This window comes from Streptomyces sp. NPDC020681 (assembly GCF_044334895.1).
Taxonomy (GTDB): domain Bacteria; phylum Actinomycetota; class Actinomycetes; order Streptomycetales; family Streptomycetaceae; genus Streptomyces.
In genome coordinates, this window is the sequence record NZ_JBIRTX010000002.1 from 226044 (window position 1) to 281042 (window position 54999).

General features: G+C 67.3%; 58 protein-coding genes, 1 tRNA gene and 1 pseudogene (2 of these 60 running past the window's edge). 23 read left to right on the forward strand and 37 right to left on the reverse strand.

From position 1 onward, the window contains the following. Positions 1-1215, reverse strand: partial view of an ATP-dependent chaperone ClpB gene (gene clpB / locus ACH4YL_RS04545; protein ID WP_398504777.1) — the beginning only. It extends 1395 nt beyond the left edge of the window; only the first 1215 of its 2610 coding nucleotides appear in the window; it begins with the start codon at positions 1213-1215; its stop codon lies beyond the left edge, outside the window. A gap of 141 nt (positions 1216-1356) precedes the next feature. Here clpB and ACH4YL_RS04550 point away from each other — a divergent pair, with 141 nt between their 5' ends. Continuing rightward, complete coding sequence (locus tag ACH4YL_RS04550) at positions 1357-1761, forward strand: pyridoxamine 5'-phosphate oxidase family protein (RefSeq protein ID WP_398504779.1); 405 nt, start codon at positions 1357-1359, stop codon at positions 1759-1761. A 134-nt stretch (positions 1762-1895) separates the two neighbouring features. Here the strand turns inward: ACH4YL_RS04550 and ACH4YL_RS04555 are convergent, their stop codons facing one another. Then, positions 1896-2216, reverse strand: a complete 321-nt coding sequence (locus ACH4YL_RS04555; protein WP_398504781.1) for a (2Fe-2S)-binding protein — start codon at positions 2214-2216, stop codon at positions 1896-1898. A gap of 386 nt (positions 2217-2602) precedes the next feature. On the opposite strand from ACH4YL_RS04555, the gene ACH4YL_RS04560 reads away from it, so the two are divergent. Continuing rightward, positions 2603-3586: a helix-turn-helix transcriptional regulator gene (locus tag ACH4YL_RS04560; RefSeq protein ID WP_398505590.1), complete on the forward strand. Its 984-nt coding sequence runs from the start codon at positions 2603-2605 to the stop codon at positions 3584-3586. 200 nt (positions 3587-3786) lie between these two features. On the opposite strand, the gene ACH4YL_RS04565 is transcribed toward ACH4YL_RS04560, so the two are convergent. From ACH4YL_RS04565 to dnaK, 4 genes are all read right to left on the reverse strand, one after another. Continuing rightward, on the reverse strand, positions 3787-4239 hold the full coding sequence (locus tag ACH4YL_RS04565; RefSeq protein ID WP_398504783.1) for a heat shock protein transcriptional repressor HspR: 453 nt from the start codon (positions 4237-4239) through the stop codon (positions 3787-3789). A gap of 1 nt (position 4240) precedes the next feature. Next, complete coding sequence (gene dnaJ, locus ACH4YL_RS04570) at positions 4241-5434, reverse strand: molecular chaperone DnaJ (RefSeq protein ID WP_398504785.1); 1194 nt, start codon at positions 5432-5434, stop codon at positions 4241-4243. A 66-nt stretch (positions 5435-5500) separates the two neighbouring features. Further along, positions 5501-6151 (reverse strand): nucleotide exchange factor GrpE, encoded by a 651-nt coding sequence (gene grpE / locus ACH4YL_RS04575; RefSeq protein WP_398504787.1) that lies wholly within the window; start codon positions 6149-6151, stop codon positions 5501-5503. Continuing rightward, positions 6148-8001: a molecular chaperone DnaK gene (gene dnaK / locus ACH4YL_RS04580; protein WP_398504789.1), complete on the reverse strand. Its 1854-nt coding sequence runs from the start codon at positions 7999-8001 to the stop codon at positions 6148-6150. The genes grpE and dnaK overlap by 4 nt, the downstream gene beginning before the upstream one ends. Positions 8002-8195: 194 nt before the next feature. On the opposite strand from dnaK, the gene ACH4YL_RS04585 reads away from it, so the two are divergent. The 4 genes from ACH4YL_RS04585 to ACH4YL_RS04600 all read left to right on the forward strand — a co-directional run bounded on the left by ACH4YL_RS04585 (position 8196) and on the right by ACH4YL_RS04600 (position 13665). Continuing rightward, a complete protein-coding gene (locus ACH4YL_RS04585) occupies positions 8196-8771 on the forward strand; it encodes a sugar transferase (RefSeq protein ID WP_398504791.1) in 576 nt (191 codons plus the stop codon). Between the two features lie 166 nt (positions 8772-8937). Then, positions 8938-11208 (forward strand): heterodisulfide reductase-related iron-sulfur binding cluster, encoded by a 2271-nt coding sequence (locus tag ACH4YL_RS04590; RefSeq protein ID WP_398504793.1) that lies wholly within the window; start codon positions 8938-8940, stop codon positions 11206-11208. A 327-nt stretch (positions 11209-11535) separates the two neighbouring features. Further along, positions 11536-12663: an FG-GAP repeat domain-containing protein gene (locus ACH4YL_RS04595; protein WP_398504795.1), complete on the forward strand. Its 1128-nt coding sequence runs from the start codon at positions 11536-11538 to the stop codon at positions 12661-12663. A gap of 108 nt (positions 12664-12771) precedes the next feature. Continuing rightward, positions 12772-13665: a Yip1 family protein gene (locus tag ACH4YL_RS04600; RefSeq protein ID WP_398504797.1), complete on the forward strand. Its 894-nt coding sequence runs from the start codon at positions 12772-12774 to the stop codon at positions 13663-13665. Positions 13666-13770: 105 nt separating this feature from the next. Here ACH4YL_RS04600 and ACH4YL_RS04605 read toward each other — a convergent pair whose 3' ends face one another. From ACH4YL_RS04605 to ACH4YL_RS04615, 3 genes are all read right to left on the reverse strand, one after another. After that, entirely contained in the window at positions 13771-14268 is a 498-nt protein-coding gene (locus ACH4YL_RS04605) for a phosphoribosyltransferase (protein ID WP_398504799.1), read from the reverse strand. A 5-nt stretch (positions 14269-14273) separates the two neighbouring features. Continuing rightward, positions 14274-14849, reverse strand: coding sequence for a dCTP deaminase (gene dcd, locus ACH4YL_RS04610; RefSeq protein WP_398504801.1), 576 nt, complete (start codon positions 14847-14849; stop codon positions 14274-14276). Positions 14850-14922: 73 nt separating this feature from the next. Continuing rightward, on the reverse strand, positions 14923-15099 hold the full coding sequence (locus ACH4YL_RS04615; RefSeq protein WP_398504803.1) for a hypothetical protein: 177 nt from the start codon (positions 15097-15099) through the stop codon (positions 14923-14925). A gap of 218 nt (positions 15100-15317) precedes the next feature. Between ACH4YL_RS04615 and ACH4YL_RS04620 the strand changes: the two genes are divergently transcribed. Then, a tRNA-Gly gene (locus ACH4YL_RS04620) sits at positions 15318-15391 on the forward strand. A gap of 51 nt (positions 15392-15442) precedes the next feature. On the opposite strand, the gene ACH4YL_RS04625 is transcribed toward ACH4YL_RS04620, so the two are convergent. From ACH4YL_RS04625 to ACH4YL_RS04685, 13 genes are all read right to left on the reverse strand, one after another. Further along, positions 15443-16603 (reverse strand): tyrosine-type recombinase/integrase, encoded by a 1161-nt coding sequence (locus tag ACH4YL_RS04625; RefSeq protein ID WP_398504805.1) that lies wholly within the window; start codon positions 16601-16603, stop codon positions 15443-15445. Further along, on the reverse strand, positions 16603-16815 hold the full coding sequence (locus tag ACH4YL_RS04630) for an excisionase family DNA-binding protein (protein WP_398504807.1): 213 nt from the start codon (positions 16813-16815) through the stop codon (positions 16603-16605). Before ACH4YL_RS04630 ends, ACH4YL_RS04625 begins: the two co-directional genes overlap by 1 nt. Next, the gene (locus ACH4YL_RS04635; RefSeq protein ID WP_398504809.1) at positions 16808-18130 is read right to left on the reverse strand and encodes a replication initiator; all 1323 of its coding nucleotides are present in this window, start codon (positions 18128-18130) and stop codon (positions 16808-16810) included. The genes ACH4YL_RS04630 and ACH4YL_RS04635 overlap by 8 nt, the downstream gene beginning before the upstream one ends. Positions 18131-18283: 153 nt before the next feature. Next, entirely contained in the window at positions 18284-18586 is a 303-nt protein-coding gene (locus tag ACH4YL_RS04640) for a hypothetical protein (RefSeq protein ID WP_398504810.1), read from the reverse strand. A gap of 13 nt (positions 18587-18599) precedes the next feature. Continuing rightward, complete coding sequence (locus ACH4YL_RS04645) at positions 18600-18794, reverse strand: hypothetical protein (RefSeq protein ID WP_142214576.1); 195 nt, start codon at positions 18792-18794, stop codon at positions 18600-18602. Between the two features lie 10 nt (positions 18795-18804). Next, positions 18805-18996, reverse strand: coding sequence for a mobile element transfer protein (locus ACH4YL_RS04650; protein ID WP_362677745.1), 192 nt, complete (start codon positions 18994-18996; stop codon positions 18805-18807). Continuing rightward, complete coding sequence (locus tag ACH4YL_RS04655) at positions 18966-19178, reverse strand: hypothetical protein (RefSeq protein ID WP_398504813.1); 213 nt, start codon at positions 19176-19178, stop codon at positions 18966-18968. Before ACH4YL_RS04655 ends, ACH4YL_RS04650 begins: the two co-directional genes overlap by 31 nt. Before the next feature lie 17 nt (positions 19179-19195). Next, positions 19196-19807 carry a DUF2637 domain-containing protein gene (locus tag ACH4YL_RS04660; protein WP_398504815.1) on the reverse strand — a complete coding sequence of 204 codons (612 nt, stop codon included), beginning with the start codon at positions 19805-19807 and terminating at the stop codon, positions 19196-19198. A gap of 78 nt (positions 19808-19885) precedes the next feature. Further along, positions 19886-21226 (reverse strand): FtsK/SpoIIIE domain-containing protein, encoded by a 1341-nt coding sequence (locus ACH4YL_RS04665; RefSeq protein WP_398504817.1) that lies wholly within the window; start codon positions 21224-21226, stop codon positions 19886-19888. A gap of 4 nt (positions 21227-21230) precedes the next feature. After that, positions 21231-21581, reverse strand: coding sequence for a hypothetical protein (locus ACH4YL_RS04670; RefSeq protein ID WP_361905370.1), 351 nt, complete (start codon positions 21579-21581; stop codon positions 21231-21233). Between the two features lie 126 nt (positions 21582-21707). After that, on the reverse strand, positions 21708-22436 hold the full coding sequence (locus tag ACH4YL_RS04675; protein ID WP_398504819.1) for a GntR family transcriptional regulator: 729 nt from the start codon (positions 22434-22436) through the stop codon (positions 21708-21710). A 95-nt stretch (positions 22437-22531) separates the two neighbouring features. Further along, positions 22532-22975 (reverse strand): ATP-binding protein, encoded by a 444-nt coding sequence (locus ACH4YL_RS04680; RefSeq protein WP_398504821.1) that lies wholly within the window; start codon positions 22973-22975, stop codon positions 22532-22534. 284 nt (positions 22976-23259) lie between these two features. Continuing rightward, positions 23260-24000, reverse strand: coding sequence for a GntR family transcriptional regulator (locus ACH4YL_RS04685; protein WP_398504823.1), 741 nt, complete (start codon positions 23998-24000; stop codon positions 23260-23262). 135 nt (positions 24001-24135) lie between these two features. Between ACH4YL_RS04685 and ACH4YL_RS04690 the strand changes: the two genes are divergently transcribed. After that, positions 24136-25176, forward strand: a complete 1041-nt coding sequence (locus ACH4YL_RS04690) for a DUF1152 domain-containing protein (protein ID WP_398505592.1) — start codon at positions 24136-24138, stop codon at positions 25174-25176. Positions 25177-25304: 128 nt separating this feature from the next. Here the strand turns inward: ACH4YL_RS04690 and ACH4YL_RS04695 are convergent, their stop codons facing one another. The 4 genes from ACH4YL_RS04695 to ACH4YL_RS04710 form a co-directional block, all read right to left on the reverse strand. Next, on the reverse strand, positions 25305-25778 hold the full coding sequence (locus ACH4YL_RS04695) for a hypothetical protein (RefSeq protein WP_398504825.1): 474 nt from the start codon (positions 25776-25778) through the stop codon (positions 25305-25307). A gap of 700 nt (positions 25779-26478) precedes the next feature. Beyond that, positions 26479-26697, reverse strand: coding sequence for a hypothetical protein (locus tag ACH4YL_RS04700; RefSeq protein WP_398504827.1), 219 nt, complete (start codon positions 26695-26697; stop codon positions 26479-26481). 574 nt (positions 26698-27271) lie between these two features. After that, positions 27272-27703, reverse strand: a complete 432-nt coding sequence (locus tag ACH4YL_RS04705) for an SMI1/KNR4 family protein (protein ID WP_398504829.1) — start codon at positions 27701-27703, stop codon at positions 27272-27274. Between the two features lie 367 nt (positions 27704-28070). Next, positions 28071-28589, reverse strand: coding sequence for a proline dehydrogenase (locus tag ACH4YL_RS04710; RefSeq protein ID WP_398504830.1), 519 nt, complete (start codon positions 28587-28589; stop codon positions 28071-28073). A gap of 524 nt (positions 28590-29113) precedes the next feature. Here ACH4YL_RS04710 and ACH4YL_RS04715 point away from each other — a divergent pair. Both ACH4YL_RS04715 and ACH4YL_RS04720 read left to right on the forward strand, forming a co-directional pair. Further along, complete coding sequence (locus tag ACH4YL_RS04715; protein ID WP_398504832.1) at positions 29114-29422, forward strand: hypothetical protein; 309 nt, start codon at positions 29114-29116, stop codon at positions 29420-29422. A gap of 191 nt (positions 29423-29613) precedes the next feature. After that, positions 29614-30015 (forward strand): hypothetical protein, encoded by a 402-nt coding sequence (locus ACH4YL_RS04720; protein WP_398504834.1) that lies wholly within the window; start codon positions 29614-29616, stop codon positions 30013-30015. 154 nt (positions 30016-30169) lie between these two features. Here ACH4YL_RS04720 and ACH4YL_RS04725 read toward each other — a convergent pair whose 3' ends face one another. Beyond that, a complete protein-coding gene (locus tag ACH4YL_RS04725) occupies positions 30170-30889 on the reverse strand; it encodes a hypothetical protein (RefSeq protein ID WP_398504836.1) in 720 nt (239 codons plus the stop codon). A gap of 302 nt (positions 30890-31191) precedes the next feature. After that, a complete protein-coding gene (locus ACH4YL_RS04730; RefSeq protein WP_398504838.1) occupies positions 31192-31410 on the reverse strand; it encodes a DUF6959 family protein in 219 nt (72 codons plus the stop codon). A 276-nt stretch (positions 31411-31686) separates the two neighbouring features. Between ACH4YL_RS04730 and ACH4YL_RS04735 the strand changes: the two genes are divergently transcribed. From ACH4YL_RS04735 to ACH4YL_RS04745, 3 genes are all read left to right on the forward strand, one after another. Then, positions 31687-32037, forward strand: a complete 351-nt coding sequence (locus ACH4YL_RS04735) for a hypothetical protein (protein ID WP_398504839.1) — start codon at positions 31687-31689, stop codon at positions 32035-32037. 649 nt (positions 32038-32686) lie between these two features. Next, a complete protein-coding gene (locus tag ACH4YL_RS04740; RefSeq protein WP_398504841.1) occupies positions 32687-32974 on the forward strand; it encodes a hypothetical protein in 288 nt (95 codons plus the stop codon). 688 nt (positions 32975-33662) lie between these two features. Continuing rightward, positions 33663-34154, forward strand: coding sequence for a hypothetical protein (locus ACH4YL_RS04745; protein ID WP_398504843.1), 492 nt, complete (start codon positions 33663-33665; stop codon positions 34152-34154). Between the two features lie 643 nt (positions 34155-34797). Here ACH4YL_RS04745 and ACH4YL_RS04750 read toward each other — a convergent pair. After that, positions 34798-36552, reverse strand: coding sequence for a protein kinase (locus ACH4YL_RS04750; protein ID WP_398504845.1), 1755 nt, complete (start codon positions 36550-36552; stop codon positions 34798-34800). A 201-nt stretch (positions 36553-36753) separates the two neighbouring features. Here ACH4YL_RS04750 and ACH4YL_RS04755 point away from each other — a divergent pair, with 201 nt between their 5' ends. Together ACH4YL_RS04755 and ACH4YL_RS04760 are read left to right on the forward strand one after the other, a co-directional pair. Beyond that, on the forward strand, positions 36754-37017 hold the full coding sequence (locus ACH4YL_RS04755; protein WP_398504847.1) for a hypothetical protein: 264 nt from the start codon (positions 36754-36756) through the stop codon (positions 37015-37017). Positions 37018-37347: 330 nt separating this feature from the next. Next, positions 37348-38307, forward strand: coding sequence for a hypothetical protein (locus ACH4YL_RS04760; protein ID WP_398504849.1), 960 nt, complete (start codon positions 37348-37350; stop codon positions 38305-38307). A 509-nt stretch (positions 38308-38816) separates the two neighbouring features. Here ACH4YL_RS04760 and ACH4YL_RS04765 read toward each other — a convergent pair. The 5 genes and pseudogenes from ACH4YL_RS04765 to ACH4YL_RS04785 all read right to left on the reverse strand — a co-directional run. Then, entirely contained in the window at positions 38817-40037 is a 1221-nt protein-coding gene (locus ACH4YL_RS04765) for an FG-GAP-like repeat-containing protein (protein ID WP_398504851.1), read from the reverse strand. Positions 40038-40492: 455 nt separating this feature from the next. Continuing rightward, positions 40493-42628 carry a bifunctional polysaccharide deacetylase/glycosyltransferase family 2 protein gene (locus ACH4YL_RS04770; protein ID WP_398504853.1) on the reverse strand — a complete coding sequence of 712 codons (2136 nt, stop codon included), beginning with the start codon at positions 42626-42628 and terminating at the stop codon, positions 40493-40495. 86 nt (positions 42629-42714) lie between these two features. After that, positions 42715-43503 carry a hypothetical protein gene (locus ACH4YL_RS04775; RefSeq protein ID WP_398504855.1) on the reverse strand — a complete coding sequence of 263 codons (789 nt, stop codon included), beginning with the start codon at positions 43501-43503 and terminating at the stop codon, positions 42715-42717. A 237-nt stretch (positions 43504-43740) separates the two neighbouring features. After that, positions 43741-44388, reverse strand: a complete 648-nt coding sequence (locus tag ACH4YL_RS04780) for a YcxB family protein (RefSeq protein ID WP_398504856.1) — start codon at positions 44386-44388, stop codon at positions 43741-43743. A gap of 304 nt (positions 44389-44692) precedes the next feature. Next, a pseudogene (locus tag ACH4YL_RS04785) lies at positions 44693-44964 on the reverse strand (replication initiator); the annotation flags it as partial. 580 nt (positions 44965-45544) lie between these two features. Here ACH4YL_RS04785 and ACH4YL_RS04790 point away from each other — a divergent pair. The 5 genes from ACH4YL_RS04790 to ACH4YL_RS04810 all read left to right on the forward strand — a co-directional run bounded on the left by ACH4YL_RS04790 (position 45545) and on the right by ACH4YL_RS04810 (position 49320). Continuing rightward, on the forward strand, positions 45545-45949 hold the full coding sequence (locus tag ACH4YL_RS04790) for a hypothetical protein (RefSeq protein ID WP_398504858.1): 405 nt from the start codon (positions 45545-45547) through the stop codon (positions 45947-45949). Between the two features lie 113 nt (positions 45950-46062). Beyond that, positions 46063-46806: an ATP-binding cassette domain-containing protein gene (locus ACH4YL_RS04795; protein ID WP_398504860.1), complete on the forward strand. Its 744-nt coding sequence runs from the start codon at positions 46063-46065 to the stop codon at positions 46804-46806. Positions 46807-46808: 2 nt separating this feature from the next. Beyond that, positions 46809-48074, forward strand: coding sequence for a hypothetical protein (locus tag ACH4YL_RS04800; RefSeq protein ID WP_398504862.1), 1266 nt, complete (start codon positions 46809-46811; stop codon positions 48072-48074). Then, positions 48071-48673: a hypothetical protein gene (locus ACH4YL_RS04805; protein ID WP_398504864.1), complete on the forward strand. Its 603-nt coding sequence runs from the start codon at positions 48071-48073 to the stop codon at positions 48671-48673. Before ACH4YL_RS04800 ends, ACH4YL_RS04805 begins: the two co-directional genes overlap by 4 nt. Before the next feature lie 236 nt (positions 48674-48909). Beyond that, a complete protein-coding gene (locus ACH4YL_RS04810) occupies positions 48910-49320 on the forward strand; it encodes a hypothetical protein (protein WP_398504866.1) in 411 nt (136 codons plus the stop codon). 399 nt (positions 49321-49719) lie between these two features. On the opposite strand, the gene ACH4YL_RS04815 is transcribed toward ACH4YL_RS04810, so the two are convergent. After that, complete coding sequence (locus ACH4YL_RS04815) at positions 49720-51072, reverse strand: multicopper oxidase family protein (protein WP_398504868.1); 1353 nt, start codon at positions 51070-51072, stop codon at positions 49720-49722. 955 nt (positions 51073-52027) lie between these two features. Between ACH4YL_RS04815 and ACH4YL_RS04820 the strand changes: the two genes are divergently transcribed. Beyond that, positions 52028-52456 (forward strand): ester cyclase, encoded by a 429-nt coding sequence (locus tag ACH4YL_RS04820; protein ID WP_398504869.1) that lies wholly within the window; start codon positions 52028-52030, stop codon positions 52454-52456. 66 nt (positions 52457-52522) lie between these two features. Here ACH4YL_RS04820 and ACH4YL_RS04825 read toward each other — a convergent pair whose 3' ends face one another. Beyond that, complete coding sequence (locus ACH4YL_RS04825; RefSeq protein ID WP_398504871.1) at positions 52523-52930, reverse strand: DUF6223 family protein; 408 nt, start codon at positions 52928-52930, stop codon at positions 52523-52525. 231 nt (positions 52931-53161) lie between these two features. On the opposite strand from ACH4YL_RS04825, the gene ACH4YL_RS04830 reads away from it, so the two are divergent. Continuing rightward, positions 53162-54289 carry a histidine kinase gene (locus tag ACH4YL_RS04830; protein WP_398504873.1) on the forward strand — a complete coding sequence of 376 codons (1128 nt, stop codon included), beginning with the start codon at positions 53162-53164 and terminating at the stop codon, positions 54287-54289. Beyond that, on the forward strand, positions 54286-54948 hold the full coding sequence (locus ACH4YL_RS04835; RefSeq protein WP_398504875.1) for a response regulator: 663 nt from the start codon (positions 54286-54288) through the stop codon (positions 54946-54948). Before ACH4YL_RS04830 ends, ACH4YL_RS04835 begins: the two co-directional genes overlap by 4 nt. Before the next feature lie 44 nt (positions 54949-54992). On the opposite strand, the gene ACH4YL_RS04840 is transcribed toward ACH4YL_RS04835, so the two are convergent. Beyond that, positions 54993-54999, reverse strand: the 3' end of a protein-coding gene (locus tag ACH4YL_RS04840) for a VOC family protein (protein WP_398504877.1). It continues 386 nt past the right edge of the window; the window shows 7 of its 393 coding nt (coding positions 387-393); its start codon lies beyond the right edge, outside the window; the stop codon is at positions 54993-54995.

Sequence of the window (54999 nt, forward strand, 5' to 3'; positions counted from 1 at the left end):
CATACGCAGCCGGGAAGCGGCCTCGTCGACGAGGTCGATGGCCTTGTCCGGGAGGAAGCGCGAGGTGATGTACCGGTCGGACAGCGTTGCGGCCGCAACCAGTGCGGAGTCCGCGATCTGGACCTTGTGATGGGCCTCGTACCGGCCCTTGAGTCCGCGCAGGATCGCGATCGTGTCCTCGACGGTCGGCTCCGCCACCAGCACCTGCTGGAAGCGGCGCTCCAGCGCCGGGTCCTTCTCGATGCGTTCGCGGTACTCGTCGAGCGTCGTCGCGCCGACCATCCGCAGCTCACCGCGGGCCAGCATCGGCTTGAGCATATTGCCCGCGTCCATGGCGGAGTCGCCGCCGGCGCCCGCGCCGACGACCGTGTGCAACTCGTCGATGAAGGTGATGATCTGGCCGTCGCTCTCCTTGATCTCGGAGAGCACGGTCTTCAGTCGTTCCTCGAACTCGCCGCGGTACTTCGCACCCGCGACCATCGCGGCGAGGTCGAGTGCCACCAGCCGCTTGTTCTTCAGCGACTCGGGCACGTCGCCCTTCACGATGCGCTGGGCAAGGCCCTCGACGACGGCGGTCTTGCCGACGCCGGGCTCGCCGATGAGCACCGGGTTGTTCTTCGTACGCCGGGACAGCACCTGGACGACCCGGCGGATCTCCTGGTCACGGCCGATGACCGGGTCGAGCTTGCCTTCGCGGGCCGCGGCGGTGAAGTCCGTGCCGAACTTCTGCAGCGCCTTGTACTGGCCCTCCGGGTCGGGTGTGGTCACCCGGCGTCCTCCCCTGGTCGTTTCGAAGGCGGCCAGCAGCTTCTTGGCCGTGGCGCCTTCCTTCGCGAGTACCTCACCGGCCTGGCCGCCCTTGGCGGCGATGCCGATGAGCAGATGCTCGGTGGAGAGATAATCGTCGCCGAGTTCCTTGGCGCGCTGCGCGGCGTCCGCGATGACGGCGAGCAGCTCACGGTTGGGCTGCGGCGGTGCGACCGTGGATCCGGTGACGCTGGGCTGCGCGGCGAGCAGCCGCTCCGCGCCGGACCGCACGGCTGCCTGGTCCGCCTCGACGGCGGCCAGCAGGTCGGTGATGTTCTCGTTCTCCTCGCCCGCGAGGAGGGCGAGGAGCAGATGCGTGGGGGTCAGATCTGGGTGGCCGTCGGACACCGCCTTGGTGGTGGCGGCGTTCAGGGCGTCCCGGCTCTTGTTGGTCAGCTCGGCGTCCACGGGCGGTTCTCCTCCTCGGCTCAGTCGCGGTGCACAGTCTCTGCGAACGTCTCGAAGACTATGACTGATCCAACGGTCACAAAGTTGAGTCTATTCCGCTCAAGGTAGTGATGGCCAGCCGCCGCCGGTAGGTTCCGGAGCATGGCCAACGACCCGCGGAACCCCGGCGCTTCCTTCCTGAGCTTCTGGCGCGAGTACCACCTGTGCACCCTGACGACCTCGCGCCAGGACGGCACGCCGCACGTCGTGGCGGTCGGCGTCACCTACGACCCGGAGGGCGGCGTCGCGCGCGTCATCACCAACAAGAACAGCCGCAAGGTCGCCAACATCCTGGCCGCGGGCCCGGACGGCGCGGCGGTCGCGGTCTGCCAGGTGGACAAGGGCCGCTGGGCGACCCTGGAGGGCCGCGCGAGGGTCCGTACGGAGCCGGAGCTCGTCGCGGACGCGGTGGAGCGCTACGCGCAGCGCTACGGCCGCACACCGGCCCCGAACCCGGACCGGGTGCTCATCGAGATCGCCCTGACCCGGGCGATGGGCAGCGCCTGAGCGCCACCGGGGCCGTACGCGAAGAGCCCGGGGCCGTACGGGAAAAGCACAGCGGCGCCATCGCGTTTCAGGTCCACGATGGCGCCGCTGTGTGGGGGAAGCGCCTGAGCGATTTACAACGACGGGGGAACCGCTCAGGCACTGCGGGGGGTGGCGGTGGTGGTGTCGGGCTCGGCCAACTGATGATCACGCTGGTCGAGATTGACGAAAATCATGCCGTACCTGATGGCACAGCGGACGGGCTGTGGTGCTCCACGGGGCCGGCGAAGGCACCGGTATGCACGAACGTCTTCGTCCTCCTCGCGTGCCACGACGATCGGCTCGCCGAACAGGGTGACCATCAACGAGTCGCCACGGTGGGGGATTGCCGTGACGAGGTCGATGAAATGCCACCCCGAGCGGTAGGCCGTTGCCATCTCACGCCGGAAGGTCCGGTCGTCCGGTGGAACGGTCATTCGTTCGTGCCTGCCGGACCGACACCCCAGGAAGGCTCACCAGGGGCGACTACGGCAGTTGCCGGAGCAGCACCCCAGGAGGGCTCACCTGGCGCCGAACCCGAGTCCGCGGAAACGAGGCCGCCCCACGAAGACTCGCCCTGGGTCGCCGCCACCACGGCAGGGGAGCTGCTACCCCAGGAGGGCTCACCGGAGGCCACCGCACCTAGCGCGGCCGCCGCTATGGCAAGAGCACAAAGAGCACGTAGCGTCCTAGACATGGGTGTTCTCCACCTCTTTTGATCATTCCTCCTCCCCCGCGCATAAGACGATGTCTCACTCCGAACGCTTGCACCAGCGACGGCAGGCATCATGTTCCTGTAATGCAGGAGCCTGAGGGGGTGCATATGCCATCTAATGAGGTCGAACCGGGACACCCTCACGCAGACGGTGAGCTGTGCGAGTCGGGGAAAAGTCTGTACATCACCGCTCTTCGCACGGGGCGTATAGCCCGGTCAGAGGCGGAATCCACGCCCTGTCTCTTCGATCTCGCCCTGCTGCACCCGGATCCCGACGACGCTCAGTGGCTTCGCCCGGTTCCGCCGACCACTGCGCTGACACAGCTGATACACCCCATCGAGCGGGAGATCCAAGAGCGGCGACGACGAACTGTCGCTCTGACCGACGCTCTTGAGCCATTCATGGCGTTCACCGCGCAGAATTCCACCGTCCCACAGGGGATAACAGTCCTCGAGGGCCTCAACCGCATCAACACAACCCTTGACCAGGTCACCGCAGACTGCACGGAGGAGCTCCTCACCGTCCAGCCCGGCAGCGGGCGGCAGCCACACATCCTGGAGAAGGCGCTGCGCCGGGTGGAACCGCTGATCGAGCGGGGTGTCCGGATGCGCACCCTCTACCAGCACACTGCCCGTCACCACCCGGCCACGCTCGCCTACATGGAGCAGGTCGGGCCCTCGGGCGTCGAGGTGCGGACGCTGGAGGAGATCATCGACCGGCTGATCATCATCGACCGGAAAGTGGCCTTCATCCCGGCGAGCAGCGACCGTCTTTCGGCCCTGGAGCTGCGGCACAAGGGGATCGTCGAGTATCTCGTCGGCGTCTTCGAGCAGTTCTGGCTGCACGGCATCCCGTGGGAGGAGCCGATCTCGTACGGCCCGGACCTGGACGGCATCACGGGCGTGCAGCGCTCCATCGCGAAACTGCTGGTGGAGGGCCATGTGGACGAGGCGATCGCGCGCCGGCTGGGGATGAATGTCCGCACCTGCCGGGCGCACATCGCCAAGCTGGGGTCGTCGCTGGGCAGCGGGAGCCGTACTCAACTGGGCTATCTCATCGCGCAGTCGGGCATTCTCGAGCACGAGTCCTGACGGGATTCCTGACGAGTACCTGACCAAAACTGCCGGGATAGTCGACCTGATTCCGCCGTCCCGAGGAGCCGTTCTGCGGGCCCGCCGGCCTCCGGCGGGCCTCCGGGGCGCATCTCTCGGCGTACGGCCTTCAGGAGCCCGCCAAAACGCCGGACGGGGCAAACTCGACCCGTCCGGCGCCTGGTTGAGGACCTGCGTTGTTACTCCGACCGCTTCGGCCGCCACACCACCAGCGCGCTCGCCTGCTGCACATCCTGGTACGGCACAAGATCCCGCCGGTACGAAGCGTGCACCTGCGCCTCGCGCTGCTGCATCGCCGCCGCCGCGCCGTCGACCGCCGCCGACAGCTCGGCGACCCGCGCCTGCAGCGCCGCGACCTGGTGCTCCAGCTCGATGATGCGCTTGATGCCGGCGAGGTTGATGCCCTCGTCCTGCGACAACTGCTGGACGGTGCGCAGCAGTTCGATGTCGCGGGCGGAGTAGCGCCGGCCCCGGCCGGCCGTGCGGTCGGGGGAGACGAGACCGAGGCGGTCGTACTGCCGCAGGGTCTGCGGGTGCAGACCGGACAGCTGGGCCGCCACCGAAATCACGTACACCGGCGACTCGTCGGTCAGTTGGTAGGGGTTACGGCTGCGTCCCGATCGGGGGTCCATGTCATGCTCCCTTCGCGGCCTGGAACAACTCGTCCCGCGGGTCCTCGTCCGCGGTGGCTTCGCGGTAGGCCTGCAGCGCTTCCTTCGCCTTGTCGCTGAGCTCGGTCGGGACCGCGACCTCGACGGTGACCAGCAGGTCGCCGCGGGAGCCGTCCTTGCGGACCGCTCCCTTGCCGCGGGCGCGCATCGTACGTCCGTTGGGCGTGCCCGCGGGCAGCTTCAGCGTGACCGGTGGACCGCCGAGCGTCGGCACCTTCACCTCGCCGCCGAGCGCCGCCTCCGGGTAGCTGACGGGCACGGTGACCGTGAGGTTGTCGTCCCTGCGGCCGAAGACCGGGTGCGGGTCGACATGCACGACGACATACAAGTCACCGGCGGGGCCGCCCCGTTCGCCCGGAGCGCCCTTGCCGCGCAGCCGGATCCGCTGGCCGTCGGAGACGCCCGCCGGAATCCTGACCTGCATGGTCCGCGAGGAGCGGGCGCGCCCGCTGCCCTTGCAGACCTCGCAGGGGTCCTGCGCGATCAGACCGCGGCCCTTGCAGTCCACGCACGGGTCGGTCAGCGAGAAGGACCCGCTGCCGCCGCGCGAGACCTGGCCGGTGCCGACACAGGTCGGGCACACCCGAGGCGTACCGTTTTTGTCGCCGGTGCCGGAACAGGCCTTGCACGCGGCCGAGCTGGACATCCGCAGCGGGACCGTGGCCCCGTCGACCGCCTCGGTGAAGCTGAGCGTCACCTCGGACTCGATGTCCTGGCCGCGCCTGGGCTGCGTACGCGTACCGGCGGTGCCGGCGCCGCGGTTGAACAGTCCGCCGAACACATCGCCGAGACCGCCGCCGAAGCCGCCGGCGCCACCTTGCGCTCCACCGCCCTGCGCGCCGCCGAAGAGGTCGCCCAGGTCGAAGTTGAAGCTGCCGCCGGCGCCGCCCGCACCGGGCCCGGCGCGGAAGCCGCCGTTCCCGAACAGGGCGCGCGCCTCGTCGTACTCCTTGCGCCGCTTCGGGTCGCCGAGGATGTCGTTCGCCTCGGAGATCTCCTTGAAGCGCTCCTCGGCCTTGGCATCACCCTTGTTGGCGTCCGGGTGGTACTCGCGGGCGAGCTTCCGGTACGCCTTCTTGATCTCGGCCTCGGTGGCGTCCTTGGGGACGCCGAGAACCTTGTAGTAGTCCTTCTCGACGAAGTCCTTCGTGCTCATCGACGTCCCTCCTCTCGGACAATCACCAGGTCAACCCACCGGCCAACCCATCGGTCAACCACCGCGTCAGCCCTCCTCCGGGCCACCGCTCTCCTCGTCGTTCGCCGTCTCTTCCTTCGAGACCGCGGGCGCCGCGCCCGGCTGGGGCTCGGCCACCGCGACCCGCGCGGGCCGGATGGTCCGCTCGCCGATGCGATACCCCGGCTGCAGAACCGCGACGCACGTGGTCTCGGTGACATCCGGTGCGTACGAGTGCATCAGCGCCTCGTGGATCGTCGGGTCGAAGGGCTCGCCCTCCTTGCCGAACTGCTGCAGGCCCATCTTGGCCGCCGCCGTCTCGAGAGACTCGGCAACCGACTTGAACCCGCCCACGAGTTCACCGTGGTCCCGTGCACGACCGATGTCGTCGAGCATCGGCAGGAGCTCGGTCAGCAGATTCGCCGTGGCGATCTCCTTGACCGTGATCCGGTCGCGCTCCACACGACGGCGGTAGTTCTGGTACTCGGCCTGGAGCCGCTGGAGGTCTGCCGTGCGCTCCTGGAGCGCCGTACGGACCTGGTCCAGCTGGGCCGTCAGACCGGTAATGATTGCTGCGTCCCCTGCCGGGGCCGCCGGGCCCTCCTTCTGGGAGGACTCGGCGGACTCGGCGGCGTCGTCAGAGGTGGCGCCGGAGGGGACGTCGGGCTTCTCTTCGAACCCCGGAGTCTCCTCCGTCACGCGGCACCACCCTTGGCGTCCTTCTCGTCGTCGACGATCTCGGCGTCCACGACGTCGTCCTCCGCCTTGGCCTGCTCGCCGGCCGGAGCCTCGGCGCCTGCGGCGCCCTGCGCGGCCTGGGCGTCGGCGTACATGGCCTGGCCCAGCTTCTGCGAGACGGCCGCGACCTTCTCGGTGGCGGTGCGGATCTCGGCGGTGTCCTCGCCCTTGAGCTTCTCCTTCAGCTCGGCGACGGCGGCCTCGACCTCGGTCTTGACGTCACCGGGGACCTTGTCCTCGTTGTCCTTGAGGAACTTCTCGGTCTGGTAGACGAGCTGCTCGCCCTGGTTGCGGGACTCGGCGGCCTCGCGGCGGGCGTGGTCCTCCTCCGCGTACTTCTCGGCCTCCTGGCGCATCCGGTCGACCTCGTCCTTCGGCAGCGAGGAGCCGCCGGTGACGGTCATCTTCTGCTCCTTGCCCGTGCCCAGGTCCTTCGCGGTCACGTGCATGATGCCGTTGGCGTCGATGTCGAAGGCGACCTCGATCTGCGGGACGCCGCGCGGGGCGGGCGGCAGACCGGTCAGCTCGAACATCCCGAGCTTCTTGTTGTACGCCGCGATCTCGCGCTCGCCCTGGTAGACCTGGATCTGCACGGACGGCTGGTTGTCCTCGGCCGTGGTGAAGATCTCGGACCGCTTGGTCGGGATCGTGGTGTTGCGCTCGATGAGCTTGGTCATGATGCCGCCCTTGGTCTCAATGCCGAGGGACAGCGGGGTCACGTCGAGGAGCAGGACGTCCTTGACCTCACCCTTGAGGACACCGGCCTGAAGGGCGGCGCCGATGGCGACGACCTCGTCCGGGTTGACGCCCTTGTTGGCGTCCTTGCCGCCGGTCAGCTCCTTGACGAGCTCGGCGACGGCCGGCATACGGGTCGAGCCACCGACGAGAACGACATGGTCGATCTCGGAGAGCTGGATGCCCGCGTCCTTGATGACGTTGTGGAACGGCGTCTTGCAGCGCTCCAGAAGGTCGGCGGTGAGCTGCTGGAACTGGGCGCGCGTGAGCTTCTCGTCCAGGTGCAGCGGGCCCTCGGCGGAGGCCGTGATGTACGGCAGGTTGATCGAGGTCTCCGTGGAGGACGACAGCTCGATCTTGGCCTTCTCCGCGGCCTCGCGCAGACGCTGGAGAGCCATCTTGTCCTTGGAGAGGTCCACGCCGTGGCCGCTGTGGAACTGCTTCACCAGGTAGTCGACGACGCGCTGGTCCCAGTCGTCACCACCGAGGTGGTTGTCACCGTTGGTGGCCTTCACCTCGACGACGCCGTCGCCGATCTCCAGCAGCGAGACGTCGAAGGTGCCGCCACCGAGGTCGAAGACCAGGATGGTCTGGTCGTCCTTGTCGAGGCCGTAGGCCAGAGCGGCCGCGGTCGGCTCGTTGACGATGCGCAGGACGTTCAGACCCGCGATCTCACCGGCTTCCTTGGTGGCCTGACGCTCGGAGTCGTTGAAGTACGCGGGAACAGTGATCACCGCGTCGGTGACCTTCTCGCCGAGGTAGGACTCCGCGTCGCGCTTCAGCTTCTGCAGGATGAAGGCGCTCATCTGCTGCGGGTTGAAGTGCTTGCCGTCGAGCTCGATCTTCCAGTCGGTGCCCATGTGGCGCTTGACCGACCGGATGGTCCTGTCGACGTTGGTGACTGCCTGGCGCTTAGCGACCTCGCCGACCAGCACCTCACCGTTCTTCGCGAAGGCGACGACGGACGGCGTGGTCCTGGCGCCTTCGGCGTTGGTGATGACGGTGGGCTCGCCGCCCTCCAGAACGCTGACGACGGAGTTAGTCGTGCCCAGGTCGATGCCGACCGCACGTGCCATTTCAATTCCTCCAGCTGACTTACCGACTTGAGTGGATCTGACTCAAGGATGCATGACCGACTCTACCGAGTCAACAGACCTGAGTCGACCCCGCTCAACTTTTATCCCGCGCTTACCTGCAGCCTTCGCGTCAACGGACTGCCCGCGCGCGTGGCGCGCCATCCGGAAAAGCGCTGAAGGCGAACAATACGGTCATGTCCGATAAGACCATGCCTGCGAAGCGAGCCGCGGCGGTACCGCGAGCCGCATTACGAGCCCCCGACGCCAAGCGAGTCGTCGATCTGGCGGGCGGCGTGATCCTGCTGCTGCTCCTGTGCCCCGCGCTGCTCATGATCGCCGCCGTGGCCGCCGTCACCTGCCGGGGCGCGGTACTGGCCCGCCGCGACCGGGCCGGCCAGGGCGGACGGACGTTTACCATGCTTGTATTCCACATGAATCTGGCGACACCGGCTGGACGGACCCTGCACCACCACTTCCTCGACCAGTTGCCGCAGCTGATCAATGTGGTGCGCGGCGAGATGTCCCTGGTGGGCCCGCGACCCCTGCCGCCCGCCCACCGCGACCGGGCCGCGAAGCTCGGCGTACGCCCGGGCATCACCGGCCTCTGGCAGATCAGCGGCCGTTCCGAACTGCCCTGGGAGGAGATGGACGTACTCGATCTCCACTATGTGGAGCAACATTGGCTGGGACTGGACCTGAAGATCCTGGTCCGCACGCCCGCGGCGGCCGTCGCGGGACGCCGCCCACCGCGCGCGGTGAGGCTCACCTGAGCGACACAGATCACCGGCGGCGCGGCTACAGTGCGGCGAAATAACTGGGTAGTCTCAGCACGAACTGATTAAGTTACCGCTTAGTAGTGCCCAGTACTTCCGGAAATGTACCAGCTTCGGACAGTGCCGGACCGTACCCACCCTCGCAGGCCCGAGGAGCCCCGAAATGCAACTCGCCGCGATCATCGTGTCGCTGGTCCTGACCGTGGTCGGCGTTGCGCTCATCGCCCGAGCCGTGGCGCAGATCTACCGGTTCGTGAAGCTCGGCCAGCCCGTCCCGGCGGGCAGCCGCACCGACGACCCCAAGCAGCGGACGATCACCCTGGCCAAGGAGTTCCTCGGCCACACCCGGATGAACCGGTGGGGCATCGTCGGCTTCGCGCACTGGTTCGTCGCGATCGGCTTCCTGACCCTGCCGCCGACGCTGGCGCAGGCGTACGGCCAGCTCTTCCAGGCCGACTGGACCCTGCCAATCCTGGGCGGCTTCCTGCCGTTCGAGATGTACATCGAGTTCATCGGCCTGATGACCGTGGTGGGCATCGTCATCCTGATGGCGATCCGGCTGCTCAACCTGCCGTCGCGGGCCGGCCGCAAGTCGCGCTTCGCGGGCTCCAAGGCCTGGCAGGCGTACTTCGTCGAGTACGTCATCCTCACCATCGGTCTCGCGATCCTCGCCCTGCGCGGGCTCGAGGGCGCGATCCACCACGTGGACCACTACGAGGCCGCGTACTTCGTCTCGTATCCGCTGGTCCTGGCCTTCGAGGGACTGAGCGTCGCAAGCCTCCAGACGCTGATCTACTTCACCGCGATGATCAAGATCGGTACGTCACTGATCTGGATGATCACGGTCTCGCTCAACACCAACATGGGTGTGGCCTGGCACCGCTTCCTCGGCTTCCCGAACATCTGGTTCAAGCGCAACGCCGACGGTGGCACCGCGCTCGGCGCGCTGCTGCCGATGACCAGCGGCGGCAAGGAGATCGACTTCGAAGACCCGGGCGAGGACGACGTGTTCGGCGTCAGCCAGGTCGAGCAGTTCTCCTGGAAGGGCATCCTCGACTTCTCCACGTGCACGGAGTGCGGCCGCTGCCAGTCGCAGTGCCCGGCCTGGAACACCGGAAAGCCCCTCTCGCCCAAGCTCCTGATCATGTCGCTGCGCGACCACGCGCACGCCAAGGCGCCGTACCTGCTCGCCGGTGGCGGCAAGGACATGGAGGGCAACGAGAAGGCGTCCGAGGAGCAGCTGAAGGACGTCCCGGCGGCCGCTCTCGCCGAGGCCGAGCGCCCGCTGATCGGCACCCTCGAGGAGAACGGCGTCATCGACCCGGACGTGCTGTGGTCCTGCACCACCTGCGGTGCGTGCGTGGAGCAGTGCCCGGTCGACATCGAGCACATCGACCACATCGTCGACATGCGCCGCTACCAGGTGATGATCGAGTCCGCCTTCCCGAGCGAGGCGGGCACGATGCTCAAGAACCTGGAGAAGAAGGGCAACCCCTGGGGTCTGGCCAAGAAGCAGCGCGTCGAGTGGACCAAGGAGGTCGACTTCGAGGTCCCGATCGTCGGCAAGGACGTCGAGGACCTGTCGGAGGTCGACTACCTCTACTGGGTCGGCTGCGCGGGCGCGTTGGAGGACCGGGCGAAGAAGACCACCAAGGCCTTCGCGGAGCTGCTGCACATGGCGGGCGTCAAGTTCGCGATCATGGGCGGCGACGAGAAGTGCACCGGTGACTCGGCCCGCCGCCTCGGCAACGAGCCGCTGTTCCAGCAGCTCGGCCAGGAGAACGTGGCCATGCTGAACATGGCCTTCGGCGAGGACGACGAGGACGAGTCGACCAAGAAGCCCAAGGCGTCGAAGAAGATCGTCGCGACCTGCCCGCACTGCTTCAACACGATCGCGAACGAATACCCGCAGCTGGGCGGCGAGTTCGAGGTCATCCACCACACGCAGTTGCTGCAGCACCTGATCGACGAGGGCAAGCTGATCCCGGTCACGCCGGTCGACGGCCTGATCACCTATCACGACCCGTGCTACCTGGGCCGCCACAACAAGGTCTACACGCCGCCGCGCGAGATCATGTCGGCCGTCCCGGGCCTGCGCCAGCAGGAGATGCACCGCCACAAGGAGCGCGGCTTCTGCTGCGGCGCCGGCGGCGCGCGGATGTGGATGGAGGAGCGGATCGGCAAGCGCATCAACACGGAGCGGGTGGACGAGGCGCTGTCGCTGAACCCCGACATCGTGTCGACGGCCTGCCCCTTCTGCCTGGTCATGCTCACGGACTCGGTGAACGGCAAGAAGAACGACGGCCAGGCGAAGGAATCGCTCCAGGTCGTGGACGTGGCGCAGCTGCTGCTCGACTCGGTGAAGACGCCTCCGGCGGATCCGGCGGCAGCCGAGGAGCCGGCGGACGCGCCGGAACCGGAGCCGGTCAAGTAACGCGCGGTACAAAGGAAGCGGCCGGATCTGCCTCGGGGGCAGAACCGGCCGCTTTCGTCTGCTGGTGCTCCCGGCGCCCGGCCCGGGTGCCTCGGCGAAGGCCACGCTCCCGCCGCAAGGGCACCGTGGCCGGTGCACAGCCCAGCCAGACAAAGCACCTAATCTCAACCGATCCGGCACAATGCGCACCGGTGTCACTGCCCAGCGCGCGGCCCGCCCGATAACCATTGGCCAGCGATCAAGCCGTATCCATTGCTCTGCCGTCGCGCCCGGACGAGCATTCGTGAGGTGTACGTGACGGACGGGAAGCGACGGGAAGGAGTGGGCGTGCGGAGACCGCGGGCAACGACACGGAGACCGCGACTGACGGCGGCCGCTCTGGCCGCCGTCTGCGCGGCCCTGCTGGCGGGCTGTACGAGCGACCCCGCGCCGGCCGACACCCGCTCCGCCGCCGGCAAGAACGGCGACACCCCGCCCCTCGCCGGCCGCGCGGCTCCGGCCCTGCTGCCCGTCCCCCACGGCAAGGGCAGCAAGCTGCCCGACGACTTCAACGGCGACGGCCACCGCGATCTCGTACTGAACGACCTGGTGAAGGCGGCCGGCGACAGCCACGGCGACGACGCGGGCATCGGCATCGTCTACGGCACCGCCGCCGCGCGCACCCTGGACCCGGCCGTACGCCGCCTCCTCACCCCGCGCGCCAACGCCGCCCCCGTCGACGGCACGCTCCCCGCCGCCTTCGACGCCGAGGCCTCCTGCGACCTCGACAAGGACGGCTACGCCGACCTGATCGTGGCCACCGACCCTCCGTACACCGGCATCGGCCGGCCGCCCGTACCGCTCCAGCTCCTCTTCGGCTCGCCGGCCGGACTCGGTGGCAAGGCAGTGGTGCTGCGCATCCCCGAACAGGCCCGTTACGGCAACGAATGGCCCGACCACCCGGTCTGCGGCGACTTCGACGGCGACGGCAGCAACGACCTCGCGGTGACCGCGTCCTCGGGCCGGGTCAGCTTCCTGCGCGGCCCGTTCGCCCGCACCGGCGCCCCGCGCGCGGCCGCGGCCCCGGTGGAGGGCGGCGGCCCGGCGCTCTCCGCGCCGGCCACCGGCCCCGACACGAACGACGACGGCTACGACGACCTGGTGGTCTCGGCGCGCGCCCCGAAGCCGGGCGCACCGGCCAAGGGCACGCTCCTGCTCGGCGGCCCGAAGGGCCCCGCCCGCGCGGGCGGCCCGTACCGCGCCAAGGCGATCACGCTCCCACCGCCGCCCGCGCTTCCGGCGGGAGAGGCGAGCGCCGTGACGGATCTCCTCGGCTACGCGGACTTCGACGGCGACAAGCGCCCGGACCCGGTGACGCGTACGCACCGCGGCGAACGGCTGGACGTGGTGGCGCTGTACCCGTCGTCGGGTGCGCGCCCGATCGTCACCTTCAGCACCTCGGTCTTCCTCCCCTGATGAGCCCTGCCTGACGCCCCTTAGGGGATGTCACAGGTCAGCCGCAAAGGCCCGCCCGATCTGCCGGGCCGGACACCTGACTCTCCGGGACCAGGTACGTTCGAATACGTGGCTGGATTCAGGATCGGACGCGGCCGGGACAACCGCACGCAGCAGCAGCAACCGCAGCAGGCACCGCCGCCGCCCTACGCGGGCGGAGGCGGCCGTGCGGCACCGCCGTATGCGCAACAGCATCGGCCGCCGCAATGGCCCCAGGCGGGCGGCGGCGGCCATCAGCAGCACCAGGGCCACCAGGGCCCGTACGGAGAGCCGGAGTACTTCGGCGACCCGTACCAGCAGCCGCCGGGCGTCGACCCGTACGCCAACAACCCTGGCCACACCCAGGCGTTCAGCGTCAACGACGACCCGTACGGCAACGGCTCCACCTACCACGCCGGCGCCACCCCCGCCGCGCCGACGGGCCCGCGTCTGCACTGGAAGCAGCTGCTGAGCGGCATCGTGCTGCGCCCCGGCTCGACGTTCTGGCAGATGCGCGACTACGCGGTGTGGGGCCCGGCGCTGATCGTCACGTTCCTGTACGGCCTGCTCGCGCTGTTCGGCTTCGACAAGGCGCGCGAGGAGACGATCAACGCGACGATCTCCACGGCGATCCCGTACGTACTGACGACGGCGGTCGCGTTTGTCATCGGCGGCCTGATCCTGGGCGCGGTGACCCACACCCTTGCCCGCCAGCTCGGCGGCGACGGCGCCTGGCAGCCGACGGTCGGCCTCTCCATGCTGATCATGTCCATCACGGACGCACCGCGCCTGGTCTTCGCTCTTTTCCTGGGCGGCGAGAACTCGCTGGTCCAGGTGCTGGGTTGGGCGACATGGCTGGGGGCGGCGGCGCTGTTCACCTCGATGGTGAGCAAGTCGCACGACCTGCCGTGGCCGAAGGCGCTGGGGGCGTCGGCGATCCAGCTGATCGCACTGCTGTCGATCATCAAGCTCGGCACGATCTAAGGCATCTCAGAATTCTGAGAAATCTGATCTCAGATCTCTCTCAAAAATCCAAACAAAAGGCCCCTGCGTTCCGGCAGGGGCCTTTCTCACTTACTGGCGCGGACGTCACGCATCGAGCACTTGCCCGCTCCTGCGTACGACGGGCTTCTCGACGCTCCACGGGAAGTTGATCCACTCGTCGGTGCGCTTCCACACGTACTCGCACTTCACGAGGGAATGCGACTTCTCATAGATCACCGCACTGCGGACCTCGGCGACGTGATCGACGCAGAAGTCGTGGACCAGCTTCAGGGTCTTGCCGGTATCGGCGACATCGTCGGCGATGAGGACTTTCTTGTCCGAGAAATCAATCGCGTTGGGCACGGGCGCAAGCATCACCGGCATCTCCAAGGTGGTCCCCACCCCGGTGTAGAACTCCACATTCACCAGGTGGATGTTCTTGCAGTCCAGTGCATACGCCAGACCACCCGCGACGAACACACCGCCACGCGCGATGGAAAGCACGACGTCAGGCTCGTACCCGTCGTCGGCGACGGCCTGCGCAAGCTCCCGGATCGCACCGCCGAACCTCTCGTACGTCAGGTTCTCCCGCACGTCGCTCATGTCCGTCACACCTGCGTCCGATGAAAGTTCTGGAACGACCGCGACGCCGTCGGCCCGCGCTGCCCCTGATAACGCGACCCGTACCGCTCGCTGCCATAAGGGAATTCGGCGGGCGAACTCAACCGGAACATGCAGAGCTGGCCGATCTTCATGCCGGGCCAGAGCTTGATGGGCAGCGTCGCGAGATTGCTCAATTCCAGGGTCACATGCCCGGAGAACCCGGGGTCGATGAACCCGGCGGTGGAATGCGTGACGAGCCCGAGCCGCCCGAGGGAGCTCTTTCCCTCCAGCCGCGAAGCGAGATCGTCGGGCAGGGAGATGACCTCGTAGGTCGAGGCCAGGACAAACTCACCGGGGTGCAGGATGAACGCCTCGTCGCCGTCCGGCTCGACCTTTCTGGTGAGATCGGCCTGCTCGACGGCGGGGTCGATGTGTGGATAGCGGTGGTTCTCGAACACCCGGAAGTAGCGGTCGAGCCGCACGTCGATGCTCGAGGGCTGCACCATGGATTCGTCGTACGGGTCGATGCGAACCCGTCCGGCGTCGATCTCGGCCCGGATGTCCTTGTCTGAGAGAAGCACTCCCCGAGGATACGCAGAGCGCACGGACCCGCCCCACTCGGACGGCCCCGCGCGCCCCCTCCTCACACTCCGCTCACCCCTTGACCGGCTCCACGGGCACGACGTTGCGCAGCCGCGCACAACGCGGACACCGGATGAGCCGCCCGGGCCCGATCCGATCGGTGCCGAGCTGCTGCATCGGGAACGAAGCGGCGGTGAAGACGTGCCCCTCGGCACAGCGGACGACGGTGGTGCGCTCCATCAAGTCCATCGGGTCCCTTCCCCAACAAATGCGGATGAACGACCACATTAGGGGACGAACGTCACGCTGCCGAGGCGGCACTCCGCCTTTCAACGGTACGCCTCAACTCCCGCCCCTCGCAGCCACATCCGCCTCCCGAAGAACACGCAGGCCCCGCGGCTTCAAACGCCGGGGGCCTGCGATGAGGTAGAGTATGCGACGCTGCGGGAGTGATCGTCGACCGCTGCGCGGGTGTAGTTTAATGGTAGAACATGAGCTTCCCAAGCTCAGAGCGCGGGTTCGATTCCCGTCACCCGCTCCATGGAAAAGCCCCAGGCCAGCGGCCCGGGGCTTTGTTGTTGTCTAGACCGCGCTAAGCGTCTCGTGCCAGATCCGTGCCAGATGCTTGATCGTCCGGCTTTTTGCGCTGCCCACGGACCAGCTGGTCAAGCCCAGCAGCAACCTCCTTCTGCCGCTCCAGATCCGAGTGCTGGTAGATCAGCGCGGCACGCTCCGTGGACTGCCCGGCACGCACCATCGTGTCCTTGAGCGTCGCCCCGGATCGGGTCGTGAGGGTGTGTCCGGTGTGACGAAGATCGTAGAAGCGGAAGCCGTCTGGAAGGCCGACCTTGGCACGAGCCTTGCGCCATTTCCGCCCGAAGGTCGACCGCCGGAACGGCTTGCCCTTCTCCCCCACGAACAGCAGCCCGTCCGGCCCCTTTTCCGCGTACCAGTCGAGGTGCCGTCGCAGCTCGATGTGAAGAAAGGCAGGCAGGACGACGAGGCGCTTGCCCGCCTCGGACTTGGTCGGTCCTTCAGCCCGCTTGCCGGAAGTCAGTTCCGGAGCAGCCTGCCGGACGCGAACGGTCATGTTGTCGAGGTCCACATCCTTCCGGCGGAGCTCGGCCTGTTCCTCAGGGCGAAGCGGTCCATACGCGCCGAGGTAGACCATCAGCCGCCAGCGAGGCCCGAGTACGTTGGCAAGCTCATCGACCTGGTCGACTGAGGCGACCGGCCGTTCAGCCGCGGACTCCTTTCCGGCTCCCCGGATACGGCAGGGGTTCCGGCGGATCAGCTCGTCCTCGAAGGCCGTCTCCAAGATGGCCTTGAGGAGTCGATAGCTCTTGGCCACCGTGGTTTCGGCACCGGTCGAGTCAAGACGTTCTGAGCGCCAGCTCCTCACACGCGGCGCGGTGATCTCGTCGAGGTCCAGGTCCTCGAAGGTGGGAAGGATGTGCAATCGCAGCAGTCGCCGGTACAGCTCATCCGTGGTGTCGGAGAGCCGACGCTCCTTGACCCAGCGAAGCGCGTACTCCTTGAAATTGACGGCACCAGCGTCTGGGTCCTGCCAATCGCCCCGCCGGATCTCAGTCTGCTTTTCGGCGAGCCAGTCGTCAGCGTCACGGGTCGTCTCGAAGGTCTCCGGAGCAGGCCGCATCACATCATCTGCCCCCGGATAGCGAGCCTGGTATCGACCGGACGGCAGCTTCCGTACCGCACCGAACGTGCGCCGCCTGCCCTTCTTATTGCCCATCAGGCGGCCCTCCCGTAGCGAGAACGCCGACGACGAACGGGTTGGACGGTGTTGGCATCGATGTACGCCGCCAGGGCTCGTTCGGGGATGCGGACATGCCGACCGACCTTCACGAAGGTCACGCGTCGTTCGGCAATCAGGCGACGGGGGAAGCGCTCGCCCGTGCCCAGCCGCTCGGCAGCCTGCGCGACTGTGAGAAGCCGCTCAGCCATGGGTGGGTTCTCCTTCCGTGCCGAGGGCGGGAGCGAGTGAGGCGGATAGCCACTCCTCACCGCGGGTCATGCCGATACCGGCGAAAGCCCAGTGCGCGACCACGTATGTCGTCTCGTCGTCCTGGTCGGCCTCGACCGAGCGGAATTCCTCGGGCAGAGCCGCGAGCGCTTGGGCGCGCCTCCACTCCGCGCGCGCATTGCGCAGCGCCCCGAGAGTCGTCGAGTAGCGGCGCGTCTTGGTCGAGAAGTGGCCGCGGAAGCCGAGCATGTGGGCCCACGCCCTCAGACGCAGCTCATCCAGGTCCTTGCGCCCGCCGAGCAGCCAGGCCGTCCGGATCATTCGCCGGGCGTGATCCGTGATGCGCGCATGGGCGAGCTCGGCCAAGAACTTGATCGGCCGGTCCAGGGTCCCCGTCGCTGCCTCAGCGCCTTTGGTGGCGTACTTGGCGATGTAGGCAGCCACGGCGCGTTCGGTCAGTTCGGCCGGGCCCTCGAAGTCGGCCGAGCGGATCGGACGCACGTCGAGCTGCCGACCGAACCTGAACGCGTGCGGCCGGCCATCGACCACAGGCCCGTTGACGGCCGCATGGCGAGCAGCGGCTCGGATCGCGTCGGTGAGCAGCTCAGCAGTTGCCCAGGCCGGAGGGGCGCTCTGGCCACCCTCCGGGCCGTCGATACGGATCACCGCGTGAAAGTGAACCGCGCCGCGCTTCTGGTACTCGGCCACCTTGGCGAACGAGACCCGGGCGGCTTTCGGGAAGTCGCGCTGGGTGAGCCCGGCGCGCTTGGCGATCTCGCGGCGCAGGTAGATGGAGAAGCGCCGCCAGAGCAACCCCGCGTGAGCGTTCCACAGCACGGCGGCCTCGTAGTCGTACGTGGCCGGATCGAGCGGAACGCCGAGCAGATCGTCGTCCTGGTCGTGCGGTGCACCGCACCGGCAGGGCCGTACGGTTCCGCGCCGACCAGTAGGCCGGTTGTGGACAGGCCCGAAGCCGGGCGCGGTGAACGTGGCGAACACCCTGGGGTGTTGGGCGACCGTCTCCGGGTTGCCCTTGCCGCCCCGCAGTCCTGCTGTGATCAGGTGGTAGGTGTCCCGGCGGTAGACCTCTGCGCAGGCCGCGCAGCGGGTCGCCCGGCGGTTGTTACAGCGCACCAGGAGATGGCCGGCCGGGAGCTCTGCGGAGTTGAGGTGATGCAGGACCCGGCCGATCTCACCTGTGCGCGGGTTGAGTTCGTGTTCGGTGCGGTGGCCGTCAAGGCGTACGGGGTGCGTGCAGCCGCCCAGGCCGCGCAGTTGACGGACAAGGGCAGGCATGTTGCCGAGTGCGGCGAGCCCGCCCAGGTCTTTGAGCGGGGGCGCAGTGTCTCCGGTAGTAATGGAGCTGTCCTTTCGACAGTGGTCGGGAGGGTCAGTGCCTGCCGGGGCGGCGGGATGCTTGGCGGTATCGAGGCCGCCCCGGCAGGCCGGTCAGCGCGTTCGCGCGCTGTTGAGCTGGGAGCGCAGCACCAGGGCCGCTATGGAGACGGACACAGCCGTTATGGCGACCGTGGCCAGGAGTGCGGTCAGCACGACGCCAACCACGAGGACGGCAGCGACAGCCCCGACGCCGAGACCCACGTACGGGGCGACCGGTCGCGCGGCAGGAGCCACCTGAGCGTGCTGGCAGGCGCAGACGGCCACGGAGTGCTGCCGCTCGGCAGGCGGGGCCGAGGTGATCAGGTGCGCGGTCGGGACAGGCGGAGCGACGGGCAGTTTCGGGCGGAGTAGCACGGCAGTTCTCCTCTCACTTGTTGGTGCCGTTGACGACGTCGACTCCGGAGCGCGTGCCGGACTCGATCGCCGGAGCAAGGAAGGTCTGAGAGAGCCAGAAGCCGAAGAGCGCGATCACGACAGCGACCCAGAGGCGGATGCCGAGGAACTTGATCGCAGCCCAGGCGATGACGCCGAGGACGAAGACGAGCGGCAGACTCACGGTCACTGGAAGCTCCTCAGCGGACGGAACAGCGGTGAGTACGGGCAGCCAGCTCGGCGGCGGCGCGACTGTCGAAGTCGGTGGAGAAGCCACACCGCGGAGCCGTACAGGCAGCGGCGTGCTTCTCGCGGCCCCGGCCGTCGTAGTACGTGCCGACCTGGACCGGGCCGACGCGGATCACGCGTCGGAAGCGCGGCTGTGCGGGCATGAGTGGGTCCCTTCCTGGGTGAGTTGGGCGGTGTGGTCGATGAGCCAGCGGCGGATCTCGGCGGCTTCCTGCTCGTCGGCGTTGAGGATCACCGGCTCTGCCAGGAGCACGGCTTCAACGAAGTGGTTCTGGCGGGTCAGTTCGGCCGCGCGCTTGAGCGTGCGGAGCGTGGACGGACGCAACGGCGTTTCCTTGTCGGTCAGGTGAGTTGGACGGCGATGGCCTCGGCGAGCGGCATCGGGACACCGAGCCGGGCGCGAAGAGTGGCGGTGTCGATCGGCGCTCCCGTGCGCGTGCGGTGTTCCGCCGCGACCTTCCGGGCGTGGTCGACTAGAGCGGCCGGGAGCTGGTCAGGCGTGCGAGGTGGTTCGGGAGTCGCGGGCAGCGCGGGCGGCTCCGGCTCAACAGCAGGCACGGGGGCCGATTCCTCGACTGCTTCCGTACGCTCGTTGGCCCCGTGGGCGAGCAGCGTGCCGCCGAGGAAGGCGACCGCTGGCCAGCCCGCCACGGTGATGCGGAGCCACGCCGGAACGTTGTCGAGGTCGAGCAGTCCCGCTGTGGCCACGTTCGCGCCGAGGCTCGCGGCGATGGCCACCAGGAACCATGACCAGCCGGCCGCCCTGGAACCCCCGGACCGCAGCCGCTTCCAGGCAGCGACCATCAGCAGGTCGACGCTGACCGGATAGGCCCACGCCTTCCAACCGTCCTGGCCGGCTGCCACGGCCAGGTCATGAAGGTGCGCGAACGAGAGCGCGGCGGCGATGACCGCCTGGATCAGGACGGCGTCGACACGGACGGGCAGCGCACGCACGGCAGGACCTCCGGTTTCGGGGCATGGCGGGATAGGGACTCGGCGCGATGCGGTCACGCCAGCCGAGGGATTGAGCGCTCAGCCCGCCGGACTCAGCTCGGCCGAGGCGTACGGCCGGAAGGCCTCCAACGCCGGTATGTGCGGAGTGAGATGGAGCGAGTCACGGCAGGTCGCCGCAGCGTCCGCGAGCGAGAGGTACGGCGTACGAATGCGGGACCAGCCGCCTGACGACTCGCCGACGACCGCCAGCCCAGGCACTTCGGGGGCGATGGCGGACGCGACGTACACCGCCTCAGGAGCGATGTCGCCGAGCGCCATCTTGGCCGACGCCTCGTCGTTCACCCGGTGGCACACGCGGCCTGTGAGCTGGGCCCGGAGCATGGTCGCTCCCTTGCCCAGTTCGGCCCCGAAGCGCTGCCCGCAGACCTCCAGATAGATGCCCGCGGCCCGTCCGAGCTGAGCGAGACGGATCAACTGAGTGACCATCTCGTCGCGCCGTTCCTCGTCCTTGCGTGTGGCGACGAGGAAGAGTTCCGCGACCTCGTCGACGAAGAGCACAATCGGGGCGGGCCGTTCGTCATCCGGCAGACCCCATATGTCAGAGGTGATCTCCTCGTCCGGGACACCGGGAGCGATGCTCTGCCGGGCCCGGATGAGGTCGTACCGGTCCTCCATCTCCTGTACGAGTACGGGCAGCAGCTCGGCGGCCTCATCGGGGTCCGTGGCAAGGGCCGAGAGCCGGGGCGCGAAGGGAGCGAGCTCCACACCGCGCTTGCAGTCGATGCCGACGAGCGCCACGGGCTGATCCGCCAGCGCCGCCAGCAGGTTGCGAAGGAACATGGACTTTCCGGAGAGCGTGGCTCCGAGGACCAGTTGGTGAGGGATGGCCCGGTAGTCGCGTACGAACGGCGTCGCGTCCTCCCGGAGAGCCACGGGTACGGCGAGAAGGTCTCTCTCCGCCCGACGCGGCATCTTCACGTCCCGCAGCACGTCGAAGCCGACGAGCAGCAGCTCGACGACGCCCGGCTTGATGCTCCGGACGTGCACGGCGTGAACGCCCCAGGCGTGCCTGAGCCGTTCACACGAGGCAGCCACGTCGGCCGGCTCCTGGCCGGGGGCCAGGCGGAGCCGTACCCGGAGCCCCGTCGCAGTCGGGCGAACCAGACCGCGACGGGGAGGGACCGGGCGCACCTCGCGACGAGTGGTCGCCCTGACAGCTAGCGCCCGCAGACGGGACGGCGGAACCGTGAGTCCGCACGCATCCATGGTGGAGCCGTACGAGACCAGAAGCCGGGCCGTCGAGAGGGGCAGGCCGACCATGGACCAGTAGACGGCGGGGTGCGCCTTGCGGGCGTAGGCCACCCCGCCAACGGCGGTAAGTGCTCCCCCGAGTTCGGCGAGCGTCACCAGGTCAGCCACGGGATCAGCCCTCCTGCCCGGCCGGGTACGCGCCGGGAGCGATCGCAGTCGCACGGAAGGCGATGCCGTGACGAGCCTGACCGTTGAAGACGCTCTCCCACGGCCGGGCGACCAGGCCCGGCAGCGAGACGGGCGCACCTACGGCGAGCCCGTCCATGACGCCGCTCTGCGGAATGGTCACCGCGATCAGGGAGGACTCCCCCTGGTCGATGTAGACGACGCCGATCGTCATCAGACCCTCGCCGGTTACGGCGTCCTTGGCGATCTCACCGGTCTGCCGGTCGCGCAGCTTCGGCGCCGGAGCCTCGGTCATCAGGACCGTTGCCGTCGAGGTGTCGATTCGCATCACACGCACTGAAAGTTCTCCTCTGTTTGGACCTGCCAAGACCTGACAGGTTGACTTAGCAAGTTCGAAAGTAGGGATGCCAGGTTGACTTGTCAAGTGATTCAAGTGGCTTGCTGGACAGATCGGTTGGGGATCTCAGGCGAGTCGGTACGTGTCTTCGAGTTCCTGCCGGTCCGCAGGCAACAGCACATCGGTCACCTGGAGGGCCTGCCCGGACGCATCGAAGGCCACGACGAGCACGCTGAGCAGGGGGTCCCCGGCAGCCATGCCGAGAAGATCGCCCTCTTCCTTGGTCGCCAGTCGAGCGGAAACGCGTTCCGTCACGTGGTCGAAGCGCACGCGCTTCCGCGACTCCAGGTGCTCGCGGAGGCCGCCCTGAATCGGCTCAGGACCAGCAAGGTCCGTACCGTCGACCAGACTTGCAGGGAAGTACGACGAGGCCAGCTCGACCGGTTCGCCCCCATCCTCGATCAGCAACCGCCGTACGAGGATCTTGGCCCGCTTGGGTACGCCGAGCAGCGAAGCCACACGCGGAGGCACGGGCACTTCTCCTACTTCGACCAGGCGGCCCGCAGCTTGGGACTCATCGCGCTCCAGCGATTCGCGACCACGCCGGTCCTTTTGCTCGACCGCTTCCCGTTGGCCGCGCACGATGGTGCCGTACCCCTGCCGAGACTCAAGCCAACCGTCCCGCTTGAGGAGTTCGAGGGCCCGAACGACGGTCGGGCGCGACATGCCGAAGGCTTGAACAAGCTGGTTCTCGCTCGGGATGAGAGTGCCGGGCGGGTACGTGCCGTCCTCGATCCGACCTTGGAGCGCCTGCGCCAGCCGCACGTACTTGGGTGCAGCCACTTCGTACGCCATAGCGTCGCCCGTCCCGGATTGGCCTAGTCAACTGGTCAACCAGTCTAGCTAGCTTGCCCGCAAGCAGGCTAGCTCGCGCGCAAGACCGACGAGGGTCACGACTTCCAGGCGCCGTCGACGAGGAAGGAAACCACCGTGCCGCCGAAGGGACTGGGCCCTGCACTCCACGAATCCGACAGCTCATTGACCAGGCAGAGTCCGCGCCCGTGCGCTGCGTCGGCGGTCGGCTTCCGCATCCTGACGTGCGCCGGGAATCCGGGATTGTGGACGTCGACCCGCAGAGCCTCATTCACGCGCCACCACTCGACGCGCACCCGCCACTCGTCCTCCGCCTCCCCGTACAGGATCGCGTTCGTGACGAGTTCGGAGATCATCAAGACGCAGTCGTCGAGCGAGCACGAAAGGTCGTAGGGATCTAAGAACTTCCGGAACCACCGCCGCGCTCGGGCAACCGATTCGGGTTCCGGGTAGAGGGTCATGCCACCGATCGAGACCGGGTCAGAGCCCGTTTCGTGGCGTCGGTCATCGGCATCAGTCATGCGCTCCGCTCCCTACCGGTGCCGTCGCAGTCGAGACAGCGCCGCTTGGACGTAGTGCGAGCGCGACCGTCGGCAGCGGAGGCCGCCAGGGCAGAGCGGGAACCAACGCGCTTCCAGCCCCGACCCCGGCAACCCACGCATGGCGCATGCGCGTTGCGCGCTAACCCTGCGCCGTCTTTGATCACGTCCGCGCCCCCTTCCAGTAAGTGGCCTTAGCCACTTACTGGATAGTGGCATTGGCCACTTGGAGCGCGCAAGTGGTTCGAAGACAGCGCCACAGGTTTCTACGTGATCGGGTAGCCCTGCTCGAAGGCCCAACGCCCAGGCGGGTAGGTCGCTTCGGCGAACTCCAGCGGACGATCCTGCATGTCAAAGACGATGTGATGCACGATCAACACAGCTGAGTCGGCAGGCAACTTGAGGTCCGCCGCCTCCTCCTCGGTGGCCACTCGGGCACACATCCGGTCCTCGGCGTAGCTGCCTTGACGTCCCGTCATGCTCTCGACGTACATCAACGTGCCCTCCCGAATCCGGTCCGGCTCCAGCAGCTTGGGCGCGCGTTCACCGACCGCGGCAGCGAACCACGACGTAGAGAGCGTGATCGGCCCGGACTCGTTGTTGGTCACCCGCCGGCGGTGCACGGCACGACTGCCGGGTGTCAGGTTCAGCGCCTCGGCGACGTAGTCGGGAGCGTCCAGCCAGCCCGCCGAGGTGATATCCGCGTACTCGCCCGGCGTATAGATCTTGCCCGTCTGCCTGGCGCGGCCGTACAACTCACGTGCGCGCCGGTTCACTTGCAGACCTCGGACGTACGTCCCCGATCCTTGCCGCTTCTCCACGAGCCCTTGGTGACTCAGGGCTTCAAGCGACCGCGCAGCCGTGGGCCGCGACACGTTCCAGTCGGCCGCCAGCTGCCTCTCCGACGGAACCTCATCCCCCGGCCGCAAGTCACCGCGCAAGATCTGATCGCGGATGTGATGCGCGATCTGCAGGTACTTGGGCTGGGTCTCTTCAATCTGCGGCATCCGAGCCCCTTCCCTAAGTGGCTATTACCTCTGGCCACTATAGGGTGAGTGGCCAGGTAGCTAACCCGTACGCTGACGCGGGTGACGCGCTTGATCGTGGCAGCAGGTGGAGGGGGCGACGCAGTCGCCGCCGCAATGCTCGACGCCGCCCTGTACGGCGACGAGGCCCCAGCGGTCGTCCTCACGTACGCGTGGGATCGCCTCCTGGTCGACCCGGTCCCGGGTCCACGAGGTCCGGCGAGCTTCACAGGCCTGCGCCCGCTGACGAGAAGCGTGCAGGCAGTACCCGGTGATGCCCGTCCGGTGGCTCCCGCAGGCTCGACCCTCCCGCGGCTCGCAGCGGAGCTCCCGCAGGCTTTCGCCCTCATCGATCCCCATCACGGTGCCGAGGGCATCACACGTCAGCTCGAAGAACTCATCCAGCACCTGGAGCCCGAGTCGATCGACCTCCTGGACGTCGGAGGCGACATCCTCGCGCGGGGCGACGAGCCGACATTGCGCAGCCCACTCGCGGACGCCCTCACGCTTGCGGCGTGCTGCCAAGTCAACGCCCCTGTACGGCTGCTGGTGGCAGGCCCCGGCCTCGACGGCGAAATCCCCACCGAGGACCTGCGCGACCGCATGGGCCCAACGCTCCTGACCCTCACGGCCGAACACGTCGAGCCGGTCAGCTCGGTCCTCGAATGGCACCCCTCGGAAGCAACGGCCATGCTCGCCGCCACAGCCCGAGGCGTCCGCGGCCTGTGCGAAGTCCGCGACGCCGGCCTCCCGGTCCCCCTCACCGACGAGGGCCCCACCATCCACGAAGCCGACCTGGACGACGCCCTCACCCGCAACAAGCTGGCTCGCGCCATCCTCACCTCGGAAACGCTCGAAGAAGTCGAGCAGCACAGCCGCGAAATCTGCGGCTACTCCGAAATCGACTACGAACGCAACAAGGCCAGTTGGCTCGGCAGCCAGCCAGAGCAGAAGCTCGACCCGGGGACCACGCTCCGCCAACTCGACCAGTTCGAGGCTCAAGCACGCGCCCGCGGGGTCACCCACACGACGTTCCGCCGCCTTACCGAGGCCTTCGACCTCAATGGCAAACAGCGCCAGGACCTCAGAGCCCTCCTGCTCAGCAGCCGCCCGGAGCAGTACCAAGCCCCGCTCTGGCACATCGAATCCCGCAGCTGATGACGCTTGTTGAAACCTACGACCTGCTGCTCAGAGGCGGGATCAAAACAGGCTCAATGGAATTACCCGTCCCTCGTGTGGTCTTTCCCGGTGTGTCGGAGTGCGTGGGTGTACGGCCGGAGAGCTGCCTATGCGAACAAGCCACCTGCCGACTCAGGCACGTCCCCAAGGGCCAGCTTCGACCTGCAGGACATCACCGCCGAGCCGGCCCAGTCCCGCACGGCAGCTACATCGTCAGCGATGTCGAACAGGTCGTGGGCTGTCTGTTGGGCCTCTCGGACCCAGTCGGCGAAAGGTTCTTCGGCCATGACCGCAGCCAACCTCTCGCGGGCCGCGGTTGCATCGCCGACAAGCCCAGCTGCCACGCCGGCGTTGAAGCTGTCCCACAGATAGCCGGGTCGGGTTGGTCGGGACATCAGGCAGCGAGCCACAACGTTCAGGTCAGAAAAGCGGTCCCTGATACCGGTCACCTGATGTTCAGCAGAGTCGGCGAGTGCCGCAGCCACGGAAGCGAACTGTGTCTCGTCGCGAAACGGTTCCGTCCCCTGGACTCGCTCAACGAAGTCGAAAGTCACATGGTCGACGTTCTGCCACAGCCACATCACGCCAACGGTCAGCCCGCTGCCCTGGCTCCACTGCGGCGATGGGAACTCGACGACACCAACCCACCACCCGTGATCATCGAGCCAGAGTCGCGATCGGCCCCGCTGGCTGAGGCCAAGAGGTCGAAGTCGTTGCCGAGCTGCCGCGGCGACCAGCCGTGAAGCAGGAGACGTAGCTGCCATGCCCAGCATCCTCTCCCACCACCAAACGCCCCTCGCCGCCGGTCGCTTCGTGCTCCAAGGCCTGAGTAACAACTCTCTCTACGGATTCAAGGCTCCTCGCTCCGCGCGTCGCGCGCTCCCCGGCTCACCGCCGGGGCCCTGCGCTCCTGTCTCCGCCCCGCTCTGGGCCCCGGCTACGCCGGTCGCGCAACTAGAGCGAGAGATCCTGACTGAGGGGAACCGTCAGGCACGAGACATGCCTCCGGCGGGGGCGCTCAGACTCCGGGATGGGAGGGGCGGCGTTCGCGAGTGCCGGCCGGAGCGTGGTCAGCGTTGTGGGCTCCCATCCCGACCACCTTCGACCCAGGCAGAGCCGAGCAGTCGCGGCCCAGGGCGTCAAGGTCGTTCGTACAGTGGCGCGCTCCACCTTGACGCCCTGAACCACGCCCGCTCCACGGAGTGTGGGCCGAAGGCGGACGGGATGGGAGCCAGGCTGAGTGGTGGGTTAAGGGAGGCTCGACGAGGTGCAGGCTGAGGATCAGTACGCCGTACCGTCGTCGCCAGTCACGGGCTTCGCGTAGTCGAGCATGTACTCAAGCAGTCCCCTGCTCAGTGAGCCGCCTTCGAGATCCTCAACCTCGACGTAAGTGACATCACCCTTGGTGAACACCCCAGTCACACGAAAGTCGCGGTCGTGCTGCGGGTAATCCGGGATGCGTCGAGCCCAGACGGAGCCGATCCGTGGCTGTGCGGTCATGCCGTGAGGCTACCGTGCCCCTCACGTGCCCGATCGAGCGGGAAGCTACGGGGAACTACGGGCAATCGCGGTGCGACCACACGAGAACGGCCCCCGACCAAGTTGGCTGGTCAGGGGCCGATCTCATCGCGCTACCTGCGGTGGGTGTGGGATTTGAACCCACGGTCACATCGCTGCGACGACGGTCTTCAAGACTGTCCGCCGACAGCGGTCAGCGGCTCAGGCCTTGCTTGTGCAGCGCGGCCGATGCCCGGAAGCGGATGCGCCCACACTGCTCACGATCTTCCTCCGAAGTGTCCTCAGAGCAGCAGCAGTGGGATGCGAGCCGACGAAGATCCTCGGCGTCCAGCCACAGTGAGACGCGTCCCCTGGCCCTCTCGGCTTCCGGATCTGTCGGCTTGATGTCAGGCATGAGCCGCAGCCTAGCCGTGCCCGTTGCGCGCCCGATCCGGCGGGACACAGCGGGGACTCCCGGGGAACAGCGGCATCGATCACGCTCCGACCCAGGTCAAGGAGTTGCCAGGTCAGCCGCCATCCGGATACCCCGTCTTCCAAACTAGGGACATAGAGGGGGCTACCGGTACCAGTCGCCATCGCCCGCGAGGGAACGGTGCAGGTAGTCCTCCAGCTCGCGTGCAGCCCACAGCCGACTGTCATCCTCGTGGCACCAGACGAAGATGTCCGGGCGCTGGGGCGTCAGCACGAAGGCGAACTGGTCGCCCCCGCCGTTGTCGCCGAAGAACAGCAGCGGATCGAAGGGCATGTACAGGCCCGGGAACGTATCGGGGGACCAGAACAGCAGGTTCTGCTCCACAATCCGATCCAGGGACCAAACGACGTCAGTCCCGTACTCGCCGACTATCCCGTTGGTCTCCAGCAGCAGAGCAGTCAGTTGTGCCGGCAAGCCTCGGTCAAGGCGCCGCTCTGCCTCGGCTAGCGCAGTCGCGTCAACGCGTGCCCGGAACTCGACCTCGGCCAAAGCTTCGGCAGCGGCTTCTCTCCACATGGGCGCAGCTTAGGCCGAAGGGCTGACCGCCCCGACAACAGGCTTGTACAGCAGCGCCGTACCGCAACTGCAGCAACCGCCACTGTCCAGTAGCGTCCCTATTGGGCCTTGAAGTGACCGGTGTGACCGTCGCTGACCGATCTGGCTAGAGCTACGGATCAGATGTTCCCCGTGCCACAACCGTGCCAGATCGGGCGGGGAGTCACGGGGAACTGCGGAGGCTGGCAGGAAGCGCGGCCAGCTTCCGCCGAAGACGGCAACCCGCAGGTCGAGGCCCAACTCACCCCACCTCGCCCCTAAAGCGGTTGTCGCCCGGTGCTGGGGCGCCGCGCCTTAGCCTCAGCCACTAGTGGTCGGGTTCGCTGTGTCAGTTCAGGTTGCCGATGGCATTGCGGGCAGCGAGACGGAAGTCCTTGACGGCCTGGTAGAGGATTCGCTCTCGTTCGGTAGCGAGGGCCGTGTCTTCGGCTTTGCGGGTGATGTCTCCCGCGTGAGCGTTGTCAACCATCCGGCGCATGACGTGGGAGAGGTCGCTGGAGGCGTGGGAGACGCGTCCAGCGACGTCCGCGACGGACGACGGCCCCTCGAGGATGACGACTTCAGCAGCGCGGTGGACTTCGCGGGCCAGGGCGATGAAGCGGCGTATCTTCTCGTCGACGTCGGACAGGTCTGGCTCATCCGAACGCAGAGCGTCGAGGACGGCGTCCATGGCGATGTCACGGTCATGGAGAGCGCTCAGGTAGCCGGCGTACGCGTCGCGGCGGTGCTGACGGCGCCACTGAGCATGCTGTGAGCGTGCTTGTGCCCGGCCGGTCACAACCGCGGCGCCCAGGGTGGCGACAGAGCCCACGGCGGCGCCCATCAGCGCGGCGAGTCCTGCATCCATGGGCTCAGTCTGCCGTTCCCGTCGTTCATCCATTGCGCCGGGGCATTGCCCTACAGGCCACCGGAGCCGTTGCAGTACAGCAGTGAAGTACAGCAGTGAAGTACAGCAACCATCGCGACCGCATCCGACCGGCGTCGGCCTCGATCACCCCGGCTGACCAGCCGAACGGACCTCAGCGACCGTTCCGCCTGTAGTTCGCATCGAGGGGACAGGTCAGCGGGAGCACCTTGACTCGGTCATTGAGACTTCGCCGCCCTAGGCATCAGAGAGTCCTACGCGTTGGATGAACAGCCATGGATCAAGGTGTAGCCGCAGTCATCGCAGGAGTAGCTGGCATGGTTGGTGCGCTAGGTGGCGCGGCAGCGGGGGGACTGGCAGCCGTCCGAGGTGCACGCGTTGGAGCGGAAACAGGCGCTCGGGCGTTGCGCGATCAGGTCAGAGATCAAGCTGCTACGGAACATGCGCATTGGCTTAGGGAACAGCGCACAGCCGCGTACACGCTGTTCATCACTACAGCGCAGTTGGTGCAAGAGAAGGCCATGAACTTCGGTCTTGACCCTTCCGACGACAACATGGATCAGCTGCACGATGTGGTTGCAGACTTGAGCAATCTCTCAGGCAGCATCACTCTCATCGGCCCCGAAGCGATGCAACGATCGGCAGAGAGTGTCATCGACGCGGCAGGGATGCTCGAGGGAGCGCTGTACGCGAGGCCTCCTAGAGATGACGGACTGTACGAGATCAGCGAGGAGAGCGCAGAAGCCTACAGTCTCCTATTTAACCTACGCACAACGTTCGTTTCGGCGGCTCGTGAGGTACTTGGAGCTGCCTAGACCTTGAAGGCGGCGCCCCCACCCAAGTTGCAGTGGCACGCAGAGGTCGCGTGCCGTAGCAGTGCCAGCAGGGCGGGCAACCACGGTCAGGACGGTTCCAGTCGAGATGAGCCGGTGACGTGCGCACTGGCCACGCCACACTGCCGTCCTCAAAGACCGGGAGAAATCGCCCTGCCCCTAGACTCCCTGCCGTGGCATATGAGCTGAACTCCTTACTTGGCCGCCTCGTCGGCTTCCGGCTGTACTCCGTGCAATTCGTCTTGGACTACGTTCAACTGAGGTTCGACGGCCCGACCGACGACATGCCCGTACTCACGTGCGACGTGCTGCCAGCCGTCACGCTGTCTGGACAACGGTTCTCGCCGATGGGGACTGGCTGGACTGACGCGCTACGTGGACTCATCTCCCAAAATGTGACCGCCACTGACGAGAAGACCGGCATCGGCGTCAAGGTCGACTTCGTGACCGGCTCCATCCAGTTGCATCCCACCGAGAGCGAACTCGTCGGTCCAGAGATCGCGACGCTCAACGGTTTCGATGATCGCTCCTGGATGACCTGGCGGCCCGGCGAAGATGCCTTCGAAGACCTGTAGCCGCATGTCCTACGCGGCCGTTGTCCCATCCCCTCAGACGATGCCCATGCCGCCACGGAGCGAGGCGGCACGGTCCAGGGCGCCGTCACCTCGAAGCCGTCCTGCAGGACGTCGGCTGCCTGGCCTTTCTCCATACCGGGACAAGGAGCGCTGGTCACGGCTCCGAGTTGGGGGACGGGGCGGGCGATCCGTGCCCGTGCTGCTGGGCGTTCCGGGCTTCCTCCTGTGCACGTAGACGGCGCTGGACTTCCTCACGCCGATGGCGCTGCGTCGCGGTGATCGCCTCCTCGTTCGCGTCTCGATAGCACCTGGACAAGCCCTTGACTTCGTCGGTCAGTTTCTGCACCTTCTCTTCGAGCCTCTTAGATGGCCGCTCGCCGATCAGCGACTCGGTCAGGACGTTCAAGTCCACGGTGTAGCGCAGCTCCTCGACTGGGCCCGCCGGGCCATGTGCTGTGACCGTGAAGTCGAAGGTCATCGGCATGCCGCTGTCGAAACGCTTGTGGGAGTCGAAGAAGTACTCCAGGCGCCGTCTCGGCGGCAGCATCGCAATGGTGCGCGCGAGAGCGTCATTGAGACTGGTGCCAACGTCCTCCCCATGGGATGAGGTCAGCTCCGGTGAAACGCTGATCTTCACGTTCCGTGCCATGGTGGGCCCGATGTTCTCGATGACCAGGTACAGAACCGATGAGCCACGTCCCTCGGCCTGAATGTCGACCACGACGTACGGTTCGTTCTGCTCGCGGCGAGCCTGCTTGGCCTCCTCAAGCTGGCCCGCCGCGGACCTGGCTTGCGATCGGGCATAGAACCCAACCCAGACTGCGGAGAAGAAGGCGGCGCCAGAGACCGCCAATGACCACTGATCAGTGTCCATCACGGCAGGATAGGGGCCTCCGCCGACGCTCCACGCGGGTACTTGCGGGCCCACATGTCCTCTGATCTGGCACAGCAGTTGGCGGAGTACGACCGTGCGTGTACTTCACGAGGCCACGCCAATCCTGAAACAGTGCGACGAATGAGGCGTGCCAGATGCGTGCCAGAACGAGCAGAGAACCGCGGTCAGTAGCGGGCACCTCAACGACCCTCGGCCATCCAACTGGACGACGCTTTACCCAGGTCAAGACCGCTGTCCGCCCAGATCGCACCGTGATTCCCAAGCTCAGGGTCATCGCACGGTCAGTACGGCCGCGGGATCTCGTGCGCTGCCAGCGCAGCGGCGTAGCGCGCCAAGAGCTCGTCGAGGTCGGCCAGCAGCAGGCCGGCAGTCTCCCGCGCCCCGGCCATGTCGCCTCGGTCGAAGGCTTCCACCACTTCAGCGACGTCACCGCGAAGGACGGAGAGAGAGTCACCTTGGATCAGGACGCCGGGGAAGCGGCGGCCGGGCAGGCGCACCACTGCGTTGTTGCCACCGTCCGTGAACAGCTCAGCCTCGACACCTCCATTCGGCTATCCAACCTGACATCGCTACGTGACATCAACGACAGCGGACAGACGCGGCGTTGAACGATCGTGAGCGGTCACTCCCCACGCGGTCAGGTGCCCTATGAGGGCCGTCCGCTCGAACTCCTAAAGGGGTAGTCACCCAGGAGTTGCCTTACGAATCGCCTGGTGGCTGACTCGATCTCAGGGCCTGCTGGCTCCGGCCGGACTGTCACCTGCAACGATTCGCCTGTGAGCTATGACCTTGCTGTATGGGACGGTGACCGTCCACTAGACAACCACCAAGCGGGTTCGGTCTACGACGAGTTCTATGCGCTCTACCTCGAGTCGGATGATGTCGTCGTGCCCCCGGCGCCACGCATCGTGGCCTACGTCGAAGCGCTCGTCGAGCGATACCCGGACGACGTCGACGGCAGTGTCGTATGGGCGTCGCCGCCAGTCATCAACGAGGCCTCGGGGCCGATCGTGTACCTGCTCATGTCCTACAGCAAGGCTGAAGAACTCTCGGAGTACGCCGCTTCGCTGGCTCGCGAGCACGGACTCGTCTGTTTTGATCCGCAGGGAGAATGCCTGCGGCCGTGACCTGTCTGCCCTTTCAGCCGGCGTACCTTCAGGTGCCCGTGCCAGAACAAGGGGGAGAACCACGGCCAGCGCCGGTCATCCCCTACCGCTTTCAACCTTCGTTCTGCGGCCGTTCAGGCAGGTCATGGGCTAGGCCGCACGGCAGCTCGAGAGATTCCCAAGCTGAGAGCCTTGGGAGTCGAGCAGCTCCGGAGTTCTCCTCACGGGTCTGCCGTCGCGGCTTGCTCTGGCCGAGGGCAGTCGGCAGCGTAGCGGAGGCCGGTGGGAGCCCAGCGAGACACACGCGCGCCACGTCGGTTGGCTGCCCCGCTGCCGTGGCTGACTGTCGTCGGCCGAGGCCCACGGAGAGTGCGGTTCTCGGCTAAAACAGGAGGGTAGTGAGGTCGACGTGAGCGATGACCACAGGGAAGAACTACGCTATCGAGCTCCTCGAATGAGGCGTGCCGTGGACCGTCTCAGTTTCCGTCTCATTCACCCACGTTCAGGGTCGTTCAGGCGAGACCCGCAGCCGTCCCCTCGCCAACGGCCAGCCACCCATGAACGCAGCTGAACCCCCTGCACAGAGCCCAACACCCCACCAACACAGTTGGAAACCGTGCGCGCAGCAACCCGTTTGCCCGTGGCTTGGTCCAGTGCCCAAGCTTTGGGCATGACCTCAGAACCGAACACCGCTCCGCCATCAGTCACTCACGTCAACACGATGACCGATGGGGTCAGGCGGGTCTTCACCTGGGAGAGCGACGCACGCATCGAAGTACGCAACTTGGGAGGGGAGATCGTCATTGAGGCTAATGCTGCGGGGCTCAGAACGCTGGCCGGCCACCTGCTCACGCTCGCCGAGGACGGCACGCCCGACGGAACACATCTACACCTAGAGGAGAACAACGGCCTCAAAGACGGCTCCGTCGGCCTGGTCCTGGAACGATGCGACGAATGAGGCGTGCCCCATGCGTGCCAGAACGAGCAGAGAACCGCGGTCACTAGCAGTCAGCTCAGCACCCCTCTGCCATCCGACTGGACGACGCTTTACGCAGGTCAAGGCCGCTGGCCGCTCAGCTCGCGCCGCGATTCCCAAGCTCAGAGCGCGGGTTCGATTCCCGTCACCCGCTCCAGGGAAAGGCCCCAGGCCAGCGGCCCGGGGCTTTGTTGCTGTCTCGGCTGTTGGACGCTCTGGACGCTCCGGACGAGCACGGCCCTCACGTACGGAGCCACGACGGCAAGCGTCTGATCGAGGCTATAGCTGCACAGCGCAGCTCTCTTAGGCTTTGATCGGCGAGGCATCACCCACGAGCGCACCAACACCGGTTGTTGCTGGCGCCACCTCCTACGCGTCAGAGCGCGTTCCAGGCCGAGCGGCTAGGCACGGTAGACGGGCCCAAACACAACCCTGTGAGTGTCTAACTGCGTGACAACGCAGGCGGACAACTGCGGGTGTCCACGCACACCTACGGACCATCACAGCAGATCAGCGCCACACCAACCAAGGCAGAGCCCCCACCCAAGTTGCTTCGGGACGAAGAGGTCTTATCACTAGGTTGCCTAGTTCAAGACCCAGGGCTCGACGGTGCCGAGACCAGGGCGACAATCGCCTGGCCAGAACGTCACGCAGCCTCCACGATGGCCGCATGGACCAGTTTCAGGGCAGCGCTTGGCAGTACGTGGCGGAGGTACTCCACGCCGAGGATCTCCCCATGGTCGCTGCGCATGCGCTTGTTGATGGCTACGACTCCCCTGCCCTGCGTGAGTTGGCCGGCCTGCACCGCCGGAGCGATGCCACTGAGGTCCGCGAACTGTACGTCCAAGCTCTGGACGAGCTTGACGTGCCCCTTCCAGACGAGGAGACAGCTGGCCGACGTCTCCTCGTGAGCCTCGCGTTCGGTCTGACACAAGGCGAGCTGAACCCCAAGGATGTGGCCGACCGGCTAACGATGACCGTCGCTGCTCGCACCAAGGAGGAGACGCAGTTTCTTTCCATCGCCGCCTACTACAGCGAATGGATCGGACCGGACAACCTCCCTGGGTGGGAACACGATCTACAAACCGCAGCCCACTCGTTGACGGCCTCCACCGACCTTGCTCCTGTATCGGCGCACCAGGTTCGCGGCGTAACTGGCTAACCACCTAAGTCGCGCCCTCGTGCCAGACCCGTGCCAGATAGCGCGGGCAACCACGGTTAACCAAGAACAAGAAGCTGGCGGCCTGGAGTATCTCGTGCAGGCATCGTTGCAGGTCATCAGCAGGATGGGTCATTGATGACCGGTGATTCCCAAGCTCTGGCCTCAGGTGAACGGCGAAATGCCCATGCTTTCCAAGTGCGCGAGCGTTGCCTCAAGGCACGCGTCGGCAGACGCCTCATCTGACCTGAAGAACGACTCCGCGCCCAAGACACCACCGGAGACGATCACCATCCAGCGATGCCCCCGTGATCGCTCACCGTCAGCCTTGAAGACCACCGAGCACCCTCGCTCGGCTAGCCACCCCATCAGTTCTACAACGTCCACATCCGTCCCCTCCAGGGGGATCATGCCAGCCACGGGGATGCGGCATCGTCGGGCAGTCTCAGGGCCCTAGGAGGGCGACCAGGCGGAGCGACTGCACTGAGCACGCGGCTACAGCAGCGCCGTACGCAACTGCAGCAACCGTCCCCGTCCAGCCAACTGGCGCGGCCGCCAAAGACCGCCTCCGAAGCGGTCCCGGGCCGTCGCGGGGCTACCACGGTGGCGGCTTGCGCCCCGCCGATACAGCACTGGTTGGGAACGCCTAGCAGCGGGGCAGGGTGCCGCTCTCCTTGGTGAGTTTGGTGCTGTGGGCCCAGCCTTCGGTGTTCGTCCCATCGATACGGGCGTAGATCCACTTGTTGCCGTAGGCGTTGGTGATGTAGCAGTGGTAGTAGAGCTTCACACCGGTCTTGACCACGGTCACGTACTGGCATTCCGCGTACGGCCCGGTGTAGAGGTGGGACGTCTCGGCCAGGTAGCCGTAGCCGTCGCTGCGGTTCTCGTGGCCCCAGCCGGTGCAGGCCGTCGACACCGGAGTGGGCTCCTGCACCGTCGGGCTGGGCTTGGTCTCTGGGGAGGCCGACGGGCTCGCGGTCGGCTTGTCGCCTTCGACGCCGGGCTTCTTCGTGGGGCCCAGCTCCTCGTCCTCGTGACCGTCCGGCTCCTTTGAGGTCGACGGCTTCGAGGACGTGCCGGGAGAACCGGCGGACGACGGGGTGCTGCCGCCGGTCGGCCGGGGGCTGTCCGTGGAGGAGCCGACGCCGGGCGGCGTCGGCCGTGCGCCGTCCGTGGTCGTGCCGCCCTGTTGGGACGTCAGGGCGTAGGTGATGCCGGCGCCTGCGGCGAGGAGCACAACGGCGGCCGCTGCCGCGACGACGGTGCGGTTGCTGCCGCGCCGTGCGCGACGGGCTGCCGTCCGGCTCGTCTCGGGAGCGGGGACTCCGGCGTGGCCCGCGACCGGCGCGCCGTGCTGCGGCAGCGTCGGCGGGAGGTCGGGCTGCGCGTAGCCGGCGTGCGGAGGCTGAGGCTGCGGGGCGGGCTGGGGGAACAGCGGGGGACCGAACCCGGGGGCCGGTGCAGCGGCGGCCGCAGCCCCGGGACCCACCGTGGGAGCGGGAGCGGGTGTCGGCGTCGGAGCGGCGGATGGGAGGTGCACCGTCCCGCCCGAGGCGACGCGCTCGAGCATGCCGCGCGCCTCTTCCGCGGTGGGCCGGTTCTCCGGCTCCTTCGCCATCAGCGCCTGGAGCACCGGCGTGAGCGGTCCCGCCCGGCGGGGCTCCGGCAAGGGCTCGGTGACGATCGCCGACAGGGTGGACCACGCGGACGTGCGGCGGAACGGCGAAGTGCCTTCCACGGCCGCGTAGAGCGTCATGCCGAGCGACCAGATGTCCGACGCGGGACCGGGCTCCCTGCCCTGCGCGCGCTCCGGCGGCAAATAGTCGAGGGAACCGACGAGTTGACCGCTCTGGGTCAGCTTGGCCATGGCGTCGTTGCCGGAGGCTTCCATGCTGGCGATGCCGAAATCGGTGAGCACGACCCTGCCGCCGTGCTCGATCAGCACGTTTCCCGGCTTGACGTCCCGGTGGAGTACGCCGGCCCGGTGCGCGGCGTCGAGCGCGTCCATCAGCTTGGCGCCGATCGCGGCGGCTTCGCGGGGCTCCAGTGTGCCGCGCTCCGTCAGCACGTCGTCGAGCGAGGGCCCGTCGACGAGTTCCATGACGATGACCGGGAGGCCCTGCTCCTCGGTCACGTCGTGCACGGTGACCACGCCGCTGTGCCGGATACGGGCGGCGGCCTGCGCCTCCCGCTGCATCCGGGCCCGCACGTCGGCCAGTTCGGCTGTGGAGGTGTCGGTGAAAGCCCGCAGGACCTTGACGGCGACCTCTCGGTTCAGGAGTTCGTCCACCGCCCGGGCGACCACTCCCATGCCGCCGCGCCCGATCATGGAAGTCACCCGGTAACGCCCGCCGAGTACCTTGCCCGTCAGCTCTCCGCCATGCGCTTCCCCCGCGGTCACCGCACGCTCCGTTCCGTCGTTGTTCGTGAACCATCAATCCGAGTCCTCAAGGGTAGAGGCAGGGGCGTGAGGGGAATGCGGCGGCCGCGCGCAGGTATGTGGCTGCCCATCAGGGTTGTCGCCCATGGCGGGCACGGCGGTCCCGGGCCGTGCGCGCGAGAGCCTCGGCCGAAATCACTGGAGGAACTGTGGGAGGACGAGTTGGTCCAGGAGGCCGGCACCCACTCGATCCTCGACATCTTCCGCGTCGTGGGACCTGACGACGCCTCGGACTACAACACCGTGAGACCCGTAACGGCCGAGGAAGCACGCAAGCTGCTGGGAACAGACAAGTTGACCCATGCGCACGTTTTCAAGGATTTCGAATGCCTCCCCCGGTCGCGATGGATCGGACGATGCGCAGTGCTGCACGACGACGAGGGCAACCCCCAAGAGATCCACTTCTGGGGCCACTCGGGCGACTGAACCGCAAGCCAAGCTTGCAAGTGGCTGACATCCACGCCTGACATCAACGAGGACGTACGCCAGCACACCTGAGCAGCTCGGTACGAAATATGGCTTCTGGCGGGTGAAGTGAGCACATCTCGCCTTCAGTTCGCTTTCAGTTCGGCATATCGACACTCAGAGGTCCGGTTGTTAGGTTGATCGTGATCAACAAAAATGGCCGAACTAGCAGATAAGGTAATGCACTTGAGTGGAACTACCCAAAGCGGTAAAGGGAATGCCGTAAGCCGTCGCACGCTCCTCCGGACCGGCACAGGGATAGCCGCCGCCGCGGCGAGCGGCGGTTTTTCCTTGTTAACGGCTGAAACGGCGCACGCGGACGTCGCCCCGTCGCAGCACTTCGTACTCAAGGGGAACGGCGGCGATCCCGTCGTACGAAGAACGCTCCACCAGCCCTACTGGGCGATGCAGTCCTTCGCCTTCGACCACCTCCACGGGCACATCTACTTCGTGCAGTCCAAGCCCGGGAGCCACAACGGCGACCTCTGGGTGACCAGGACCGACCTGAGCGGCAACGTGCTGGGCGCCATGGCGCTCCACGCGTTCGACCACGGCTCTTCGATGGGGATCCAGCCGAATGCGTCCGGATCTCCGTTCATCTGGCTCGCTGGCGACTACCGGAGCCTGAAACCCGATACGGCCCCCAACAGCCACACGATCTGCCGCATCCTGTACAAGGACGGGGGTCTGATCGACTACCGCACCGGCTCCGGCGTCGCGGAATTCAAGATCGGTCTCTCCGATTTCTGGGACTGTCCGAGACCGTCGATCGATCCCTATACGAACCGGTTGCTCGTCCGGTACATGGGGACGACGAGTCCGTGGCGCCTCGCGCTGTTCAACCTCTCCGATGTCATCGCCCGGGGCATCAACGACGACACTCGTCCCCTCGCCAAGCGCGCCCTGCCGACCAACGCCCAACTCGGCCTCAGCGACTCCGACTTCTTCCAGGGCGTGACCTCGTACGGCCAGTATGCATACCTCTCCTACGGTGGTCCGCCCACGAAGCCCTCGGATCCGGCCAAGCCGTCCTATCTGGTTCGTCTCGATATGAACCAGACCGGGGGGCAGTACAACGAGAAGTACCAGACGACCGCGGGTAACTCGCTGCCCGGTCGCGAACCTCAGGGAATGGCGATCTGGCGGTCGTCCAGCGGCCCGCGGCTCGCGTTCGGCTTCTCCAGCAAGATCGCCGTCAGTCCTGACAAGTTCCAGTCGACCGTCTTCTACAAGAGCGACCTCGCCGGGTAAGTAGCGCTGCGGCCCGGCCCTCTCTGCGTCATCGCGCGGGGAGGGCCGGGCTTCTTCGTGTTCGTTCCGCTCGGAAACGGGCCATCTCAAACGCTAAAGGGCCAACTCGGCCGCTCAGTCACATCAGGGCACCATCGGATGGTGGCTGACTGGCGGCTGCCGGAAGCCCAGCCAGTCGGCGAGGTCCCGCACGAATACCTTCGCCGCCCTCTGCGGCCTCGATCAGGCGCAGGAGCTGCAGCCTGGCCAGGTCGGCGATGGCCTTCGGTACGGCGGCGAGGCGCTCGGCCTCGTCGTGGGCGATAGCGCCGGGCGCGACCCACCTCACGCTTCGGCGTAGGCCACGACGATGACCACGCCGAGTCGATGTGGTTTCCCCGCCCGTACGGGCTGCTTGCACTTCCCCGGCGTGGTGCAGGCGCGTGCATCCGAGGTCGGTACCTGCGCGGCCCGGCGCCACACATGCGAAAAGGGCCTCCGCCCGGAAGCGGAGACCCTTTCCCCCTCGGTCAGAAGAAGCCGTTCAGGTTCCACCAGTCGGTGGCCGTCTCCACGCGCGAGTCCAGCGCGCCGTTGCCGCGGCCCGGGTACACGAGCTGGCAGCCGACGCCTCGGCAGCCTTGGCCGACATAGCTGCTCTTCGTGGTGGTGACGAGGTCGGCACGGCCGTCGCCGGTGACATCGCCCAGGCCCAGGAACGATTCCATGCCGTTCCATCCGCCGCTGCCGATCAGCACACGGGAGCCGAGGGCTCCGGCCTTGCCCGGGTACAGCCACAGCTCACCGGTGGAGGCCTTGCGGGCGATCAGGTCCGCACGGCCGTCACTGTTCATGTCGCCCGCCCCCACCAGGGCGCTCATGGCGGTCCAGCCGCTGCTGCCGATGAGCTTGCGAGCACCGAGGGTGCCGGCGCCGGTGCCGGGGTACAGCCACAGCTTGCCCGTGGCCTTCTCGACGGCCAGCACGTCCGAGCGGCCGTCGCCGGAGAGGTCACCGTAGGCGACGATCCCGCTCATGGCGTTCCAGCCACCGTTGCCCATGAGCTTGCGCGCACCGAGGCTGCCGGTGCCGGCGCCCGGGTACAGCCACAACGTCCCGGTGGACCCGTCGCGGGCGATCACGTCCTCACGGCCGTCACCGCTGAAGTCGCCGTGGCGGACGAGGACGTTCATGGCGTTCCAGCCACTGTTGCCGACCAGCTGCCCGGTGCCGTCGCCGCGCAGGAACCACAGCCGGCCCGCCTTGTCCCGGACGAGGACGTCAGCCCGGAGGTCGGCGTTCAGGTCACCGAAGCCCGCCGCCAGGGGCGCGGTCGTGGCGTACCACTCCGGGTAGGCCGGGAGGAAGCACTCCCGCTCGGTGGGGACGAAGCTCACCGAGCTGACGGTGCGGTGGGAGTAGCCCCACTCGGTACCCGCGGGGTCGGGCTCCCAGATCGAGACGCCGCCGTTCCGGCTGTAGTTCGTGTCGTCGTGCAGACAGGCGAACTTGGACGTGCGGTTCACGACGGACTGGAACGTGTTGTCCCATGTCCCCAGCGTCGCCTTGTTCGCGTTCGTCTTGAACATGGTGCCCGTGCCGTTGTCGGTCTTCCAGGCACAGAAATAGCCTGCCGGGCAGTCGCTGATCGCGGCCTGTGCGGGCGCCGCGCCCGCACCGAGGAGCCCGAGCGAGGTGAGCCCCAGCGTCGTGACCATCGTGGCCAGGCGCCGAAGCAGTGAAACGCGCATTTCTTCCCTCCCTGACGCGGCGCGGAGAGACGCTCGACGTGCCGCGGGAGGAAGATACCTTGCTGACGTGATCACTCCATCGCGCGCGTAGCCATCACATCCCCGGCAGGCCCGGTTCCACGAACGGATCATGGTCGTTGGGCGGGAACGCTGGTCCAACGGCGAGGTCAGGCCGTCGAGCACGGGGATTGCCGACGAAGGAGAGGCACTCGTCACCTGTCCCGGCCCGTTCAAATGAAGCGCACCATCGTGTCCTTGAGCGTCGCCCCGGATCGGGTCGCCAAGGTGTGCCCTCCGAGCCTGACATCCACGGCTGACATCGACGACGGCGGACAGCCCCGTTCCTGAGCGGCCCGGCACAGCAGTCCGAGACTCCGGCCTACATGTGGCAGAGGTCCGGCGATCGAACCCGATCGGACGGTTGCCGGCCTGCCGGAGGCGTCCGCCTCAGAACCTCACGCCGGCTGCCGCCGCAGCGTGTCCGTCGCCGAACCGGTGCGCTGCATCCGGTGCCAGCGCAGCCTGCTGCCCAGCAGCGCCGTGACAACCGACTGCACCACCACCAGGTACATCAGCTGCCGGTAGACGAAGATCTGCAGCGGCAGCGTCCAGAGCGGTGTGAACTTCTCCTTGTCGAGGCGGAGCGCGTAGAGGGCGCTGATCACCTGCACGGCCGTGAAGCCGAGCCACACGGCTCCGGCCTGGGCGGCGCTCTGGAACAGCAGGCCGTACACGGCGAACACGTCCACGAGCGGAGCGAGCAACGGCAGCAGCGTCTGAAAGACGGCGAGATACGTCAGTCCGCGACGGCCGAACTTGCCCGCCGACCCCGTCTCGAACAGCGACCTGCGGTGCTTCCACATCGCTTGGAGGGTGCCGTAGCACCAGCGGTAGCGCTGCTTCCAGAGCTGTCGGACGGTGGACGGCGCCTCCGTCCAGGCGATCGCCGACTCCTCGTACACGACCCGCCAGCCCATGCGGCACAGCGCCATCGTCAGATCGGTGTCCTCGGCGAGCGTGTCCTCGCTGACCCCGCCGACGTCCGTCAGCGCCTGCCGGCGGAAGGCGCCGATCGCTCCCGGCACGGTTGGCATGCATTCGAGCACGTCGAACATGCGGCGGTCGAGGTTGAAGCCGACGACGTACTCGAGGTGCTGCCAACGGCCCAGTACGCCCTGCCGGTTGCCGACCTTCGTGTTGCCGCTGACCGCGCCGACGCGCGGGTCGGCGAGCGGCTGGATCAGATTGCGGATCGCTTCCGGCTCGAAGACCGTGTCACCGTCGATCATCACCACGATGTCGAAGTGTGCCCAGGAGAGACCGGTGTTGAGAGCAGCCGCCTTGCCAGCGTTGGGCTGGCGCACCACCATCACGCGTGGATCCGTCTCCCGGACCCACTCGGCGATCTCGAAAGTGCGGTCGCTCGATCCGTCGTCGACCACGATGATCTGGATGTACGGGTGCGAGGAAGCGAGCAGCGAGCGCAGGGTCGCCTCGATGCCCGCCTCCTCGTTGTACGCGGGCACGATCACGGTGACAGGGTCGTTGACCGGCGGCAGCCGATGGCCGCGGCGCCGTTTCTTGCGGGTGCGGCGCACGTGGACGCGGGCGACGGTGAACAGCAGCACGAGGCGCGCCAGGGAGATCACGCCCGCGGCCACCAGCAGCCAGGTCATGACGTCGGCGAAGCCGCGGGACAGGGTCTGCGCCCAGAGGACGGCTGTGCCCTTCGCCTCGGTCGCGTCCGAGACGGGGTAGCCGGCGCCGTTCATACGGAGCGCCGCGCCGACTGTCGTGAACCGAACGCCGTGCGGCGCGGACGCCAGGAGTTTCTCGGTGGCGTCGACGACCTCCTGCGAGCCGGTGAACTGGCGGATCGCACCTCGCTTCGCGCTCCGGTCGGAGGCGTCTGCGGCGTCGGCGGTGTCGGCGGTGTCGGCGCCGGCGGCAACCAGGATGTAGCCGTCGTCGATCGCGCGCCGCCCGGCCGCCCACTGGTCGGCGCACATGGACGCGATGTCCCCGGTGTGCGGCAGCCTCACCAGACGGGTACCGAGGCCGGCGGCGCCGGCGAGGGTGTTCTGGGTGACGGCGAGTTCGAGCCGCGCGCGGGTCGCCGAGACCTGAGCGAGGTTGGCGTCCGTGTAGGTGTGCGAGCCGATCTCGTGGCCCTCGCTGTGGATTCTGCGTACGAGGTCCGGGTGGGCGGCCACCTGGGTGCCGGTCAGGAAGAACGTCGCCTTGACGTGGTGCTTCTTCAGGATGTCGAGCAGCGGCGGAGTCCAGGTGGGATCAGGGCCGCCGTCGTAGGTCAGGGCGACCCTCCCGGCGGGCAGGTGCGCGCTGTGCAGCTTTCCGCCGGCCTCGCTGAGCACGGGACCGCCCGTGCGTATCGCGGCGGGGGCGGCGGTGCAGTGATGTGCGGGAGTGGCGGTGGACGCTATCTCGTGCCGACCGTAGCCGCTGAACAGCAGCGCGGTGGCGGCGACTGCGAGAGTGAGCAGAAGCAGCAGCCAGTGGGCGCGGGGGTCGCGCCGCGGGCCATGCCGGTTGGTACTGGCAGGCGGTCTCGTCTGCGTCGAACGGGTCACCGCGGACGATCGTGCCGAGCGCTTGGTGCGCGGGGAACGGTTGCTGCCGGTGGAACGGGTCGTTCCGGTGTCGCGCGGTGGGTGACTCACCTAGGTCCCTTGGTCGATCCCTGGCCGCCGCCGGGGTGGTCGCCGGAGTTCCCCCGACCCGGCGCGCTCGTGGTGGGAGCGGCTGTGCTCGTGGGCGCCTTGGTGGGCTGTTCCTGGGTCTCGTCGCCGGTCTTGGAGGCACTCGCCGAGGGGCTCGGCGCCGGCGACTTCCCGGGCGCGGCGGACGGGTCGTTGGTGAGCCGGGCGGTCGAGCCGGGCTGGTCCGTGGCCGTCGAGCCGTCGTGCTTCTGCTCCTGCTTCGGCTTCTCCTCCTGGCTCCAGGGCAGCACGCCGCCGGAGGGCACCGGACTGAAGAATCCTGCGATCACGACGCCGATGAAGACAACACAGACTGCCGCGACAGCGAGGGCCGCACGGTGGATCAGGCGACTGCGGCGGCCGGATGCGTCGACGAAGACCGAGCCATCGTCGCGGCCGGCATGGTCCTGGTCGTCGTCCGTGCCGTGGGCGTATCCGTCGTCTCGATGTGTGGGGTCGTGTGCGATGCCGTGGGCCGGGTCACCGGTCGCCGCTGCCGAATCCTGCCATCCGTGCCGCGCCGCCGGGTCCACGTATCCGTCATAGGCCACGGTCCCGTCGCCGTACGGGTGGTACACGAGCGGCAGGCCCTGGGTGTCGCCACCGTCCTGGTATGCGCCGTTCCCGGCGTACGCACCAAGGGTGCCGTCCGCGAGGTTCGCGTGCTCCGCGTGGTACACGCCGCTTGCGCCGCTTGCGCCGCTTGCGCCGTACGTGCCGTCGCCGTGCTGAGGGTGCCAGGACATGGGCGCGGAGTATAGAGAACCGGGGGGCCCGCGGCGCAACGGACGCAGATACCAGGGCAAAGCGCCCTTCCCTCGGCGGCGGCGGACGGAAGGCGGCGGTTCAGGTCCTCTGGTGGCCGGTCGACGGTGCATTTCGGGGGCGCGCCGGGAAGGAGCGATGGCGCGACTGGTAGAGCTGCGGGCGCGCAGGTCAGGGACTTGATCCCCAACCCGGGCCCTTGTGTTATCTAGACCAATTCAGGCGTCACGTACCACTTCCGCACCACTTGGGCCCTCTTCCGGCTGGTCAGAGCCCTTCTTCCGCGCGGCCCGGTCCATCCCGTCCGGCCCGCTCGCCGCCTCCTTCTTACTCTTGCGGTCTGAGTGCTGGTAGATCAGTACGGAGGCGAGCAACTCCCGCACGCGTTCCATGTCCTGCGGCGCGCTCAAGCCGCGCTTGGGCAGTAGCAGCACTCCGGTGCCCCATACATCTGGGGTGAGTAGCACGAAGACCCGGCGACCCTCGATGCAGCGCCCGTAGAACTCCCAACCTGTGTGGTTCGTATGGCGCTCGGACACAGTGTCGATCCCTGACTGGTCGACCGTGACGCGATGTTCGCCTAGGTGCCTGGCGTATCCGAGCAAGGCCAGAGCCATCAGCCAGCGGCACGCGATCATGATGAGGATGGCGATCACTGTGAACTGCAGTAGCCCCAGGGCAGGGGAGTCGATGCCCTGAGCCGCAACGTTGATCGCGATCACCAGGCCGAGGAAGATGCCCACGACCCGCAGTACGCGATAACTCCACCGGCCAACCGGACTGTGCCGCATCTGGAGTTTCAACCCGTCGGCTATCTCCCGCAGTGTCACCGTGTACGTGAACTGCACGGATACGTCGGCGGTCATGCGTCCTCCCCAGGGCTGATGGACAAGGGATCGTACTGGTAGGCGATCAACGGCTACTCATCCCACCGCAGCCGGATTGCAAATCGCGGTGAGACCTGCGGTCCCAGACACTTCGGGGGCCGCCGGGAACGCCCTGGCTCCTGGTCCTCGTACACGTCTCCCACGCGGTTGCCAGCCGGGTGGCGCGGGTCGGGTCACCTCATCCACGTCGCCCAATGTGCCAATGATGACCTCGCAAGCGCCTCACAGCACCGCTCCTGCGTCCGGGTCCTGCCAATCGCCACGCGTGAGGTCAGCCTCGACCTCAGCCATAGGTGGGTTCTCCTTCCGTGCCGAGGGCGGGCGCGAGCGAGGCGGATAGCCACTCCTCGCCGCAGGTCATGCCGATACCGGCGAACGCCCAGTGGGCGACGACGTATGTCGTCTCCTCCTCCTGGTCGACCTCGACCGAACGGAACACCTCGGGCAGAACCGCAAGCGCTTGGGCGCGCCGCCACTCAGCTCGGGCATTGCGCAGCGCACCGAGAGTTGTCGAGTAGCGGCGCGTCTTCGTCGGTGGCCGCGGAAGCCGAGCAGTCAGCGACCCAGCGGGAAGAACCACCACAGCGACCTGGCCTGTGAGCCTCAATATGGCCTCCTTCTCAGAGGGGGCACGCGCGAAGGATCAGCGAACAGAAGGGGCGACGCCTGCGGCACGCAGCCACGTCGACCTGGCGCAACGCACGTGTCGCCTTCGGGATGAGAGAGGCGGAAACGATCCCGATGGCTCCGCTTCCCCAGCCCGCCACCAGTTCCAGTGCCCCGGCAGTTCATCCCCACCAACGCGCCACAGAAGGGGCAGCCAACTTTGGAGGCATGCCCCGCGTGGCTGATCGGCAAAATCCGGCCATATGTGGCCCCGCTGCCGGGGCTCATGTGGCGCTGCAGAGCCCAACGGCCCCATGGTCTACGCCATTTCGCGCCGGGCCTACCGACACCGACCGCATTCGGGCACAGTTTCGAATACGCCTTCCTGTAGTTGATCGGGCACGGCTAGTGTCGCCCTGCGATCGCCAAGCACAGCCGTCACAGGCGTGCCTCCGGGGGGAGGCGAGCGCTCTCCCTCCGTCTGCCTGCTTGGCGTCTGACCGACATCATCGATCAGATTGGTACGGGGATGAACGCGAAGAATCGTCGAATGGCACGGGGGCTCGTCACCGGGGCGGTGCTCCTTGGATTCGCCGCCGCGACGCCTGCCTTTGCCGAAGGATCTTGGACGTCCTACATCACCGGCTGGACACCGGGCAAAGAATCCCGGCGCTGGACCGACAACAACACCGACGCTGCCAGCACCTCAGTAAGCTTCAGCGGCTGCTCCTCTGACGGGGGCACTGGTTTCCGGCAGGCCGGACTGAAGCTCTGGAAGGACGTCTTCGGCCCGGACGATGACCAGGGAACCAAGTCCAACACCTGCAACTCTGTCTACTGGGGCGACAAGGCCAGCGGAAAGTACTACTTCGAGCTCTGGAGCGTCACCAGCGGCGGGCAGCTCTCCGTGAACTCGGTGACGACCAGGTACTGATGTAGGCATTCCGGTGTCCCGGTGATCACAACTGTCGCCGGGACACCCGCTTGCACCAGCCGGCCCACGACCAAGCCGCTCCACCACTGAAGCGGCGGAATGTGCTCCTCAACATGGCTTTGGTTTTCCGTGATCTCGTTTTCCGCTACGGCCGGAAGACGGAGGTGTTCGCCGGGCTCGACCTGCGAATCGACAGTCGCTCCACCGTCCTACTCGGCCCCAACGGCGCGGGCAAGTCCACTCTGATGGCCCTCGCGGCCTCGCAGCTGACCCCCACTCAGGGTTCGGTCACCTGGAGGGACCTGAGCCCCGCGGACCGGCGCAACCGTGGCCCGTATCGCCGGGCAGTGGCGTGGATTCCGCAGCAGATCACACCAGTTCCCGGACTCACCGTCAGGGAACAGATCGCCTACGCGGGCTGGCTGAAGGGGCTGTCCCGAACGGCTGCATGGGAGGCGTCTGCGGCTGCCGTCGAGAAGGTCGGCCTGACCAAGCTCGCAGACCGAAAGAGCCATCAGGTGTCGGGCGGACAGCTGCGGCGCATGGGCATCGCCGGAGCACTGACCCACAGCAGCGAGATCATCCTCATGGACGAGCCGACCGCCGGGCTCGACCCGCAACAGCGAGCGATGTTCCGCTCCCTGGTGGAGGAGCTCAGCGACACCGTTCACGTCATCGTGTCCACACACCAGACGGAGGACCTCGCCGACCTCTACCGGCACGTCGTCGTACTCGACCACGGCACGGTCCGCTTCCAGGGAACGACCGAAGAGTTCCACTCCCTCGCCAGCGGGCTCGACTCTCCGCGCGGACAAGCGGAAGCCGCCTACGCGCAGCTCGTCGGAGGGGAGTTCTGACCATGCTGGTACGCACGGTAATCCGCTCCTCCTCTGCGACTCTCGTCCTACCGTTCCTCATCGGCTTTGTCTTCGTAGCCCTCGGCGACGACCTGTCCGCCTGGGTCACGGCCCACTACTGGCCCTCCGCCACGGGCAATGCCACCTTTGCGCTTCCCTTCGTGGGCCCGGCGTGTGCGGCCGTGGCCGCCTGGGAGGGCGCCCGCCTGCACCGGGGAGGCGTGTTCGACCAGGCCCCGGCCCGCGGCCCGCTGGCCATCACGGTTCCCATCCTCCTGCCCGTGGCCGCCATGGGTCTGCTCGGCATGACCGCCGCGCTGCTCACCGCTGCGGCCGCCGCAGACGTCGGCATCGGACTCCCTCACCTCGGAATCACTCTGGTAGCCGCCGGAGTCCTGCTCGCCAATACCCTCGTCGGGCACCTCGTCGGCCGGACGATGCCCGGCGTCCTCGCCGCGCCACTGGCACTGATCGGATCCTTCTTCCTCAACGCCTACCCCGCCTCGTGGAGCACCTTCTGGCTGCGCCATGTCGTGGGAGGCGGACTGGACAGCTGCTGCTCGGTCGACACGGTTATCGACCAACGGGCTATCGTGAGCGGAGGAGTCTTCGCGGCCTCCGTGTGTCTGGCAGCCCTGTTCGTCATTCACCGCCGGGGCAGCACGATCGCCGTCGCCGCGGCCCTGGTCTTCACGGCAGGCGGCTTCGGCGCGGCAGGCTACATCGCACGAGACCTCACCGCCAACGCGGTCCAGCCACGGCCCACCAGCGCCCTGATCTGCGACGGGAACCAGCCCACCATCTGCCTGTGGCCCGAGGTCGAGGACCGCGACATGGTCCAGCGCGAAAGCCGCAAGGCAGTGGCCCTCTTGAAGCAGGCCGGTATCCACGTACCGCCGACACTGACCATGGCGGCCAAGCCCGAGGCCGGCGCGACCAAGCTCGGCATCCCGACCAACGTCCGCGCCAACGATGTACCCGCCGGCGTCGCGTCCGGCTTGCTGACCGAACCTCCCGCCTGTGCGTACAAGGACGAACCCTACCCGGCCGTCGTCGCTGCCGGCCCCGTCGCAGCCTGGCTCTACACCACCGCCGGCGAGCCGGCCCAGGCCGTCGCGGGCAGGTTCGGCCCCCAAGAGGCAGCACTCGCCCAGCAGGTCAGGAAGCGGTCCCGTGCCGACCAACTGGGCTGGTACGAGCGCAACATGAAGGCACTGAGGTCCTGCCGCACGCAGCCCCAGCTCACCCTCTCGGAGGATGCCCCGTGATCTGGTGGCTCAAGATCCGCGCAACACCTGCCCTCACGGCCGGCCTGGTCGGCACCCTCGCCGTGGGCCTGCTCGTCGGTAGTTCCGAACTCCCCGTCCCGGCTCTGGCGGGACAGGCAGGCCAGTTCCTCGTCGGACACCTCATCACCCTGGTCCCCGCCGTCCTGCTCATGTACGGCACGGGACGCGGAGACCTCCGCGCCGAAAGCGTCGCCTGTCGCCCCACGCGCAGATGGGACGTGGCCCTTGGGCTGGCCGTGGCCGCCGTCGGCCTTGCAGCCGCAACCCTCTGTCACCTCCTGTGGTCCTCGGACATCGCAGTGGTCCTGGGACGCAACATCGGCGGCTACATCGGAATGGCCCTCTTCCTACATCCCCTGGTCGGCCACCGGGCCGCCGGGGCAATCCTCGCCGCGATCCCCCTGCTCTGCGCAGCCGCCGGATGGGGACCAGGCGGCCAGCCCGAACCATGGGCCTGGCTCCTGCACCCCTCGGACTCACTCCTCGGCGTCACTCTGGCCGCTGTCACGCTGGCCGCCGGAGTCACGATGGCACTCACCCGACAACAGCCCCTCTGGGACATCAACTCCATTCGCTAAAAGCCCCAGGGCCTCATTTCAGCCAGCCCAATACTCCTGTCAATCATTCACCGAATGATCGGCACCATCTCCGTGCGCGGCGACCCCAAAAGAGTCGTCGACGAATACGCACGCAGTACACAAAACTCTTGCAGCGGAATTCCCGAAGCCGTAAATTGACGGCGCCCATGAAATCTAATTCTCTGCGATATCGACATCTCGATTGAAACGCGAGAATGGACCCCTAAAGGAGAGACATGAATTCTGCCAGAAAGCGCGTCATTCGAGGAGCATCCCTCGGGGCGGCAATCCTCAGCCTTGCCGCGATAGCCCCTGCGCACGCCGAAGGGAGCTGGTCGTCATACATATCCAACTGGGCTACCGGCAACGAGTCCCGCCGCTGGAGCGACGGGAACAACGACTCCGTCAGCACCTCCGTCGGACTCGGAGGCTGCTCCGCATCACCGACCGCCTTCAGGAACGTCACCCTCGCCGTGTACAAGGACGTATTCGGTCCCGACGACAATAAGGGAAACAAGAACAACAACTGCGGCACCAACTCATGGGGCGACCTCGCCTCGGGCAACTACTACTTCTCCGTCGAACTCATCAACCAGAACGCCACGGGCTTCCGGTTCTCGGCAACCAGCGTCTACGTAAAGTACTGACGAGACGTCGGACACCCCACAACTGAACCTCTCGGTCGGGATACCCGCCAAACCGCCTGTGCAGCGGAGCGCCCCGCCAGCCCCGGCTACGGCTGGCGGGGCACGCGAAAAGCCCCAGGCCAGCGGCCCGGGGCTTTGTTGTTGTCTGGCCTGCTCAGTGGCCCCGTGCCAGCGGCCTTGTCCCTAACCACGAGGCGAGGGCTTTCCCGCACTCCGTCACAGCGGTGCCATGACCAACTCGCCGATCACCCGCAAGCCGACCTGCGCAGCCAGCCAGCGCGCACGTTCGGCCTCGACCTGTTTGACGTGGACAAACATCCGGGGTGGGTCGGGTCAGCGCCTCAGTGCCGGTCCGGGCCCCTTGGGCGCGGACCGGCACACGCGGGTCGATCGATCCGTTCAGTGGCCGTGGTCGCCACCGCCATGACCGCCGGCCTGGCCGCCGCCGCCCTGGTCGCCGGGGCCGACAACCGTCCACGGACGCATCAGGTCGTCGTCTTCGTGTTCGAGAATGTGGCAGTGGTGGACGTACGTCGCCGGGAACTCGGTGCCGCTGCCCGGAATCGACGCGATCAAATCCGTCGGCGGATTGAATTCCTCAATGATGATTCTGGTCACCGTCTCCGGATAGGACTTGACCGTGTCCTTGTAGGACCGTGCTTCGTCCGGGTCCGGCGGAATCGGTGGGCCGGTGAGATAGTTCGCCAACACCGGATAGTCCTCCGGCTTGCGGCCACCGTCAATCCACTTTTCGTATTGTGCCTGGTAGCCGGCCGCGTCGATCGGCTGCCTGTTCAACACCTGGAAGTTGACGAGGTGGACATGCATCGGGTGGGCGTCGTGGTTGGGATTGATGTACTCCCAGATCTCGGTCGAGCCCGCCGTGATGAAGTCGTGGGACGGCTCCATGAATGGCACCGCGTTGAACGTCATGGTGCCGAAGAGCTCGTGCTGGTACAGGACCCATTCCCGCCGACGGGTGCGCGACTTCGGCTCGATAGGTGCGACCTCCGGCAGCACGAGTTTCATGGGCGGCGTCGTCCTGTCCGCACGTCCGGACAGTCGTTTGGTGACCTGGAATTGCATGACTTCCGAGATTTCCGGTCCGCCGCCGCCGGGGAAATGGACCGGCGCGTTGTAGTTCGTCAATGTGACGTTCGTGCCCATGGGCATCTGACTGAAGTCGACGATCAGGTCGTACCGCTCGGCCGGCGAGATCAGGAAGTTCAGCATGGGCAACGGAGCACGGAAGCCGCCGTCGGTGCCGATCAGCCAGAACGGCAGTGTGGGCTGAGGCAGTACGTCCCTGGGAACGTCGAACCTCAGCCGAAAGAAGCGCTCGTTCGAAGCGTTGAGAATACGCAGCCGGTAGCGTCGCGGCTCGACGGCCAGGAATGGGTACGCCTTCCCGTTGACGACCGGGGTGTCCTCGCCTTCCTGCAGGGTCATGGTGTAGGCGAGCGAGCCGTCCGGGTGGAAGGTCCGGTCCTGCAGGATGAGGGGGACCTCGAATTCGCCTTGCGGCAGCCCGAGCGGCTCGTCGGCGGGGTCACGAACGAGGTAGAGACCGGCAAGGCCCGCATAGACATTGAGGCTGGTCATCCCCATGCCGTGATCGTGATACCAGAGCATGGACGCACGTTCGTGGTTGGTGTACGCGGAGATCGCTTCGTTGGGTTTGACCCGGCTCGGGTCCAAGGTGGAGTAGGACTCCGCGTGGACGCCGTCCGGGCTGAACGACTGCAGCGGCATGCCGTCGGACTGCGGCGCTGTGAAACCTCCGTGCTGGTGTACGACGTTCCACACGTTGACGTTCGGGGGAAACGGCGGGTGGCTCGTGTAGGGGAGGCGGAGCGATCGGTGTGAGCTGGGGGTCCCCGCTGCGAATGGCGTCGATCACGAACTGGAACATGTGGGTGGTCGGCAGCTCGTTGCGGTACTTGACGACCGTCGGATGGTCCGAGTTCACGCTGATGGTCGGACCCAGATAGCCCATGCCGATCGCCTTGTGAGGATCGTGCGGGTTCGTGGCCCAGTAACCCCACGCCTTTGCCGGCCCGAGATCCCGGTGGAAGCGCCACGAGCCCTGCCGCATCGTCAACTCGTAGTAGTCGGCGCCCGGATAGACGGAAGGATCCGGGATGGCTGCCATCGGCCTGGGCAGCGGGTCGACGAACCTCTTCAGCGGAAGGGTCTTCGGCACCGGGGTGTCCGAAGACCCTGTCCCGTGATCCGGCGACGCATACGCCTGCGCTCCCAGAACACCCCGCGGAAGCAGGGCCGCGCCGCCCAAAGCACCGGCCATGAGGAATTTCCTTCGCCCAACCATCATCCCCAGCCTTCCATCGCCTCACGTAACGTCCAAGGGACAGGGATACAGGGCTGGTTCACAACGTTGCCGCAGCACGCCGGTCCGGTACGGGAAAGCCACTCAATGAGCCGACCTCAGCAGCAACTCGACGGGCAGGCATCAGAATTGGGGCTGGAATCGAATTATTACTGCCAGTCTGAATACACGTAAAGCCATCTCGCCTGGTGCGGCCGAACTGGTTCATCCCAATCCACTGAACATTCTTCTGGCGCGGCCTATAAGCGGATCTCAGGCTCTTCTTGACCTTGACGCGGCGGCAGCGTTTCTACTGAGAGCCATGCGGATCGGAGCGATCACCGCGCTCGTCCGTGCGATCACCCTGGAGAGGACACCGAGATGGACACCACCACCGAGAAGAGCCAGGCCCTGCTGGACACGGCCTACAAGACGCTGGAGCGCGGCGATCTCGACGCGTGTGTCGAGATGCTGACGGAGAACTTCATCGCCAACGTCCCCGGGATACCCGACCCGCTGCACGGTCGGGAGATCTGGCGGCTGGGGGCTCGGGCCATGCTGGACGGATTCCCCGACCTGCAAATCAATGTCGAGGACATGTTCGGCGTCGACAACAAGGTGGTGGTGCGGGTCCACTTCCGCGGAACGCACCGGGGCACCTTCCAAGGGGTCGCGGCGACGGACCGGCAGGTCAGCTTCCGGAGTATCGAGATCTACCGCATCGAGGGCGACAAGATCGCCGAGGAATGGGTCGCTCCGGACATGATCAGCCTCATGCAGCAGATCTCGTCCGCGCCGGCCGGCCACTGACCCCCAACACCAACAACTTCCTCGGTGATCTCCGGGGCAGCGGTGCCTGCGCTCGGATGCCGTCGCCTACGGCATCCGGCGACGCGGCCCCACAGCCCCCGGCTGACCGTGCTCGGCCGTGCTCGCGCTCGCCACGGCCAGCCGCGTCAGCGCCCGACGGCCGAGGACCATGGCGATCAGCCCCAATGGGATGGCCGCGATGGCTCCGACGAGCCCGTTGCCGGTGCCGGGACCACCGCTGGACGTGGCCAGATGAAGCACCGCGAGGGCCGTGCCGGCCAGCCCCACCGCCATGGCCGACAAAGCGCCGGTGCGCGCGTTGCCGGTGCTGATACGGCCGGCGGCGCGGGCCAGGGCAAGCCAGCCGATGGTCACGCCGATCAGTCCCACCCCGAGGGCCAGGTTGGCCCCGGTCCGTCCGTCGCCGATGACTCCGCCCTCGGCGGCCATCATCAAGGCATCTGTCGCACTCATGCCGCTCTCCTCCTTCGTGCGTGGCACATTCCGAGATTTCGCTGTGCCTTGAGCGTGCCTGCCGATCACGCTGCCGGTCGTCCGGCAGACGCAGTCAATTCGGACTGCCACCGATGCCGTAGCCCGGCACCGCGGATACGGCAGACGCCGTGCAGGTACTGCGGTTGCGGTAGCCGGTCGCTCGTCCGCGGGCGGGACTCGCGCGCAGCGGCGTCCGGCTAGGGTGCGGGCATGGACACAGGGCGTTTTCGTGTCCCGGCCGGTGCCATGGACTGGGCGATTGCCATCGGCGTGGCGGCACTGCTGCTGGGCACCGGATTGTCCGGGCAGCACCCGGCCGGGGAGCGCGCGCTGCTCGGCTCCGTCCTGCTGGCCGCCGGCGGTTTGGCGCTGTCCGCGCGTCGTAGGGCTCCGCTCGCCGTCCTGGCCGTGACCGGGCTGTGCGCCGTGGGGTACGAGGCGGCGGGTTTCGAGGTGCTCGCTGTCGCGTACCTGGTTGCGGTGTACGGCGCAGTGCGGGCCGGGCACCGTGCCGTCACGGTGGCGGCATCCGTGACCCTGCTCGTCGTCCTCCCTCTCACGGCCCTGGTCTTCCGCGACGGGCCGGCGAGCGAGGCGTTCGCACAGGCCCGGAACGTACTCGAAATCGCCTGGCTGATCGCCGCCTTTGCCGCCGGGGAGGCGCTGCGGCAGGCCGAGCGGCGGGCGGACGAAGCCGAACGTACTCGGGAGGAGACCGCGCGGCGGCGCGCCGATGAGGAGCGGCTGCACATCGCGCGGGAGCTGCACGATTCCCTCACCCACCAGATTTCGATCATCAAGGTGCAGTCCGAGGTCGCCGTCCACGTAGCCCGCCGGCGCGGCGAGCAGGTGCCCGAGACGCTGCTGGCGATCCAGACGGCCGGACGTGAGGCGACGCGGGAGCTGCGCGCGACCCTGGAAGCCCTGCGCGACGACGACACGACCCCGCCGCAGAGCCTCGAGCACGTACCGGACCTGGTGGAGCGCGCCCGTTCGATGGGCCTGGACGCGACGCTGACGATCGACGGGCAACGGCACGACGTGCCGGCCGCGGTGGGCCGGACCGCCTACCGCATCGTCCAGGAGGCGCTGACCAACACCGCCCGGCACGCCTCTGCCACCACCGCAACCGTCCGGATCGAATACCGGCCCGACGCGCTGTCCATCCAGGTCGACGACGACGGCAAGGCCACCCCCGATGACGCCCCGGCCCCCGGCCTCGGGCTGCTCGGCATGCGCGAACGCGTCACCGCCCTCGGCGGCCGGCTGCGCGCCGAACCGCGCACCGAGCACGGCTTCACCGTCCAGGCCGTACTCCCCGTGGAACGAGCATCATGATCCGTGTCCTGCTGGTCGACGACCAACCACTCATCCGCAGCGGCTTCCGCGCGTTGCTCGACCTCGAAGACGACATCGAGGTGGTGGCCGAAGCCGCCGACGGCGAAGAGGGTTTGGCGCTCATCAAGGAGCAGCTGCCCGACGTCGCGCTCATCGACATCCAGATGCCGGTCATGGACGGCGTCGAGGCGACCCGGCGCATCTCCGCGGACCCCGCCCTGGCCGGCGTGCACGTCGTCATGCTGACCAACTACGGCATGGACGAGTACGTCTACGAAGCGCTGCGCGCCGGCGCCGCCGGGTTCCTGGTCAAGGACATCGTGCCGGAGGACCTCCTGCACGCCGTCCGGGTCGCCGCCCGCGGCGACGCCCTGCTCGCCCCGTCCATCACCCGCAAGCTGATCCACCGGTACGTCACCCAGCCCCTCCCCACCGCCACCGGCGCCGCGCTTACGGAGCTGACCGGCCGCGAACGCGAAGCGGTCGCCCTGGTCGCACAGGGCCTGTCCAATGACCAGATCGCCGACCGCATGGTGATCAGCCCGATGACAGCCAAGACCCACATCAACCGTGCGATGACCAAACTCCACGCCCGCGACCGTGCCCAACTCGTGGTCCTCGCCTACGAGTCCGGCCTGGTCACCCCGCGCAACCTCTGACATCCGGGCAGCGGTGCCGCCGACTTCACGGCGGCGGAGACGGGTCAGGTG

Bases quoted from the DNA above. Each gene is read 5' to 3' on its own strand.
- ACH4YL_RS04550 (WP_398504779.1), top strand. From the start codon at position 1,357: ATGGCCAACGACCCGCGGAACCCCGGCGCTTCCTTCCTGAGCTTCTGG.
- ACH4YL_RS04555 (WP_398504781.1), bottom strand. From the start codon at position 2,216: ATGACCGTTCCACCGGACGACCGGACCTTCCGGCGTGAGATGGCAACG.
- ACH4YL_RS04560 (WP_398505590.1), top strand. From the start codon at position 2,603: ATGCCATCTAATGAGGTCGAACCGGGACACCCTCACGCAGACGGTGAG.
- ACH4YL_RS04565 (WP_398504783.1), bottom strand. From the start codon at position 4,239: ATGGACCCCCGATCGGGACGCAGCCGTAACCCCTACCAACTGACCGAC.
- dnaJ (WP_398504785.1), bottom strand. From the start codon at position 5,434: ATGAGCACGAAGGACTTCGTCGAGAAGGACTACTACAAGGTTCTCGGC.
- dnaK (WP_398504789.1), bottom strand. From the start codon at position 8,001: ATGGCACGTGCGGTCGGCATCGACCTGGGCACGACTAACTCCGTCGTC.
- ACH4YL_RS04585 (WP_398504791.1), top strand. From the start codon at position 8,196: ATGTCCGATAAGACCATGCCTGCGAAGCGAGCCGCGGCGGTACCGCGA.
- ACH4YL_RS04590 (WP_398504793.1), top strand. From the start codon at position 8,938: ATGCAACTCGCCGCGATCATCGTGTCGCTGGTCCTGACCGTGGTCGGC.
- ACH4YL_RS04605 (WP_398504799.1), bottom strand. From the start codon at position 14,268: ATGAGCGACGTGCGGGAGAACCTGACGTACGAGAGGTTCGGCGGTGCG.
- ACH4YL_RS04615 (WP_398504803.1), bottom strand. From the start codon at position 15,099: ATGGACTTGATGGAGCGCACCACCGTCGTCCGCTGTGCCGAGGGGCAC.
- ACH4YL_RS04625 (WP_398504805.1), bottom strand. From the start codon at position 16,603: ATGGGCAATAAGAAGGGCAGGCGGCGCACGTTCGGTGCGGTACGGAAG.
- ACH4YL_RS04630 (WP_398504807.1), bottom strand. From the start codon at position 16,815: ATGGCTGAGCGGCTTCTCACAGTCGCGCAGGCTGCCGAGCGGCTGGGC.
- ACH4YL_RS04635 (WP_398504809.1), bottom strand. From the start codon at position 18,130: ATGCCTGCCCTTGTCCGTCAACTGCGCGGCCTGGGCGGCTGCACGCAC.
- ACH4YL_RS04650 (WP_362677745.1), bottom strand. From the start codon at position 18,996: ATGCCCGCACAGCCGCGCTTCCGACGCGTGATCCGCGTCGGCCCGGTC.
- ACH4YL_RS04675 (WP_398504819.1), bottom strand. From the start codon at position 22,436: ATGGCGTACGAAGTGGCTGCACCCAAGTACGTGCGGCTGGCGCAGGCG.
- ACH4YL_RS04680 (WP_398504821.1), bottom strand. From the start codon at position 22,975: ATGACTGATGCCGATGACCGACGCCACGAAACGGGCTCTGACCCGGTC.
- ACH4YL_RS04685 (WP_398504823.1), bottom strand. From the start codon at position 24,000: ATGCCGCAGATTGAAGAGACCCAGCCCAAGTACCTGCAGATCGCGCAT.
- ACH4YL_RS04690 (WP_398505592.1), top strand. From the start codon at position 24,136: ATGCTCGACGCCGCCCTGTACGGCGACGAGGCCCCAGCGGTCGTCCTC.
- ACH4YL_RS04695 (WP_398504825.1), bottom strand. From the start codon at position 25,778: ATGTGGCTGTGGCAGAACGTCGACCATGTGACTTTCGACTTCGTTGAG.
- ACH4YL_RS04700 (WP_398504827.1), bottom strand. From the start codon at position 26,697: ATGACCGCACAGCCACGGATCGGCTCCGTCTGGGCTCGACGCATCCCG.
- ACH4YL_RS04705 (WP_398504829.1), bottom strand. From the start codon at position 27,703: ATGTGGAGAGAAGCCGCTGCCGAAGCTTTGGCCGAGGTCGAGTTCCGG.
- ACH4YL_RS04710 (WP_398504830.1), bottom strand. From the start codon at position 28,589: ATGGATGCAGGACTCGCCGCGCTGATGGGCGCCGCCGTGGGCTCTGTC.
- ACH4YL_RS04725 (WP_398504836.1), bottom strand. From the start codon at position 30,889: ATGGACACTGATCAGTGGTCATTGGCGGTCTCTGGCGCCGCCTTCTTC.
- ACH4YL_RS04740 (WP_398504841.1), top strand. From the start codon at position 32,687: ATGACCTCAGAACCGAACACCGCTCCGCCATCAGTCACTCACGTCAAC.
- ACH4YL_RS04745 (WP_398504843.1), top strand. From the start codon at position 33,663: ATGGACCAGTTTCAGGGCAGCGCTTGGCAGTACGTGGCGGAGGTACTC.
- ACH4YL_RS04765 (WP_398504851.1), bottom strand. From the start codon at position 40,037: ATGCGCGTTTCACTGCTTCGGCGCCTGGCCACGATGGTCACGACGCTG.
- ACH4YL_RS04775 (WP_398504855.1), bottom strand. From the start codon at position 43,503: ATGTCCTGGCACCCTCAGCACGGCGACGGCACGTACGGCGCAAGCGGC.
- ACH4YL_RS04780 (WP_398504856.1), bottom strand. From the start codon at position 44,388: ATGACCGCCGACGTATCCGTGCAGTTCACGTACACGGTGACACTGCGG.
- ACH4YL_RS04790 (WP_398504858.1), top strand. From the start codon at position 45,545: ATGAACGCGAAGAATCGTCGAATGGCACGGGGGCTCGTCACCGGGGCG.
- ACH4YL_RS04795 (WP_398504860.1), top strand. From the start codon at position 46,063: ATGGCTTTGGTTTTCCGTGATCTCGTTTTCCGCTACGGCCGGAAGACG.
- ACH4YL_RS04800 (WP_398504862.1), top strand. From the start codon at position 46,809: ATGCTGGTACGCACGGTAATCCGCTCCTCCTCTGCGACTCTCGTCCTA.
- ACH4YL_RS04810 (WP_398504866.1), top strand. From the start codon at position 48,910: ATGAATTCTGCCAGAAAGCGCGTCATTCGAGGAGCATCCCTCGGGGCG.
- ACH4YL_RS04815 (WP_398504868.1), bottom strand. From the start codon at position 51,072: ATGCCGCTGCAGTCGTTCAGCCCGGACGGCGTCCACGCGGAGTCCTAC.
- ACH4YL_RS04820 (WP_398504869.1), top strand. From the start codon at position 52,028: ATGGACACCACCACCGAGAAGAGCCAGGCCCTGCTGGACACGGCCTAC.
- ACH4YL_RS04825 (WP_398504871.1), bottom strand. From the start codon at position 52,930: ATGAGTGCGACAGATGCCTTGATGATGGCCGCCGAGGGCGGAGTCATC.
- ACH4YL_RS04830 (WP_398504873.1), top strand. From the start codon at position 53,162: ATGGACACAGGGCGTTTTCGTGTCCCGGCCGGTGCCATGGACTGGGCG.
- ACH4YL_RS04835 (WP_398504875.1), top strand. From the start codon at position 54,286: ATGATCCGTGTCCTGCTGGTCGACGACCAACCACTCATCCGCAGCGGC.